This is a genomic window from Phaeobacter sp. PT47_59, from assembly GCF_028890025.1.
Classification (GTDB): domain Bacteria; phylum Pseudomonadota; class Alphaproteobacteria; order Rhodobacterales; family Rhodobacteraceae; genus Phycobacter.
Genome location: NZ_JARCJL010000029.1, coordinates 1 through 44,291, shown reverse-complemented (window position 1 = coordinate 44,291; position 44,291 = coordinate 1). Strand labels below are relative to the sequence as shown.

34 protein-coding genes are annotated in these 44,291 nt (G+C 63.4%); 16 read left to right on the top strand and 18 right to left on the bottom strand.

The features are described from left to right. Positions 1–226 precede the first annotated feature (226 nt). A complete protein-coding gene (locus PXK01_RS19070; RefSeq protein WP_274861309.1) occupies positions 227–2,443 on the bottom strand; it encodes an NADP-dependent isocitrate dehydrogenase in 2,217 nt (738 codons plus the stop codon). A gap of 441 nt (positions 2,444–2,884) precedes the next feature. Between PXK01_RS19070 and PXK01_RS19065 the strand changes: the two genes are divergently transcribed. Continuing rightward, complete coding sequence (locus PXK01_RS19065) at positions 2,885–4,042, top strand: metallophosphoesterase family protein (protein WP_274861308.1); 1,158 nt, start codon at positions 2,885–2,887, stop codon at positions 4,040–4,042. Next, a complete protein-coding gene (locus PXK01_RS19060) occupies positions 4,039–6,672 on the top strand; it encodes an AAA family ATPase (RefSeq protein WP_274861307.1) in 2,634 nt (877 codons plus the stop codon). The genes PXK01_RS19065 and PXK01_RS19060 overlap by 4 nt, the downstream gene beginning before the upstream one ends. 12 nt (positions 6,673–6,684) lie before the next feature. On the opposite strand, the gene PXK01_RS19055 is transcribed toward PXK01_RS19060, so the two are convergent. Further along, positions 6,685–7,194: an SH3 domain-containing protein gene (locus tag PXK01_RS19055; protein WP_274848589.1), complete on the bottom strand. Its 510-nt coding sequence runs from the start codon at positions 7,192–7,194 to the stop codon at positions 6,685–6,687. Positions 7,195–7,397: 203 nt separating this feature from the next. Here PXK01_RS19055 and PXK01_RS19050 point away from each other — a divergent pair, with 203 nt between their 5' ends. From PXK01_RS19050 to PXK01_RS19025, 6 genes are all read left to right on the top strand, one after another. Beyond that, positions 7,398–8,384, top strand: a complete 987-nt coding sequence (locus PXK01_RS19050; protein ID WP_274848590.1) for a 2-hydroxyacid dehydrogenase — start codon at positions 7,398–7,400, stop codon at positions 8,382–8,384. A 54-nt stretch (positions 8,385–8,438) separates the two neighbouring features. Beyond that, the gene (ggt, locus tag PXK01_RS19045; RefSeq protein ID WP_274861306.1) at positions 8,439–10,229 is read left to right on the top strand and encodes a gamma-glutamyltransferase; all 1,791 of its coding nucleotides are present in this window, start codon (positions 8,439–8,441) and stop codon (positions 10,227–10,229) included. 98 nt (positions 10,230–10,327) lie between these two features. Then, a complete protein-coding gene (locus PXK01_RS19040) occupies positions 10,328–11,731 on the top strand; it encodes an FAD-binding oxidoreductase (RefSeq protein WP_274861305.1) in 1,404 nt (467 codons plus the stop codon). Positions 11,732–11,956: 225 nt separating this feature from the next. After that, a complete protein-coding gene (locus tag PXK01_RS19035) occupies positions 11,957–14,467 on the top strand; it encodes a GcvT family protein (protein ID WP_274861304.1) in 2,511 nt (836 codons plus the stop codon). 122 nt (positions 14,468–14,589) lie between these two features. Next, the gene (locus PXK01_RS19030) at positions 14,590–14,949 is read left to right on the top strand and encodes a CidA/LrgA family protein (protein WP_274848595.1); all 360 of its coding nucleotides are present in this window, start codon (positions 14,590–14,592) and stop codon (positions 14,947–14,949) included. Further along, positions 14,942–15,673 carry an LrgB family protein gene (locus tag PXK01_RS19025; protein ID WP_274861302.1) on the top strand — a complete coding sequence of 244 codons (732 nt, stop codon included), beginning with the start codon at positions 14,942–14,944 and terminating at the stop codon, positions 15,671–15,673. The genes PXK01_RS19030 and PXK01_RS19025 overlap by 8 nt, the downstream gene beginning before the upstream one ends. A gap of 6 nt (positions 15,674–15,679) precedes the next feature. Here the strand turns inward: PXK01_RS19025 and PXK01_RS19020 are convergent, their stop codons facing one another. The 5 genes from PXK01_RS19020 to PXK01_RS19000 all read right to left on the bottom strand — a co-directional run bounded on the left by PXK01_RS19020 (position 15,680) and on the right by PXK01_RS19000 (position 19,429). Next, complete coding sequence (locus PXK01_RS19020) at positions 15,680–16,270, bottom strand: HD domain-containing protein (protein ID WP_274861300.1); 591 nt, start codon at positions 16,268–16,270, stop codon at positions 15,680–15,682. Between the two features lie 60 nt (positions 16,271–16,330). After that, positions 16,331–16,669, bottom strand: coding sequence for a carboxymuconolactone decarboxylase family protein (locus PXK01_RS19015; protein WP_274848599.1), 339 nt, complete (start codon positions 16,667–16,669; stop codon positions 16,331–16,333). A 74-nt stretch (positions 16,670–16,743) separates the two neighbouring features. Continuing rightward, complete coding sequence (locus PXK01_RS19010) at positions 16,744–17,400, bottom strand: DUF938 domain-containing protein (protein WP_274861298.1); 657 nt, start codon at positions 17,398–17,400, stop codon at positions 16,744–16,746. Next, on the bottom strand, positions 17,400–18,476 hold the full coding sequence (locus tag PXK01_RS19005) for an NAD(P)/FAD-dependent oxidoreductase (RefSeq protein ID WP_274861296.1): 1,077 nt from the start codon (positions 18,474–18,476) through the stop codon (positions 17,400–17,402). Before PXK01_RS19005 ends, PXK01_RS19010 begins: the two co-directional genes overlap by 1 nt. After that, positions 18,473–19,429, bottom strand: a complete 957-nt coding sequence (locus PXK01_RS19000) for an aldo/keto reductase (protein ID WP_274861293.1) — start codon at positions 19,427–19,429, stop codon at positions 18,473–18,475. Before PXK01_RS19000 ends, PXK01_RS19005 begins: the two co-directional genes overlap by 4 nt. Positions 19,430–19,548: 119 nt before the next feature. On the opposite strand from PXK01_RS19000, the gene PXK01_RS18995 reads away from it, so the two are divergent. Continuing rightward, a complete protein-coding gene (locus tag PXK01_RS18995; RefSeq protein ID WP_274861291.1) occupies positions 19,549–20,163 on the top strand; it encodes a CDP-alcohol phosphatidyltransferase family protein in 615 nt (204 codons plus the stop codon). A 13-nt stretch (positions 20,164–20,176) separates the two neighbouring features. On the opposite strand, the gene PXK01_RS18990 is transcribed toward PXK01_RS18995, so the two are convergent. From PXK01_RS18990 to PXK01_RS18950, 9 genes are all read right to left on the bottom strand, one after another. Beyond that, complete coding sequence (locus PXK01_RS18990) at positions 20,177–20,731, bottom strand: hypothetical protein (RefSeq protein ID WP_274861289.1); 555 nt, start codon at positions 20,729–20,731, stop codon at positions 20,177–20,179. A 175-nt stretch (positions 20,732–20,906) separates the two neighbouring features. After that, the gene (locus PXK01_RS18985) at positions 20,907–21,980 is read right to left on the bottom strand and encodes a BMP family ABC transporter substrate-binding protein (protein WP_274861287.1); all 1,074 of its coding nucleotides are present in this window, start codon (positions 21,978–21,980) and stop codon (positions 20,907–20,909) included. A 72-nt stretch (positions 21,981–22,052) separates the two neighbouring features. Beyond that, the gene (locus PXK01_RS18980) at positions 22,053–22,973 is read right to left on the bottom strand and encodes an ABC transporter permease (RefSeq protein WP_274861285.1); all 921 of its coding nucleotides are present in this window, start codon (positions 22,971–22,973) and stop codon (positions 22,053–22,055) included. Next, positions 22,974–23,294 carry a hypothetical protein gene (locus PXK01_RS18975; RefSeq protein WP_274848606.1) on the bottom strand — a complete coding sequence of 107 codons (321 nt, stop codon included), beginning with the start codon at positions 23,292–23,294 and terminating at the stop codon, positions 22,974–22,976. It lies immediately after the preceding gene. Further along, positions 23,294–24,376 (bottom strand): ABC transporter permease, encoded by a 1,083-nt coding sequence (locus tag PXK01_RS18970; protein ID WP_274861282.1) that lies wholly within the window; start codon positions 24,374–24,376, stop codon positions 23,294–23,296. Before PXK01_RS18970 ends, PXK01_RS18975 begins: the two co-directional genes overlap by 1 nt. Before the next feature lie 39 nt (positions 24,377–24,415). Beyond that, positions 24,416–25,933 (bottom strand): ABC transporter ATP-binding protein, encoded by a 1,518-nt coding sequence (locus PXK01_RS18965; RefSeq protein WP_274861280.1) that lies wholly within the window; start codon positions 25,931–25,933, stop codon positions 24,416–24,418. After that, positions 25,930–26,916 carry a xanthine dehydrogenase accessory protein XdhC gene (gene xdhC / locus PXK01_RS18960; RefSeq protein ID WP_274861279.1) on the bottom strand — a complete coding sequence of 329 codons (987 nt, stop codon included), beginning with the start codon at positions 26,914–26,916 and terminating at the stop codon, positions 25,930–25,932. The genes PXK01_RS18965 and xdhC overlap by 4 nt, the downstream gene beginning before the upstream one ends. Next, positions 26,906–29,203: a xanthine dehydrogenase molybdopterin binding subunit gene (xdhB, locus tag PXK01_RS18955; protein WP_274861277.1), complete on the bottom strand. Its 2,298-nt coding sequence runs from the start codon at positions 29,201–29,203 to the stop codon at positions 26,906–26,908. Before xdhB ends, xdhC begins: the two co-directional genes overlap by 11 nt. Further along, positions 29,200–30,561 carry a xanthine dehydrogenase small subunit gene (locus PXK01_RS18950; protein ID WP_274861275.1) on the bottom strand — a complete coding sequence of 454 codons (1,362 nt, stop codon included), beginning with the start codon at positions 30,559–30,561 and terminating at the stop codon, positions 29,200–29,202. The genes xdhB and PXK01_RS18950 overlap by 4 nt, the downstream gene beginning before the upstream one ends. A gap of 398 nt (positions 30,562–30,959) precedes the next feature. Between PXK01_RS18950 and dnaE the strand changes: the two genes are divergently transcribed. Together dnaE and PXK01_RS18940 are read left to right on the top strand one after the other, a co-directional pair. Beyond that, entirely contained in the window at positions 30,960–34,472 is a 3,513-nt protein-coding gene (dnaE, locus tag PXK01_RS18945) for a DNA polymerase III subunit alpha (protein WP_274861273.1), read from the top strand. 117 nt (positions 34,473–34,589) lie between these two features. Beyond that, on the top strand, positions 34,590–36,188 hold the full coding sequence (locus PXK01_RS18940; RefSeq protein ID WP_274861271.1) for a putative bifunctional diguanylate cyclase/phosphodiesterase: 1,599 nt from the start codon (positions 34,590–34,592) through the stop codon (positions 36,186–36,188). 21 nt (positions 36,189–36,209) lie between these two features. Here PXK01_RS18940 and PXK01_RS18935 read toward each other — a convergent pair whose 3' ends face one another. Beyond that, on the bottom strand, positions 36,210–36,404 hold the full coding sequence (locus PXK01_RS18935) for a SlyX family protein (protein WP_274861270.1): 195 nt from the start codon (positions 36,402–36,404) through the stop codon (positions 36,210–36,212). A gap of 104 nt (positions 36,405–36,508) precedes the next feature. Between PXK01_RS18935 and PXK01_RS18930 the strand changes: the two genes are divergently transcribed. From PXK01_RS18930 to hisG, 4 genes are all read left to right on the top strand, one after another. Next, the gene (locus PXK01_RS18930; RefSeq protein ID WP_274861269.1) at positions 36,509–37,315 is read left to right on the top strand and encodes a crotonase/enoyl-CoA hydratase family protein; all 807 of its coding nucleotides are present in this window, start codon (positions 36,509–36,511) and stop codon (positions 37,313–37,315) included. Between the two features lie 143 nt (positions 37,316–37,458). After that, on the top strand, positions 37,459–38,946 hold the full coding sequence (gene hisS, locus PXK01_RS18925; protein ID WP_274848466.1) for a histidine--tRNA ligase: 1,488 nt from the start codon (positions 37,459–37,461) through the stop codon (positions 38,944–38,946). Positions 38,947–38,950: 4 nt separating this feature from the next. After that, complete coding sequence (locus tag PXK01_RS18920) at positions 38,951–40,039, top strand: ATP phosphoribosyltransferase regulatory subunit (protein ID WP_274861268.1); 1,089 nt, start codon at positions 38,951–38,953, stop codon at positions 40,037–40,039. Further along, entirely contained in the window at positions 40,036–40,734 is a 699-nt protein-coding gene (gene hisG, locus PXK01_RS18915; RefSeq protein ID WP_274861266.1) for an ATP phosphoribosyltransferase, read from the top strand. The genes PXK01_RS18920 and hisG overlap by 4 nt, the downstream gene beginning before the upstream one ends. A gap of 166 nt (positions 40,735–40,900) precedes the next feature. On the opposite strand, the gene PXK01_RS18910 is transcribed toward hisG, so the two are convergent. Beyond that, positions 40,901–41,338 carry a DUF1489 family protein gene (locus tag PXK01_RS18910; RefSeq protein WP_446728371.1) on the bottom strand — a complete coding sequence of 146 codons (438 nt, stop codon included), beginning with the start codon at positions 41,336–41,338 and terminating at the stop codon, positions 40,901–40,903. Positions 41,339–41,625: 287 nt separating this feature from the next. On the opposite strand from PXK01_RS18910, the gene PXK01_RS18905 reads away from it, so the two are divergent. Then, positions 41,626–43,920: an adenosylcobalamin-dependent ribonucleoside-diphosphate reductase gene (locus PXK01_RS18905; RefSeq protein ID WP_274861265.1), complete on the top strand. Its 2,295-nt coding sequence runs from the start codon at positions 41,626–41,628 to the stop codon at positions 43,918–43,920. Positions 43,921–44,291: the final 371 nt, after the last annotated feature.

Sequence of the window (44,291 nt, the reverse complement as noted above, 5' to 3'; positions counted from 1 at the left end):
GGCGACGACGACTGGGATTTCAGCGACGTCACCCCGGCCGCCGCAACCGGCACCGACGGAAACGCTGCCCTGGACAAGTGGCAGGATTTCTGATCCGGCGCGAAAGCCCACGGGCAACGGTTCGATAGGGTCGTTGCCCTGCCGCCGATGCGGCGCATTCAACAGGTCAAAAAAGAAACGCCCGGCAGGATCTGCCGGGCGTTTCCTGTTTCAATAGGCGTCCCTATCAGTCGATGATCGCGTTCAGCGTTGCCGATGGGCGCATGACCTTGGCTTTCAGCTCGACGCTGGGGCGATAGTAGCCACCGATGTCTGCTGCCGGTCCTTGTGCTGCAGCCAGTTCGGACAGGATCGCCGCTTCGCCTTCGGCGAGGGCCTTGGCAACAGGGGCGAACTCGGCAGCCAGATCGGCGTCGTCGGACTGCGCCGCCAGGGCTTCGGCCCAGTAGCGGGCGAACCAGTAGTGGCTGTCGCGGTTGTCCGGCTCTCCGACCTTGCGCGAGGGCGAGCGGTTGTTGTCGAGGATGCCTTGGGTCGCGACCTCTGCCGCAGCACCCAGCACGCCCGCCTTGGCGTTGCCCTTGACGTCGGCAAGGAAGCTCAGGCTTTCACCCAACGCGCAGAACTCACCCATCGAGTCCCAGCGCAGGTGGTTCTGCTCGACCAGCTGCTGCACGTGTTTCGGGGCCGAACCGCCGGCACCGGTTTCGAACAGACCGCCGCCCTGCATCAGTTTCACGATCGACAGCATCTTGGCCGAGGTGCCCAGTTCCAGGATCGGGAACAGGTCGGTCAGGTAGTCGCGCAGCACGTTGCCGGTGATGGCGATGCTGTCCTTGCCTGCGGTGATGGTCTCAAGGCTCTGACGGGTGGCTTCGCGCGGCGCCATGATCAGGAACTTGTCGGCAACGCCAGCGGCTTCGAGCGCCGGTTTGACGTATTTGATCAGCTCGGCGTCATGGGCGCGGTTTGCGTCCAGCCAGAAGATCGCCTCGGAGCCGGTCAGGCGCTGACGGTCCATCGCCAGCTGGATCCAGTTCTCGATCGGGGCCTTCTTCACGGTGCAGGAGCGCCAGATGTCGCCTGCCTCTACCGCGTGGGAATGCAGCGTGTCGCCATTGGCCAGAACGATGCGGATCTCGCCATCGGCGGGGGCTTCGAATGTGGTCGGGTGAGAGCCGTATTCCTCGGCCTTCTGGGCCATCAGGCCGACGTTGGCGACGGAGCCTGCCTTGGTCACGTCCAACGCGCCATTGGCTTTGAAGAAGTTGATGGTCTCGTCATAGACGGTGGAATAGCAGCGATCGGGGATCACGCAGTTGGTGTCACCCTTGGCGCCGGTTTCATCCCAGCCCTTGCCGCCTGCGCGGATCACGGCCGGCATGGAGGCGTCGATGATCACGTCCGAGGGCACATGCAGGTTGGTGATGCCCTTGTCGCTGTCCACCATATACATGGAAGGACGCTCAAGTGCTGCGATCTCAGCCTTGATCTCGGCGGCGTTCGGCAGCGTCTCAATGGCGGCCAGAACCGCACCAAGGCCCGAGTTCGCCGAGCCACCGGCGGCGACGATCGCCTCGCCGTGCTTGTCCCAGACCGGGCCGAGCCAGGCCTTGACCGCGTGGCCAAAGATGATCGGGTCGGAGACCTTCATCATGGTGGCCTTCATGTGCAGCGAGAACATGGTGCCGTCTGCCTTGGTGTCCTCGATGGCTGCAGCCAGGAAGGAGGCCAGCGCCCTGGCGGACATGAAGGTGGCATCGGCAACGGTGCCTTCTTCCAGCGGCCAGCCGTCCTTCAGCACGGTGACAGCGCCGTCCTTGCCGACGAATTCGATCTTCGCGTCACCGGCTTGCGCGGCGGTGATGGTTGCGGATTTCTCGTTGGCGTAGAAGTCATTGCCCGGCATCGACGAGACCTTGGTCTTGCTGTCGGCGGACCATGCACCCATGGAATGCGGGTTGTTCTGGGCGTAGTTCTTCACCGCCCGTGCCGAACGACGATCCGAGTTGCCTTCGCGCAGGACCGGGTTCACCGCCGAGCCCTTGATGCCGTCATAGCGGGCGCGGATCTCTTTTTCCGCGTCACTCTGGGGATCCTCGGGATAGTTCGGGATATCATAGCCTTGGGACTGCAGTTCGGCGATGGCGGCGGTCAGCTGCGGCACCGAAGCCGAGATGTTAGGCAGCTTGATGACATTTGCATCCGGGGTTTTCACCAGTTCACCCAGGGCGGCCAGATCGTCGCTTTGCTTTTGCGCGTCGGTCAGGTTTTCCGGGAAGGTGGCGATGATGCGACCGGCCAGCGAGATATCCTTGGTCCCGACGGTGATACCGGCGGCAGAAGCGAATTTGCGGATGATCGGCAGGAAAGAAGCCGATGCCAGCTCGGGCGCTTCGTCTACGATGGTATACAAAATGTCGGGGTTTGCGTTTTCTGTCATGTTCCACAACCTTTCAGCGATATCGGAAGCTTTGTTGACTTTGGGCGGCGGCCGGGCGCCCCTCGCAAATTAATGATTGCTCCCCGGTGGGGGGGCTGCCAATCGAGGGTCTGGCCGTGCATATCGCCCCCCGTGTAAAACAACAGCGCCAAAGGCGCAATTGCCTGCAGGGGTTTTAACGGAATCTGGGTGCCTTCAATGGTGCGAATTCAAGCGGAAATCGGCCGGAACCGCTCAATATCCAGGTGTTTTCGCAAATCCCGCTGTGGTTTCGATCCGCAGAGCAGTCCCGGCTGCCTTTGAAGCGAAGACCGTCGGGCGGTGCATAGAATCGCGCAGGCCAGGGGCGCGGCGGTCACAGAGCGGCGTTGACCGTCGCTGTCGGCTCTGCCACTCATGGGGCCTTCCTTCATTTCTGGCCAGGCCCGTCCGGAGACACTGATGACTTCCTTGCGCTTTCTGCACAGTTCCGATCTGCATCTGGGAAAGCGGTTTGGGCAGTTCGGCGAAGAGACCCGGATGGCCCTCCAGCAAGCCCGGCAAGAGGTGCTGTTCAGATTGGCAGAGATGGCCCGGGCGCAGGATGCGGCGCATGTGGTGATCGCGGGGGATATGTTCGACACGGAAACCCCTTCGGAGCGGGTGCAGCGCCAGGCCCTGGCTGCCATGGGGGCGGCGCAGGGGCTGGAGTGGTGGATCATTCCTGGCAACCACGATAGTGCCGCAGCCGAACCTCTGTGGACCGCCTTGCAGGCGCATGCCCCTGAAAACGTGCACCTGTTGCTGCAACCGGAGCCGGTTCAGATGGCGCCTGGTGTGCGGATGTTGCCCGCACCATGCAGTCATCGCTTTGCGGGGCGGGATCTGACCGCCTGGATGGATGATTGCAGCAGTGATCCGGGCAGCCTGCGGATCGGGCTGGCCCATGGCGGCGTGCTGGAGTTCGCCAGCCAGACCACGAATGATGGCTCCGGTGAGACGATCGCCCCTAATCGTGCCAGCCGGGCGGGGCTCGATTATCTCGCCCTGGGGGACTGGCACGGCCGTTTGCAGGTCAATGAGCGGACCCATTACAGCGGCACCCCGGAGGCGGATCGCTTCAAACACGCCGGGCGCGGACAGTGCCTGCTGGTCGAGATTGCAGGGGCGGGGCAGCCGCCGCAGGTGCAGCCGCTGGAGGTCGGCCAGTTTCATTGGCAGGAGGTCACTCTGGATTTGACGCCGACCACCGATATCGCGGCTGCGATCCAGGATCTTCTGCCAGCGGATCGGTCCGACTGGCGCTATCACCTCTTGCGGATCCGGGCCGTGGGCTGGGCGACGCCGCCGCAGCGCCTTGCGCTTGGCCAGGAGGTGGCGCGATACGCGCCGGAGTTCTGCCATCTGGATCTGGATCTGTCCGACCTTGGCGATGAACATCAGGTGGAGGATCTGGATCTGATCGGTCGCGGTGGCGCCCTGCGGGTGGCGGCAGAGGATCTGATGCGCGCCTGCGAAGATCCGGCTCTGGCCGAGGCAGAGCGACAGGTGGCCGCCGCCGCGCTCAACCGGTTGTTCGCCTATAGCCAGGACGAGGGCGAGCCGGGAGAGCCCCGATGAAGATCCGTGCGATCCGCCTTGAGAATATCCGCCGCTTTGTCGACCCGGTCGAGATCGCCGGGATCGGTCCCGGTCTCAATGTGCTGTCGGCGCCCAACGAACAGGGCAAGTCCACCGTCTTCGATGCGCTGCATGCGCTGTTCTTCAAGGATGCCAAATCCTGGGACAAGGAGATCCGCGCGCTGGTGCCTCATGCGGGCGGAGACCCACGGATCGAGGTCGAAGTGGACCATGAGGGGGATCGATACAGGATTGCAAAACAGTTCTTCAGAAGCGCCGGCAAGGGCGAGGTGCGCGTCTGGCAGGAGGATCGCCTGCTGCATCAGGCCGATGCCGCTGAAAGCTGGCTGAAGGGGCTGATCAAGCTGCCCAAGGACGGCGGGCCTTCGGGGCTGCTCTGGGTGCGCCAGGGGCTGACCTCTTTTGAAGACGCTAAGACGACGGAGAAGGCCCGCCGCGATCTGCTGTCCTCGGTTGCCGGAGAGGTCGGGATGGTCACCGGCGGGCAGCGCATGGATGCGATCTGTCAGCGGGTGCAGGACAGTCTCGACCAATTGGTGACCAAGCGCGGCGCCCGGAAAGGGGGTGCGCTGGATCTGGCCGAACGGGATGTGCTGGAGTTGTCGGAGCGCCGCGATCAGCTTACAGCCCAGGTGCAGGAGCTGCGTCAGCTGCTTGATCAGCGGCGCGACCTGCGCGGTGAACTGGCCGCCCTGAACGACCCCGAGGAGCGTGCGGCGCTGGAGGCACGGCTGCAGGCGGCAGAGGCTGCGATGGAGATTGCCAAACACCACCATGAGCAGTTGGCCCAGGCTGCCCATGCGGTGAAACTGGCGGAGACCCTGCAGGAAAACCACCAGCGCAAGCTGCAAAGCCTGGGCGACCGCCTGCAAGAAGTTCAATCGGCCCGCGCCGAGCAGGATCAGGCCAAGGCCACCGTTCAGGATGCGGCCCAGGCCTATCAACGCCACGCAGCTGAGCTGCAGCAGCTGTTTGAGGCGCTCAACCCGGCCCGCACCAAGGCCCGCGAGGCCCGCGCCACATTGGATGCGGTCTTGAAACGGGCCTCGGTGGCGCAGGCAGAGGGGCTGCGCCGTGATCTGCAGGCCCGCCTGGACAAAGCGCAGCTGCAGGCCGCGGCCATCGAGCGCGCGCAACAGGCCGCCGACACCGGACCGGATGACGCCATGATGCGCCGGATCGAGGCCGCGCGCGAAGCCCTTGGCCTGGCGCAGCGGGCACAGGAGGCTGCCGCCACGGCGGTGACCGTCCACTACGAGGATGGCGGCACGGATGCTGGCGTTCCTCGTGTTCTCTTTGGGGGAGAGACGGTTGCGGGAGGGCAGCGGTTACCCTTGCCCAACGGTGGGAAACTCTTGGTGCCGGGTGTCGCGGCAATAGAGGTGCACCCCGGCCAGGTCGGCGGGGCGGATGCGCTGGAACAGGCGCAAGAGGCGCTGTCCGCTGCGTTACAGCGTGCCGGATACGATGAAGTGGATGCGGCGCGCCGGGCGCATCAGGCCCGAGCGGCCGCCCGGCAGCACCGGCAAGAGGCCGAAGCGCTGCTTGCCGCCCTGGCACCCGAGGGGCTGGCGGCGTTGCGGGTGCAGCTGGCGGCGCTGCCCGAGACGGGTGAAACCGGTCCGGAGGCGGGCCAAGCGGCGCCTTTGCCGGATCAGGCCAGCGCCGAAGCGGCCTGTCAGGCGGCGGAACGCGCCTGTGACCAGCTTGTATCCGATCACGAGGCCCTGCGCGCGGTTGCGGAAGATGCACGCCTTGTCGAAGAAAATGCAAGGGCCAGGGCCGAGGCCGCAGCGCAGCGGCTGGAGCGCGCGGTGGCGGCACTGGGGGTGGATCGGGCCTCTGAGCTGCACGCAGAGCTGCTGGCCCAGTTGCCGCAGTTGCAACGGGCCCTGGCCGAGGCGAAGGCCGCCGAGGAGACCCTGCGCCATGCCGCGCCCGATTTCGCCCAGGCCAAGGCTGTCTTGCAGCGGGCAGGATCGGCGCTGGAGGCTGCCCGTCAGCGGGGGCAGGAGATCGCGCGGGATTTGGCGGTGCTGGACACCCGTATCGCGGCCCATGCAAGCGCGGCTGTGGAAGAGGAATTGGCCGATACCGAAGACCAGCTGGCCCGCGCGCAAAAGCGGCTTCAGGCGGTGGAGTTCGAGGTCTCTGTCCTGCGGCGGCTGCTGGCGGCCCTGGAAGGCGCCCGCAAGGAAGCGCAGGATCACTACCTGGGCCCGATCATGGCCGAGCTGCGCCCGCTGTTGCGGATGCTCTGGCCCGAGGCACAGCTCACGGTGGATGCCGATGAAATCCTGCCCAGCGAATTGCAGCGCGGCGGCGAGGTGGTCGGCTTTGACAGCCTGTCGGGCGGCGCCCAGGAACAGGTTGCCCTCTTGGTGCGGCTGGCCTTTGCGCGATTGCTGGCACGGGCGGGCACCCCGGCGCCGGTGATCCTGGACGATGCCATCGTCTACACGGATGATGCCCGGATCGAGAAGATCTTCGATGCGCTGACCCTGCAGGCGGATGATCTGCAGATCATCGTCTTCTCCTGCCGCCAAAAGGCCTTTCGCGGCCTTGGCGGCACGCCGCTCAGCATCCGGCCCGTAGCCGACCGGGGCTGATCGCAGGACGGGCTATTCGCGGATCTCGTCGGGCAATACGCCCCATATCTTGGTCTTCGGGGTCCAGCCGCTGTAGCCGCCGGCGGTGATCTCGCACCAGTCGATGATGCAGCTGCCAAGCCGGGCGACGACCCCAAGTTCAAAGGCGGCGGTGACGGGAGATGCAGGATCCGGGCGGGAGTGAACGGTCAGCATGTCTTCCTGCACCAGGACGGTGCGCACGCCGGAAATCAGCGTGTAATGGACCCAGCCGCCTGCATTGTCATGGTCGCTCACCCGCCGCCAGTGGCCGTATTCCGCCGTCACCTTCAAGGGCATGCCGCGCCGTTTGAACACCCAGTCGATCCGGTGCGTCAGCGAGGGGCCGCGCCGCACATTCGCCTCGGAGGCCTTCATCGAGACGAAACGCGGCAGCGGCAGGTTGGTGACAGGGCCGCGCGCGTCACTGGCCTGCAGGCTGGACGCACATGCGAGTATGGCACCAAGGGCCAGCAAGAGTGGACGCAAATTCAAAGCCGTCATCGCTACCGCCTGCTTGTTCATGCTCGATCCGCTGGCCCGCTGGCCATCCATTCATCCGGTCTTATCCCTCGTTGCTCCGGAGGGGAATACCGGAATGCCGCGTCACTTGGACCGGTTGGTGCGGAAGGGTTCTTGTGCCTGCCTGCAACCTGCGTCACGATGCCATGGCGGTGCTGGAACTGAAAAGCCATGGGAGAGCGCAAGTGGTAAGAGAACGTCTGACTGTTGTTGTTACGCGACGGTTGCCGGAACCGGTGGAAACCCGGTTGAGTGAGTTGTTCAATGTGCGGCTGCGCAGTGACGATACGCCCATGACCCGCAGCGAACTGGCCGAGGCGATGCAGGCTGCCGACGTGTTGGTGCCGACGGTCACAGATGCAATCGATGCCGGTCTTCTGGCACAGGCAGGATCCAGGCTGAAACTGATCGCCAACTACGGTGCCGGTGTCGATCACATCGATGTCTCCACGGCGCGCCAGCGCGGCATTCTGGTCTCCAACACCCCCGGGGTTCTGACCGACGATACGGCGGATATGACCATGGCGCTGATCATGGCGGTGGTGCGGCGGATCCCCGAAGGGCTGGCTCTGATGCAAAAGGGCGAATGGGAAGGCTGGGCGCCCACGGCGATGCTGGGCGGACGGCTGGCCGGGCGGCGCCTTGGCATCCTGGGCATGGGGCGGATCGGTCAGGCGGTTGCCCGCCGGGCCAAGGCATTCGGCATGCAGATCCATTACCACAACCGCCGCCGCCTGCGCCCCGAGATCGAGGAAGAGCTGGAAGCGACCTATTGGGAGAGCCTCGATCAGATGGTGGCGCGCATGGATGTCATCTCGGTCAACTGTCCCTCGACGCCTTCGACCTTTCATCTGATGAACGCGCGGCGCTTGAAGCTGATGAAACCCGATGCGGTGATCATCAACACCTCGCGCGGCGAGGTGATCGACGAACATGCGCTGACCCGGATGCTGCGCGCGGGTGAGATCGCGGGGGCGGGGCTTGACGTCTATGAACACGGCACCGACATCAATCCGCGCCTGCGCGAACTGCCCAATGTGGTGCTGTTGCCGCATATGGGATCGGCCACCATCGAGGGGCGGATCGAGATGGGCGAGAAGGTGCTCTTGAACATCAAGACATTCGAAGACGGGCACCGTCCGCCGGATCAGGTGATCCCCTCCATGTTGTGAGACCTAGACGCGGGCCATTGGCCCGCGTTTGCATTTTTGATCAGGAGATATTCGATGAAGCCGATTGTGATTGCCGTATTCGCCCTTGCTGCCGGAGCTGCGGCGGCGCAGGAGGCCGCCGATACGGTTGCGCCGGAGAGTGCCACCGCGGGTCGCTTTGAAGCCCTGTCGCCCGAGGTCGCCGCGGCGCTGCGCGCCAAGGAGGCGGGGCAGTCCGTCGAAGCCCGGGACTGGATGATTGCTGCAGCCAACCCCCATGCGGTTGCCGCCGGTGCCGAGGTGCTGCGGGCGGGCGGCTCGGCGGCGGATGCCATGGTGGCAGTTCAGGTGGTTCTGGGACTGGTGGAGCCGCAATCCTCGGGGCTGGGCGGTGGCGCCTTTCTGGTCTGGTATGACGCCGCCAGCGGTGAGATCACCACGCTGGACGGGCGCGAAACAGCCCCTTTGGCGGCGACCCCGCGCCTGTTCCAGGACGAGCATGGCGCGCCGCTGAAATTCTACGATGCGGTGGTCGGCGGGCGTTCGGTGGGCACACCCGGCACGCCCGCGCTCTTGGAGGTCGCCCATCGCCGCTGGGGGCGGGCCAACTGGCCATCGCTGTTTGAAGCGGGCATCGATCTGGCTGACAATGGATTCCTTGTCTCTCCGCGCCTGGCCGGGCTGATCGAAGGCGATGCCAAGCGGCTGTCGCGCTATCCGGCAACGGCTGACTATTTCCTGCCCGGTGGGGCGCCCCTGCAGCCCGGTGACAGGCTGGTGAACCCGGCCTATGCCGAGGTCTTGCGGACCCTGGCAGCCGAGGGGGCAGATGGCTTTTACACCGGGCCAATCGCGGCGGAGATCGTGCGCACGGTGACAGGGGCACAAGGCAACCCCGGTCTGTTGTCCGAAATGGATCTGGCGCTCTATCAGGTGAAGGAACGTCCTGCCGTTTGCGCCGCATACCGGTCCTTCGAGGTCTGCGGTATGGGGCCGCCCTCTTCGGGTGCGCTGACCGTGGGACAGATCCTGGGGATGCTGGGGCAATATGATCTGGCCACTTTGGGTGCCGAAAACCCCGAGGCCTGGCGGCTGATCGGCGATGCCTCGCGGCTCGCCTTTGCCGACCGGGGGCGCTACATGGCCGATAGCGATTACGTGCCTGTGCCCAGCAAAGGCCTGGTAGATCCCGCCTATCTGGCAGAACGGGCCAAGCTGCTGGCGGGCGATGATGCGCTGCCGGAGGTGGCGCCGGGGACGCCGGAATTCGATCATGCGGGCGCGGCTGCGCTTTGGGCGGATGACGCCTCGATCGAGTTTCCCTCGACCTCTCATATCTCCATCGTGGATGGATATGGCAATGTCCTGTCGATGACCACCACCATCGAGAACGGCTTTGGATCGCGCCTGATGACGAACGGCTTCCTGCTGAACAACGAGCTGACGGATTTCTCCTTCCGCAGCCATCGTGACGGGGTGCCGATTGCCAACCGGCTGGAGCCGGGCAAACGGCCGCGCTCGTCCATGGCGCCCACGATCGTGATGCAGGGGGACAAGCCGGTGCTGGCTGTTGGCTCGCCCGGGGGCAGTCGGATCATCGGCTATGTGGCCAAGACCATCATCGCCTGGGCCGATTGGGGCATGGACGTGCAACAGGCGGTCGCTTTGCCCCATGCGGTGAACCGCTTCGGTACCTACGATCTGGAAAACGGGAGCGCCGCTGCCGACCTGGCCGAACCGCTGGAGGCGATGGGCTACAAGGTCAACCTGCGCGATCTGACCTCGGGACTGCATGCGATCGAGATCGGGGATACATTGAAAGGCGGTGCCGATCCGCGCCGCGAGGGCATCGCGCTGGGCGAATGAACGCATTGCCCCGCGCCTGCTTGCAAATGGGCGCGGGGGCCGTATAGTGTCCTTCGTGTTGACATGACAACACGCATTTGGAGGAGAAGGGACCAGCCATGGTGCAAGCCACATCACTGCCGCGCAACGAGCCGGGGATCAAAGCCGCTATCGGCGTGTTGAAACAGCAGTTCGCAGACCGTTTGCAGACCGGCCAGGCCATTCGCGAACAGCACGGCCATACCACCACCTGGATCGACAACCAGATCCCCGATGCGGTGGTCTTTCCGACCTCCACTGAAGAGGTGTCAGAGGTCGTGAAGATCTGTGCGCAATATGGCGTGCCGGTTATTCCCTTCGGCACCGGCACTTCGCTGGAAGGCCATGTGAACGCGCCTGCGGGCGGTATCTCGGTGGACATGAGCCGGATGGACAAGATCCTCGCCGTCCATGCCGAGGATCTGGATGTGGTGGTGCAGCCCGGTGTGACGCGCGAGCAGCTCAACACCTTCCTGCGCGACCAGGGCCTGTTCTTCCCCATTGATCCCGGTGCCAATGCCTCGCTCGGCGGCATGACGGCGACGCGGGCCTCGGGCACCAATGCGGTGCGCTATGGCACCATGAGGGACAATGTGATCGCGCTTGAGGTGGTGATGGCCGATGGCGAGGTGATCCGGACCGCGCAGCGGGCCAAGAAATCTTCGGCCGGTTATGACCTGACCCGGCTGATGGTCGGCTCCGAAGGCACCCTGGGTCTGATCACCGAGATCACCCTGCGCTTGCAGGGCATCCCCGAGGCGATCCGTTCGGCGCGATGCGCCTTCCGCAGCATCGATGATGCCTGCCGCGCGGTGATGATGACCATTCAATACGGCATTCCGGTCGCCCGCATCGAAATGCTGGACGCGATGAGCGTTCAGGCCGCCAATGCCTATTCCAAGCTGGACCTGCCCGAGGTGCCGCTTCTGCTGCTGGAATTCCACGGCTCCGAGGCGGGCGTGGTCGAACAGGCCGATATGTTCTCCTCCATCGCGGAGGAATTCGGCGGCTTCGATTTCGAGGCGACTTCGACGGCGGAAGAGCGCAACAAGCTGTGGCAGGCGCGCCATGACATGTATTGGGCGGGGCTGGGCCTGCGCCCCGGCGCCAAGGGGCTGTCAACGGATGTCTGCGTGCCGATTTCGCGGCTTGCCGAATGCGTCGGCGCCGCCCGTGACAAGGCCGAGGAGATGGGGTTGCTGGCCCCGATGGTGGGCCATGTGGGCGACGGCAATTTCCACGCGCTTCTGCTCATTGATATGGACAGCGCCGAGGAACGCCAGAAGGCGGATGATTACATCGGCTGGCTCAATGACATGGCGATCTCGATGGAGGGGACCTGCACCGGCGAACACGGTATCGGCCAGGGCAAACGCCCCTATCTGACCAAAGAGCTGGGCGCGGCGACCCGATATATGGCGGCGGTGAAGGCGGCGCTGGACCCGGACAATATCCTCAATCCCGGCAAGATCCTCAGCGATTGATTCTGGCGGGGTGAAACCCCAAGACACTGCGGGGCGGTGCAGGCAAAACCTGCGCCGCCCTGTGCGTTTCTCCTGCCCTTGCCCCCTTATGGGGTCCGCTTTGCCTCCGCCGTGACGCGAAAGGTCGGTTTTGTCGGTTTTTGCGTCGGATGGATTTGGCGTTGCCTGCGTGATTTCCGGCATATGATTGGAAAAGCCTAGTCATTTCTTCCGGAGAAACGGGACATGAAAACCCAAGTCAAAGCACTGGTTGTCGGCGGCGGTGCCGTCGGAACCTCGATCGCCTATCACCTGGCCAAGGCGGGCTGGGACGATGTGATGCTGATCGAGCGGGACGAGCTGACCTCCGGCTCCACCTGGCACGCTGCCGGTCTGCTGCCGCTCTTCAACATGTCCTATGCGACCACCCATATCCACAAATACTCGGTCGATTTCTACAAGACCCTGGAAGAGGAAACCGGGCTCAACGCGGGCTTTGCCGTGGTTGGCAACCTGCGCATGGCGCAGACGCAGGAACGCATGGATGAATACATGCTCTATGCCTCCACCGCCGAGACCTGCGATGTGAAATACGAGTGGCTCACCCCGGATCAGATCAAGGAGCGCTGGCCGCTGATCGAGACCGGCGATCTGAAAGGCGCGATCTACCACACCGAGGATGGCTACATTAACCCCGCCGATGTGACCCAGGCGATGGCCAAGGGCGCGCGTCAGCGCGGCGTCGAGATCGTGCGCAAGATGCAGGCCGATGCCTTCCACTGGAATGGCACCCATTGGGAAGTGACCTGCACCAAGATGGTCGAGCAGGGCGGCAACCTGGTGCCCTTGGACGAGCAGGTGGTGATCACCGCCGAACATGTCGTGACCGCATCCGGAAACCACGCGCAACGCACCGCCAGGATGCTGGGCATCAAGATGCCCGCGATCCCTGTTGAGCATACCTTCATCGTGATGGACAAGGATCCCGAACTGGTCAAATGGCGCGCGGCGGGCAACCCCGAACACCCCGTCGTGCGCGATGCCGACAATGAATCCTATGCCCGCGAGGAACGTGGCGGCTGGATCCTGGGCATCTATGAGCATGGCGCGCCGGCACGCTTCGAACACGGCGTGCCGGACAGCTTCCGCGCCGATCTCTTCCCGCTGGATCTGGACCGGATCGCGGATCAGTACATGGCGATGGCCGAACGCGTGCCGTCCTGTGCCGAAAGTGGCCTGAAGGACGATTTCAACGGCCCGATCTGCTACACCCCCGATGGCAACCCGCTGGTTGGCCCGGCACCTGGCTTGCGCAACATGTGGCTGGCCGAGGGCTTCTCCTTCGGGATCACCGCCGCGGGCGGCACCGGCTATTACCTGGCGCAGATGATGGTCGATGGCGAGGCCGAGATCGACATGGCGAGCCTGGATCCCAAGCGTTATTCCTCGAACTGGATGACGACGGAATTCGCCGCCCGCAAGAACGAGGAATGCTACGAGCACGTCTATATCCTGCACCACCCGGATGAAGAGCGCGAAGCCTGCCGTCCCCTGCGCACCGCCCCGGCCTATGACCGGCAAAAGGCGCGCGGCGCGCAGTTCGGCTTTGTCAACGGCTGGGAACGCCCCAACTACTATGGCCCGCTCGACGCGCCTGACAATTTCGACAAGGAGGCACGCTCCTTCCGTCGCGGCGGCTGGTGGCAATATGCGGTGGAAGAGGCCAAGGCGATCCGCGAAGGCGTCGGCCTGATCGACGCCACCGCCTTTACCAAACATGTGATCAAAGGTCCCGGTGCGACGCAGTTCCTCGATTGGTTCACCTGCAACAAGCTGCCGAAAGTGGGCCGCATCAACCTGACCTACGCGCTGACCTCGGCAGGCACCACCCGCACCGAATACACCATCGTGCGCAATGGCGAGAACACCTACTACCTGGTCTCGGCCGGAGCCTGGTCCGAATATGACGCCGATTTCCTGCGCAAGGCGGCCGAGGACAAGATGGAGGAGTTCGGCTATATCGAGATCCAGGATGTCACCACCCAGTGGGGCGTCTTTGCCATCGCAGGGCCGAAATCCCGCGATGTGCTGAAAGAGGTGATCGTGGATGCCGATCCCGACACCGCACTGAGCAACAAACGCTTCCCCTGGCTGTCGGCGCGTCAGATCGAACTGGGCATGTGCCCGGTCAATGCGATCCGCGTGGCCTACACCGGTGAGCTCGGCTGGGAGCTGCACCACCCGATCGAGATGCAGAATTACCTCTGGGATCTTCTGAACACGGCGGGCGAGAAGCACGGGATGAAGCTGGTCGGCGCCCGCGCCCAGAACTGGCTGCGTCAGGAGAAGAGCTATCGCGCCTTTGGCACCGAGCTGGGCCGCGACGCCACCCCGGCCGAGGCGGACCTGCCGCGTTTCATCGATCTGTCCAAGGAGTTCCATGGCAAGGCTGCGATGGTCGAGAAGGGCATCCGCGCCAAGTGCTGCACGCTGCTGATCGATGGTCCTGCCGACGCCGATCCCTGGGGCCGTGAGGCAATCTATGCCGAGGATGGCACGACCCGGCTGGGTCGTCTGACCTCGGGCGGCTATTCGGTTGCCTTCGAGAAATCGATCGGCATGGGCTATCTGCCGCCAGAGCTTGCGGTTGAAGGGACCAAGGTGAAGGTCAAGATGCAGGACAAGCTGTGGGATGCGGTCGTGACCTGCGACAGCCCCTATGACCCCAAGAACGAGACCATCCGCAAGGACGGCTAGGCCACCTTCGAAGACCCGATCAAAGCCCCGGTCCCTGCGCCGGGGCTTTCTGTTTGGAACCCGATGCTTGTCTGCTGCGATACAGGGTGCAACAGTTGAGCCATCCAAGGGGGAGGGATGGCATGCTTGGCTATCTGACATTGATCCTGGTCTGCCAGCTGGCCGGGGAGTTCATCACCGGGGCGCTGATGCTTCCCGTTCCGGGGCCGGTGCTGGGCATGGTGTTCCTGCTTGTCTTCCTGATGCTGCGCGGCCATGTGCCGGAGCGGCTGGATCAGACAGCGGATGGTCTGCTGCGCTCCATGTCGCTGTTGTTCGTGCCTGCGGGCACTGGCGTGATCCTGCATTTCCAACTGTTGGGGGAGGCGCTGTTGCCGCTGGGGTTGGCGCTTGTCGTGTCCACGCTTGTGACCATCGCGGTAACTGGGCTGCTCATGCAATGGCTCGGTACGGGAGAAGGCGCGGAGAAGGGGGATGGATAGCCTGCAGGACACCTGGGTCTACCTCAGCGCATCGCCCCTGTTTCACCTGACGCTGACTTTGGCGGCCTTTCAACTGGCGAGCGCCCTGTTCGAGAAGATGGGGCGCAATCCGCTGCTCAACCCGGTGCTGGGGGCGGTGCTGGTCGTGGTGGCGGTGCTGGTGCTGACGGAGACGGACTATGGCACCTATTTCGAGGGCGCACAGTTCGTGCATTTCCTGCTGGGGCCCGCCACGGTTGCCCTTGCGGTGCCGCTGTACCGGCAATGGCAGCGGGTGCGCCGGTCGGCCCTGGCAATAGCCGTGAGCCTTTTGGCGGGGTCGCTGACGGCGATCCTGTCGGCGGTCTTGGTTGCCTGGCTGCTGGGCGGGTCCGAGCCGGTGCTGGCTTCGCTTGCACCCAAATCGGTGACGGCGCCCGTCGCCATGGGGATCGCCGAAAAGCTGGGCGGGTTGCCCTCTCTGACGGCGGTTCTGGTGATCGTGACCGGCATCCTTGGCGCCATGCTGGGGCCCAAGGTGCTGGACTTGATGGGCGTGGTCGACTGGCGCGCGCGCGGGCTGGCGATCGGCACCGCCAGCCACGGGATCGGCACCGCCCGTGCCTTGCAGGTGAATGAGACCGCGGGCGCGTTTTCCGGCCTTGCCATGGGCCTCAATGCGCTTGCGACAGCGCTGTTGTTGCCGATGATCTGGGGCGGAGTGGTCTGGCTCCTGGGCAGCTGACCCGCGTCAGCCGTCGCGGGTTTCGTTCAGCTCCATGTGACCACCGCCGCGCGCCAATACCCGGCGCAGGATCGGCTCGAAAAACTCCAAGGGTTTGGTCGGATAGTCCGGGTCAAAGGCGCATTGATCGTAGTCGTGACAGAACTTGCGGCAGTCCTCCCAATAGGGGCTGTCGCGGTATTTGTCGCGCGCGTGGCGGTCGCCGCCAAGGTGGTGGTTGTAGTAGTAGCCCTGAAAGATGCAGTGGTGTTTCAGGATCCACCAGGTGCGCTCGCTCACATAGGGTTTCATCATCGCCGCAGCCAGTTCGCCGTGATTGTAGGGCGACAGGATATCGCCCACGTCATGCACCAGGGCGGCGACAATGATCTCGTCATCTGCGCCATCGGCATGGGCGCGGGTCGCCGCCTGCAGGCAGTGCTGGTAGCGGTTCACCGGATAGGGCGTCCAGTCCTCATCCAGCGAGCGGATCGCATCCAGGATGCGGTCGGGCAGGGCGGCGTTGTAAGCCTCCTCATACGCCATGACCGCGTCCCAGTCGGCCTTTCCGGCCTCTTCAAAACTGGTCCAGGTGGGCGTGTGACGTTCATCTTTCATGGCAGGCTCCCCGTTTGGAGTTTCGGGAAGCCTAGCCACTCTGTTTTGCTCTGTCAGCGATTATCCCGCTGTCAGCTCGTCAAAGCAGGTCATCGCCTTGGCGGCATACATCATCGAGGGGCCGCCGCCCATCTGGATTGACATGGCCAGCACATCGGCGACTTCCTCGCGACTGGCACCAGCCTTGATCAGTGTTTCCACATGCAGGCCGATGCAATCCTCGCAGCGCAGGGCCACCGCGATGCCCAGAGCCACGAATTCCTTCTGCTTGAATTCCAGCGTTCCGCCCTGTTTCACCGCCTTCCCCAGCGCGCCAAAGGCCTGCGCCGTGTCGGGGATCGCCTGGTTCAGGTTGCGCAGCCCGGTGCGGGTCTTGTTCAGTTTTTCGGTCCAGTTCATCGGTCGTCCTTCGCGTTTCATATTCGATTTTTCGAAGGAGTAGGACGGCCCGGGGCAGGCGGCCTTGATCTGGGTCAGAAATCCGGTTTTTGCGCCACCAATGCCAGATTGTTGGCGGGCATCTCGATCACATCGCTCATGTCGAGGCCCGCATTCTGCAGCCAGTCGATGGTGTCGAAATCGTCCTTGTAGCCGATTTCCGGATCATGGGCGATGAGGGAGGCATGGAAGGCACGGTCGCCCTCGCTGGTCAGCTCCTCTGCCCGCATGAAGGGGCCATAGATGCAGAGCTTTCCCGATGGTTTCAGGGCGCGGGCGGCCTCGCGGATCAGGGTCTTTGCGTCATCTTCGGTGATGAGATGCAAGAGGTTCGACAGGACGATGAAATCGACGGGCTCAACACTCTGCGCCCATCCGGGGGCGGTGGCATCCAGCTCCAGCGCAGGCCGGATATTGTCCAGTGCCGTGTCAGAGGCATGGGCATCAATGCTGGTGCGGCGGGTGGCGTCCACCTCGCTTGGCTGCCAGATGAGGCCGGGCAGGCGCGCGGCATAGGCGATGACATGCTGGCCGGTGCCGCTGGCGATCTCCAGCGCCCGGCCTGATGGCGGTGCGATATCCTCCAGAAGATCGCAGAGCGGTTCCAGGTTGCGCGCGGCGGAGGGGGCATAGAGCTTACCCCCTTCGGGTGTGGCGACAGAGGCAAAGCCGGGGACAGAGCGAATGGGCATCAGCGCAGCCTTTCGGGTGAGAGTGCCGCGATGGTCTCGCGGTCAAGTTCTGACGGGCGACCACCGATCAGATCGGCGATCAGGCGCGAGGCGGCAGGCGCGGTCTGAAATCCATAGCCGCCCTGCGCCGCGCACCAGATGAAATCGGGGCGTGCGGGATCCGGGCCCAGAACCAGCGCCCCATCGCGCACGAAACTGCGCAGGCCTGCCCAGTTGCTTTCGACGCGGGTCACCGGCTCGGTCACCTTCTCCTCGTAACGGGCCAGCCCTTCGGCAAGAACCATATCGTCGGCAAAGGCATCATGGGGTTCGACCGGATCTGCATCGGCGGGGGAGACCAGAAGCTTGCCCGCATCGGGTTTGGCATACCAGCCTTCCCCGACGCCCATCAGCATCGGCCAGGTGGAGACATCATGACCGCCCGGTGCAGGCAGCCGCGCCATCGATCGGCGTTTGGGAGTGATCCCGATGGGCGCTATCCCGGCCAGGGCTGCGATACGGTCCACCCAGGCACCTGCGGCATTGACCAGTTGCTTGGCGGCATAGACCTCACCGCCTGCCGTGACCTGCCAGCCTGCGCCGGTATGTCGGATCGCGGTGACTTCGGCCTTCGTCACAACCTTGCCGCTGGCGCCACGCACGACGCGGGCGAAATCCTGGATCATGCGGTCGGTATCGAGATCCTGTGCGTCCTCGTGCAGGGCCGCCAGGGTGACGGTCTCAGGCTTCAGGATCGGAACCCGTGCGTAAGCGTCCTCAATCTCGATGGGGTGCAGGCCCAGTTCGGTCACGTCGGCAGCAAATTGCGCCTCTTCGCCGGGGCCCGCCACCAGCATGAAGCCGCGCGGCGTCAGATATCCGCCATTGGCGTGGAAATGATAGTCGGCACTGACCTTGTTGAGGGCCACGATGGCCGGGTTGCCGTAGTTTTCCTCGAACATCGCGGCAGAGCGCCCCGAGGCGTGATAGCCAAGCGCCTCTTCCGCCTCCAGCACCGTCACCGTGCCAAGATCCGACAAGCGTGCAGCGGCGCTGATGCCCGCAATGCCGCCGCCGATGACGATGAAATCGCTCATGCCGCGCTGCCTTCGTCCTGTTCCTCCAGCCGGTCGGTGGCGGGGGCCGGGCGCGGGCTGAGCGCCGAAACCCGATCATAGAGATCCGGTGTCATCTCGAAGGTCATGGCGGCAAGTGAGGGCGCCAACTGCTGCGCCGTGCGGCCCGAGATGATCGGCATGGGTGCCGAAGGATGGGCTGCGGCCCAGGCCACGGCCAGCGTTGCGGGATCGGTGCCGATCTCCTGCGCGAGGGTCGCCAGATCGGCGGCGGCCTGATGCATCCAGTCCTGCCCGTAGCGGCTGTTGTAGCGGGGATCGTCCTTCAGGCGGCCCTCACCGCCGCCTGCTGCATATTTCCCGGTCAGCAACCCGCCGCCCAGGGGGGAGTAGGGCGCAATGGCAATGCTTTGGTCGGCGCACATGGGCAGGATCTCCACCTCCACCTGGCGTTTCACCAGGGAATACATCGGCTGCAGGATATCCACCTTCAGATCGAATTCGGCGCCGATCATCTGTGCCTTCACCACCTGCCAGGCGGCAAAGTTCGACAGGCCCACATAGCGAATCTGCCCCTGCTGTTTCAGGGTGGCAAAGCATTCAAGCGTTTCACGCAGGTCGGTGTTGGGATCAAAGCGATGAAGATACAGAACATCGACCATATCAAGGTCCAGCCGCGCCCGGCTTGTGTCGAACTGCGCGCGCATATTGGCGGCACCCGCACCGCCCGTGTAACCCACCTTGGTGGCGATCAGCAGCTTTTCCCGCTCGCCCTTGATCAGCTTGCCCAGAATGGTCTCGCTGGTGCCCTCGGTATAGACCCAGGCGGTGTCGAAATGGCTGATCCCGGCGGCGCGGCAGGCGGCATACATCTCGGCCGATTGCGCCTCATCCGCGCGGCCTCCGAACTGCATGGTGCCAAAGGCAAAACGGCTAACGGGTGTGTGATCGGGGGTGGTCAGGGTGCGTGTCATGGGCAGAACCTGCCACGTCCGTGTAACAGGGAAAAGAGCCAAGATGGCGCGCTCGCACGATTCCCCGGCCCGCGCGATTGTGACTGGAGCGCGGCGCCATTGCAGGGCACAAAGATCCCATGTTCGATGCCCGCATCCGCCCCCTGATCGACCCCGCCCTCAATGCCCAGGGCCGGGTGATTGCGCGCTGGGGCATCACGGCCAATCAGGTGACGCTGGTGGGGCTGGCACTTGGTCTTCTGTCCGCCGCGCTTATTGCGCTGGGGGTGTTTGGCTGGGCTCTGGTCCCGCTGTTGTTGTCGCGCCTGGCCGATGGGCTGGACGGAGCCGTGGCGCGGGCAAGTGCTCCGACGGGGTTTGGCGGCTATCTCGATATCACCTGTGATTTCCTGTTCTACGGCGCGGTGCCGCTGGGCTTTGTGCTGGCGGATCCTGCAGCCAACGGAGTGGCGGGGGCATTCCTGCTCACGTCCTTCTACGTCAATGGCGCCAGCTTTCTTGGCTATTCCGTCCTCGCGGAGCGGCACAAGATGACCAGCAGCGCGCGCGGCGTCAAAACGCTCTACTTCACCGGAGGGCTCTTGGAAGGGGCCGAGACGATTGGCTTCTTCGTGGCGCTCTGCCTGTTTCCGGGAGCGTTCGCGCCGATGGCCTGGGTGTTCGGGGCCTTGTGTTTCGTCACGGCTGGATCGCGGGTGCTGTTGGCCTATCGGGTGTTTGCGCCCGGTTCGTAGTTTTGCTGTGCACTTATTGGGAACAGCCGACGAGTAGGAATTCGCTCGGTCGTTTTACAAATGTGTCCGCTGTTTCCCAAAGTGTTCTTACCAATAAGGGAGTGCAAGGTCCCTTCTGGTTTGGGTTCGATGGATATCGAAGAGGATAGTCCTTTTGCCCATGAAGACCCCCAAGGGCAGTCACATGGTCGTCTATCAAGTCTGGTATTTCTTCGGTTTTCGGAACATCTGAATAAAGCCCGCTCTGACGATCCAGATCTGCAACCCTTATTGCGATAGACCGCATTTGGCACCGTACAGGGGTGCATTCGCTCTTGTTCCACATTGTGACTATCTTGTGCCCATTGCGACCTTTTGTTTCCACTGTTCCATTATTCCATAGAATGCAGGCCTTGAGCATCAACTCCAGACCATGGCCTGCAAGTGCGAGCGTAGGGAGGAAGAGTATCTTTCCTTTTTCCCGCTGTGCCGCATCTAGCACCAAGGAGCCTTCAAGATATTGTTTGGCTTTGCTTGCGTGTTGCCCGGCATCAGTTTCGAAGAAGTTTTCTATTGGTCTGGTTTCCATAGTGAGATGCTAGTTTCAGTTGAGCGATGATGCAAACCCACATTGGCTCGCCTTTCAGGGGCTGGAGGCGTTGTAAAAAGATCGCCGTGCAAACCGGCTCAGCCGATCCGAAGGTGTCCAATAGAAAAGGCCCGCCGAATTGGCGGGCCTTTCCGTATTGCAATGGGCAAGCCGCTTACTGCGGGATGTCGCCTTCGATGCCTTCGACAAAGAAGTTCATGCCCGCCAGGGTTCCGTCATCGGCGGTCTCGCCCTCTGCCAGCCAGGCCGAGCCGTCCTGCTTGTTGATCGGGCCGGTGAACGGGTGGTAGGAGCCGTCCGCGATGGAGTCTTTGATCGCCAGCGCTGCGGCTTTGACATCGGCCGGAACCGCGTCGGAGATTTCACCGATGCCGACCATGCCGGGGGCGATGCCATCCCAGGTGTCAACGCTGGTCCAGGTGCCGTCCATCACGGCCTTGGTGCGGGCGATGTAGTAGGGCGCCCAGTTGTCGATGATCGAAGAGACGCGCGGCAGCGGGCCGTATTCGGCCATATCAGACGCCTGACCAAAGGTGATCACGTTGCCAGCAGCCTGTGCGGCGGCCTGGGGCGCGGTGGAGTCGGTGTGCTGCAGGATCACGTCAGCACCCTGTTCGATCAGAACCTTGGCGGCGTCGGCCTCTTTCGCCGGGTCAAACCAGGTGAAGGCCCAGACGATCTTGAACTGCACGTCGGGGTTCACTTTCTTGGCGTGGATATAGGCCGAGTTGATGCCGCGAATCACTTCGGGGATCGGGTAGGAGCCGATGTAGCCCACGATGTTCGACTTGGTCATGTGGCCCGCGATGGTGCCCTGAACGGCGCGGCCTTCATAGAAGCGGGCGGAATAGGTCGAGACGTTGTCGGCGCGCTTGTAGCCGGTGGCGTGCTCGAACTTCACGTTCGGGAACTTCTTGGCGACGTTGATGGTCGGGTCCATGTAGCCGAAGGAGGTGGTGAAGATCAGGTCAGCGCCCTGCAGGGCCATCTGGGTGATCACGCGCTCGGCGTCGGGGCCTTCGGCGACGTTTTCAACATAGACGGTTTCGACCTTGTCGCCAAATTCCGCAACCACGGCCTTGCGGCCCTGGTCGTGCTCATAGGTCCAGCCGCCGTCGCCGACGGGGCCAACATAGACAAAGCCCACCTTGGTCTTGTCTGCGGCCATGGCGCTGGTGGCCAGGCCCAGGGCCATGGCGGCGCCGGTCAGAAGTTTCGTCAGTTTCATCAAAGGGATCCCCCGTGTTTGTTACTATTGTGCCCGGGCAACCGGGCAGGGTGTTTGGCCTTCCGTCAGATGCTAACGGGAGGCGTGGAAATTGCGACCAAGGGCAGCCGGTGCGCTGCTCTTATCAGCCGAGAGGATGACAAGCACCACAATGGTGATCAGATAGGGCGACATTGCCAGATACTCCACCGGAATGGCAACGCCTGCTGCCTGCAGATTAAGCTGCACTACGGTGACGCCGCCAAAAAGATAGGCGCCCAGCAGCACACGCCAGGGTTTCCAGCTGGCAAAGACCACCAGCGCCAGGGCGATCCAGCCGATGCCTGCAGTCATGCCTTCGGTCCACTGGGGCACGCGGATCAGGCTGATATAGGCCCCGCCCATGCCCGCGCAGGCGCCACCGAACAGGATCGCGAGGATGCGGATGCGCACGACTTTGTATCCCAGCGCATGGGCCGCATCGTGGTTTTCCCCCACCGCGCGCAGGATCAACCCGACGCGGGAATACTTCAACACCGCCCAGACGGCCGCGATCAGAGCGATCCCGAAATAGAGGATGATGTCATGACCAAACAGGATCGGCCCCACCACGGGCAGATCGCTGAGGACGGGGATATGGATGTCCTGCATCTGCGGTGGCTTGATCCCCACATAGGACTGGCCCATCAGCGCCGAGAGACCCAGACCAAAAAGCGTCAGCGACAGGCCCGAGGCAACCTGATTGGCCTGGGCAAACTGGGTGAGGATCGCAAAGAGCGTCGACAGCGCCGCGCCGGCAATGGCCGCCACGACAAAGCCTAGGAGCGGCGAGCCGCTTTCCACCGCAGTGGCAAAGCCCGCGATGGCGCCCGTGATCATCATGCCTTCGACGCCAAGGTTCAGAACGCCTGATTTCTCCACCACCAGCTCGCCCACGGCGGCCAGCAACAGGGGCGTGGCCGCCACCATCAGAGAGGCGATCAGGAGGACCGGATTGATTGCAGAAAGATCCATTTACGTGTCCTGCCCCTTGAAAACTCGCGTTTCGATTTCTCGCCGAATCTCGTTGCCCATCGTTCCCGGCCAAATTGGGTTGTGGGACTGCAACAACCGCCAGAATATGCCCATGCTAGCCGGTGGCTCCGGCGAAGAAGTCTCACCCTCGGCGCGCGAAGTTTCGCAAAGATCCTGGTACTCTTTTAAGGCAGACATCACGGCAGGGTCAGCGCGTACGTCTCGCTCCAAAGAATCCATTTCATCGTGGCTGACTTCGAGAACGACTTCCTTCTGGGCTTCCGCATCCCACATCTTGATAGATCTAACCGCCGCTTCCATCACGCCACCTCCGGCTTGCCTAGACGCAGGCGAAAATTGGTCAGAAGGTCGAACGCCAGAAGGAAGAACAGAAGCATTCCCTGGAAGACCTGGATCGCCGCCGAGGGCAGACCCATGTTCGACTGGGCGATATCCCCGCCGATGTAGGTCAGCGCCATCAGCCCGCCCGCCAGCAGGATGCCCACGGGATGCAACCGGCCCAGGAAGGCGACGATAATGGCGGTGAACCCGTAGCCCACGTTGAAATCGATCGAGACCTGGCCCGATGGCCCGGAGACCTCGAACATGCCCGCAAGGCCTGCCAGCATGCCCGATGCGCCAAGGCAGAACAGGATCAGGCGGGCCGGTTTCACCCCGGCAAACCGCGCGGCGCGCGGGGCTTCGCCAGTCAGGCGGATCTGATAGCCCAGCATGTGCCGGTTCAAGAGCACATAGGTAAAGATCACCGCGATAAATGCTGCAACCACGCCCCAATGCATGCCGGATCCGGCAATGAGATCGGCATTATGGGCGCTTTCATATTGCTGCAGGTTGCGGCTGCCGGGAAATCCAAACCCTTCGGGGTTTTTCAGCAATCCCAATGACATCGATGCCAGGAATTGCTCGGCCACATAGACCAGCATCAGCGACACCAGGATCTCATTGGTGCCAAAACGCACCTTCAGAAGGGCCGGGATCATCGCCCAGAGCCAGCCGCCAAAGGCACCCGCCAGGACCATCAGCGGGAAGATATACCAGGCCTCATGGGGGTAGAAGGCCAGCCCCATGCCCGCGCCAAAGAGGGCGCCCATGATGTATTGCCCTTCGGCGCCGATGTTCCAGATGCCTGCGCGAAAGCCCAAGGACAAGCCGATGGCGATCAAGACCAGCGGCCCGCCTTTGATCAGAAGCTGCGGGCGGTAGTAGAAGGCGAATTCGCCAAACAGCGGCTCCCAAAAGATGGTGCGGATCGCCTCCACCGGATCCTTGCCGAGGATGGCGAACAACAGCCCGCCTGCGATCATCGTCGCCAGCACCGCGACCAGCGGCGTCGCCATCGACCAGGCGCGCGAGGGCTGTGGGCGTTTTTCAAGCCGGATCATGTGTCAGCCCCTTCCTTGATAGTCACATTCTGGCAGCGGTCAGACATGGGCCACCTCCATCCCGTGGGCGCCGCCCATCATCAGGCCGATCTCGTCCACCGTGAGGCCGCTTGCAGCCCGCGGGGTGCTGAGGCGGCCTTCGTTGAGGGCGGCAAAACTGTCCGAGATCTCCATCAGCTCGTCCAGATCCTGGCTGATGCAGAGGACGGCGGTGCCGCCTGCAGCGAGATCGAGCAGCGATTGGCGGATGGCGGCGGCGGCAGAGGCATCGACGCCCCAGGTGGGCTGGTTCACCACCAGCACCTCGGGGCGCTGCAGCACCTCGCGGCCGATGACGAATTTCTGCAGGTTACCGCCAGACAGGGAGCGCGCCGCATTTTCAGGCCCCGGTGTGCGCACGTCAAAGGTGGAAATCACCCGTTTGGCAAAGGCCTTGGCGGCGGGCCAGTTCAGAAAGCCGCGGTTCACGAGGTTCTCGCGCACGGCGGCGGTCAGCATGGCGTTCTCCGTCAGGCTCATGTCCGGCGCGGCGGCATGGCCCAGGCGCTCTTCCGGGGCCGAGAGCAGGCCCAGGCGCCGACGCGCAACCGGCCCCAGCCTGCCGATCGGCTGCCCGTGCAGCTTGACCGCATCCGGCGCAGACAGGGTTTCGCCGGACAATACCGCCAGCAGTTCATCCTGACCGTTGCCCGCCACGCCACCGATGCCAAGGATCTCTCCCTTGCGCAGGCTCAGGTGTATGTTCTTCAGGGAGGTGCCGAAGGCCGAAGGGGAGGGAACCGACAGGCCGCTGATATCCAGCGCCACATTGCCCATGATCCGGTCCGACCGCGTCGGTGTTTTCAGCGCCGTGCCCACCATCATCTCGGCCATGTCGCGGGCCGAGGTTTCAGCCGGGGTGCATTCGCCCACGTTCTTGCCCAGGCGCAGGATGGTGGCGTGATCGCAGAGCTTGCGGATCTCTTCCAGCTTGTGGCTGATATAGAGGATCGAGGTGCCCTCGCTGCGCAGTTTCTGCAGGGTCTCGAACAGGATCTCCACCTCCTGCGGGGTCAGCACCGAGGTCGGCTCGTCCATGATCAGGAGTTTCGGATCCTGCAGCAGGCAGCGGATGATCTCGACCCGCTGGCGCTCCCCGGCAGAGAGATCACCCACGGTGCGATAGGGGTCCAGCGGCAGGCCGTAGGTTTCCGACACCTCGCGGATGCGGCTGGCCAGATCCCGCATCGCGGGCGGGTTTTCCATGCCAAGGGCGATGTTTTCAGCAACATTCAGCGCATCGAACAATGAGAAATGCTGGAACACCATGGCGATGCCATCGGCGCGGGCGGCACGTGGCTCTGCCGGGGCAAAGGGGGCCCCGCGCAGCAGCATCTGGCCGCTGTCCGGCTTCACCAGCCCGTAGATCATCTTCACCAGCGTCGACTTGCCGGCGCCGTTTTCACCAAGCAGCGCATGCACTTCGCCTTCACCGATGTCGAAGGAGACCTGATCGTTGGCGACGACGCCCGGATAGGCCTTGGTGAGGCCCTGGAGGCTCAAGAGGGGGACTGTCACGCGTGCCGATCCTTCCGTTGTTCCTGTTCCGCGCCTTGCGTCGCGTCCGTTTTCTCATCCCGACCAGCCGCAAGCGCCAGCAGCTGTGCCGCCACACCCACCGCGATCATCTGCGGATGCTTGCCCAGGCCTGGATCCCCGATCGGGCAGGTGATCCGCGCGATTTGCGCCGACTCATGCCCAAGTGCGGCAAGGCGCGATTTGAACCGCGCCCATTTGGTGGCAGATCCGATCAGACCGGCAAAGGCAAAATCGTGTTTCAGCAGGGCGTGGCATAGCGCCAGATCCAGCTCATGGGAATAGGTGAGGATCAGATGCTGTGCAGTTGACGGCGCGTGAGGCAGCAAAAGAGCCGGGTTTTCGGCCCAAACCGGGGTGACGCCGCCTGGCACGCTGTCCGGAAAGCGGTTTTCTGCGGTATCGACCCAGGTGATCGCATGATCGGGCAGCGGGGCAAGCACATCGACCAGCGCGCGGCCCACATGGCCCGCGCCCCAGATCCACACGGGGCGTTCGGGGCGATGCACAGGTTCGATCATCCAGCCGTCGATCAGCTGCGCTGCGGGACGATTCCCCCGATTGCGAACCTGGGATAGCTTGCGGTGGACGGAAAGCGGCATGTCACCGTTGCCGCCTGCAGGCCGGGCGATCACGTCAGAGGTCAGAGCTTGCAGATCGGCCGCCTCGTAGACCTCGCTCAAGAGCGTCACCGAACCGCCGCAGCATTGGCCCAGATCCGGCCCAAGCGCATGGGTGCTGAGAACGGCAGGCTTGCCCTGCGCAGCAGCGCGTCTCGCCGCCTCGAATTCCAGCGCGCCGCCGCCGATGGTGCCGGATTGCGCAAACCCGCCCTCCGTGCGCCAGACCAGCATGGCCGCACCCACCTCGCGCGGGGAAGAGCCACGAATCGCCGCGATCACAACGCGGGTGACGCGCCCATGAGCGGCCACGGCGGCCTTCAGACCGGCAAGGTCAAACCCCATCCGAAACCCTCCGCGCGGCGTGCCAGATCTCTTCTGCCGTGGCGGGTGCATTCAGCGCCGGGTAACTGGTGCCAAAGCTGGCCACCGCATCCGACAGGGCCAGCCAGGCGGAGATCCCCAGCATGAAGGGCGGCTCCCCCACCGCTTTGGAGCGGTAGATCGTCTCCTCACGGTTCTGCCCGTCATAAAGCGCCACGTTGAACACATCCGGGCGGTCCGAGCAGGCGGGGATCTTGTAGGTCGAGGGCGCATGGGTGCGCAGGGCGCCCTTGTCGTCCCAGACCAGTTCCTCGGTGGTGAGCCATCCGGCGCCCTGAACATAGCCGCCTTCGACCTGGCCGATGTCCAGAGCAGGGTTCAGCGAAGCGCCCGCATCATGCAGGATATCGGCGCGCAGGATGCGGTTCTCGCCGGTGAGCCGGTCCACGACAACCTCGGTCAGGGCGGCGCCATAGGCAAAGTAGAAGAAGGGGCGCCCCTGGCCCTTGATGCGGTCCCATTCCAGTTTCGGGGTCTTGTAGAACCCGGTGGACGACAGGCTGATCCGACCCTCGTAGCAGAGTTTCGCGGCCTCATCGAAGCTGATCTCGACGGTCGCGCCGATGCGCACCCTGCCGCCGTCGAAGATCACCTCAGCGGGAGTTAGCTGATGCAGGCGGGCCAGATGGTCGGCCATGCGGGCGCGGATGGTGTCACAGGCGGCCATGACCGCCATCCCGTTCAGATCCGAGCCGGAGGAGGCCGCCGTGGCCGAGGTATTGGGCACCTTGGCCGTATCGGTTGCGGTGATCTTCACCTTCTCCAGCGGAATGCCGAACCGGCTGGCCGCCACCTGAGCGACCTTCTGGAACAAGCCCTGTCCCATTTCGGTGCCGCCGTGGTTCAGATGGACCGAGCCATCCTGATACACATGCACCAAAGCGCCCGCCTGATTGAGATGGGTCAGCGTGAAGGAAATACCGAACTTCACCGGTGAAAAGGCAAGGCCGCGCTTCAGGTGGGCGTGTCTCTCGTTCCAGGCGGCGATCTCTGCCCTGCGGGCGGCGTAATCGGCGCTGCCCAGCAGTTGCTCGGTCATCTCGTGCAGCTCGAAATCGCTGACCTCCATGCCGTAGGGGGTGGTGTTGTCCCCCGTGGCGGTGCCCGGCGCGGCATAGTAATTGCGCCGCCGCAGCTCGACCGGGTCAAGGTCCAGATCATGTGCGATATGGTCCATCACCCGTTCGATCCCGACCATGCCCTGCGGGCCGCCAAAACCGCGATAGGCGGTGGCGCTTTGCAGGTTGGTCTTCAGGCGATGGCTTTCGATGCGGATCGCGGGGATGGCATAGGCGTTGTCGGAGTGCAACATGGCGCGATCTGCCACCGGCAACGACAGATCCTGGGCCCAGCCGCAGTTCACCAGATGGGTGAACTCCAGGCCCAGAAGCCGACCGTCGGCATCAAACCCCGCGCGGTAGGAGATGCGGAAGGCGTGGCGCTTGCCGGTGATGACCATGTCATCATCGCGGTCATAGCGCATCTTGCAAGGTAGGCCGGTGTGGCGCGCGGCCAGGGCGCAGGCAACGGCCAGCGCGTTGCCCTGGCTTTCCTTGCCGCCAAAGCCGCCGCCCATGCGCCGGGTTTCGACCCGCACGGCATGCATCGGCAGGCCAATCGCCTCGGCCACCTTGTGCTGGATCTCGGTCGGGTGCTGGGTCGATGAATTGACCAGCATGCCGCCATCTTCCTGCGGCAGGGCAAGGGCAGCCTGACCTTCGAGATAAAAATGCTCCTGCCCGCCCAAGTCAAAGGTGCCCTCCACCATGCGCGGTGCGGCTGCAATGGCGGCAGCGGCATCGCCTTTCTCGTAGATGCGCGGGCCTTCTTCGAAGCGGCTGTCGGCGGCAAGGGCCTGATCCAGAGTCAGAAGCGGGGTTTCCTCGGCATATCCAATGACAGCCTTGCGCGCCGCAACACGTGCCGCGCGGTGGCTTGTGGCGACCACAAGGAACAGGGGCTGGCCGATATAGTTGACCGTTCCATCCGACAGGAGCGGCTCATCGTGGTTCGACGGAGAGACATCATTGTCAAAGGGCAGATCCTCGGCCGTCAAAACCGCAACCACGCCCGGGCTGCTGCGCACCGGAGCCAGATCCAGGGAGGTGATCCGCCCCTTGGCGACCTGCGACAGGCCAAAGGCCAGATGCAGCGTGCCGCGCGGGGTGGGGGTGTCGTCCACATAGCGGGCGGCGCCGGTCACATGCAGGCGGGCGGCGTCGTGGGGGAGGGGCTTTGCAACGCTCATTGGCTCACCTCCAGCACGCTGACGGGTTCGCCTGCAAGATCTGCGAAATAGCGCAAGAGCATGTTGCGGGCGCAGTCCAGACGGTAGACGTCCGAGGCGCGCATGTCGCGCATCGGGGTGAAGTCCTGTTCAAATGCCCCTTGGGCGAGGGTGATCGTCGCCGGAGTCCAGGGCTGGCCCAGAAGCGCAGCCTCTACCTGGTTGGCGCGTTTCGGCACGCCCGCCATGCCGCCAAAGGCGATGCGGGCGGAGTGCACGACGCCATTCTCAACCCGGATATTGAAGGCGCCCAGCACCGCCGAAATGTCCTGATCGAACCGTTTCGAGAGCTTGTAGACGCGTAAGGCATCCGGCTGGCGCGGGAAGGACACCGCCTCGACAAATTCGCCGGGCTGGCGGTCCTGTTTGCCGTAGTCGATGAAGAAGTCCTCCAGCGGCAGGTCGCGGCGGGTATCCCCCCGGCGCAGGTGCAGCGTGGCCCCCAGGGCAATCAGGGCAGGCGGGTTGTCCCCGATGGGGGAGCCATTGGCGATATTGCCACCCACCGTGGCCGCGGCGCGCACCTGTTGCGACGCATAGCGGCGGATCATCTCGCCGTAGGAGGGATGCAGGGGCGCCAGGGTGGCGCGCATGCGGTTCATGTCGACCATGGCGCCGATCCGCACGGTCTCGTCACTGATGTCGATCTGTTTCAGGTCTTCGCAGGCGTCGAGAAAGATCATCTGGGAGAGATCGCGCAGCCCCTTGGTGACCCAGAGGCCCACATCCGTTGCCCCGGCCACAAGGGTGGCCTCGGGGTTGGCGGCGTAAAGCGTGGCAAGCGCGTCCGAAGAACTCGGCATGTTCTCGAGCGGCGCGGCCTTGGCGGCGGCTTCGGCGGCGATCCAACTGGGCACGGGTTCATCGGCAGCGGCCTCGGCGGCGCGAATGATCGGCGCATAGCCGGTACAGCGGCAGAGGTTCCCGGCGAGGCGATCATCGAAATCCCGCGCGCCTTCCTTGTGGGCGGTGACCATCGACATCACGAAACCGGGGGTGCAAAAGCCGCACTGGCTGCCGTGGTGGTCGATCATGGCGCGCTGCACCGGGTGCAGGCTGCCATCCGGTCCGGCGGCACCTTCGACCGTGCGTACGGATTTCCCGTTCAGTTGCGGCAGGAACAGGATGCAGGCGTTGAGCGGTTTCGCCCCGCGCCCATCCGTCACCATCACCGTGCAGGCGCCACAGTCACCCTCGTTGCAGCCTTCCTTGGTGCCGCAGAGCCCGCGTTCCTCGCGCAGCCAGTCCAGCAGCGTCGCTGAAGGATCCGCTCCCTCCAGCGTTACCTCCTCACCGTTCAGATGAAAGGTGATTGTCATCTTGTGAAACCCGTCGCCTTACCCTGTTTTCCCAAATGGCCAACCCTTCGATGCGACGTAGAAGAGCTGGCGGGATATATGCTTGCTTATCTGACACAGAGTAGAAAGCGTATGTGCGGTCTGGCAAGGAAAAGCGACAGGGCTGCCTCGAATTTACGAATAGGACGTTTTTACCGGCATGCGGAGCATCTTACTTAGTTTTTAAAGGTTTATCTGGCGCCTTGGCGCCTTGGCTTTGCCGCAGGCCGGAAAGGACTTTTCGTGTTTTCCTGATAATGCAGCTCATTATGCGGGCAAAACAGTGAGATCTGGGGAGGGGGCAGCTGCTGCAATCGCCGGTATTTGGGCGCTGACGAATGCGCTTTTATCCGGCGCCCCGGATCGGATAGCTTGGCGTCATGACCGATGCTCCCCGATTCATTCACCTGCGCACCCACACGGAATACTCTCTGCTGGAGGGCGCGCTGCGGCTGAAGAAACTGCCCGATCTCTGCAAGGCAAACGAGATGCCCGCCATCGCGGTGACGGACACCAATGCGATGTTTTCGGCGCTGGAGTTCTCGGTCACCCTGTCGGGGGCAGGCATTCAGCCGATCATCGGCTGCCAGGTGGATGTGACCTTCGAGAAAAGCGAGCCGGGAGAGCGGCCCAAGGTGCCGGCCCCCATCGTTCTCTTGGCGCAGAATGAAACCGGGTACGAGCACCTGATGAAGCTGTCCTCTTGTCTCTACGTGGACAAGGGCGGGCAGTTGCCGCAGGTCACGCTGGACGAGCTGGAGGTGAACTCCGAAGGGTTGATCTGCCTTTCGGGCGGGCCGAACGGTCCGGTGGGCAAGCTGTTGCAACAGGGCCAGCGCCCTGCCGCCGAGGCGCTGATGCAGCGCCTGAAGGCGATCTACCCGGACCGTCTTTATGTGGAGTTGCAGCGCCATCCGGGCGAAGACGGCCAGCCCGAGGCGGAGCGCCTGACCGAGCGCGGCCATGTGGAAATGGCCTATGCGATGGACCTGCCGCTGGTCGCCACCAATGACGTCTATTTCCCCAATACCGAGATGTACGAGGCCCATGACGCGATGATCTGCATCGCCGAGGGCGCCTATGTGGACCAGTCCGAGCCGCGCCGCCGCCTGACCGCGCAGCACTATTTCAAAAGCCAGCAGGAAATGGTGACGCTGTTTGCCGACCTGCCCGAGGCGGTCGAGAACACGGTGGAAATCGCCAAGCGTTGCGCCTTCATGGCCTATCGGCGCGATCCGATCCTGCCGAAATTCGCCGACGACGAGGTGCAGGAGCTGCGCCGCCAGGCCAACGAGGGCCTGCAGAACCGGCTTGCGGTAATCCCCCATGCGGTCAGCGTCGAGGAATACCAGAAACGGCTCGATTTCGAGCTGGACATCATCGAAGGCATGGGCTTCCCCGGCTACTTCCTGATCGTTGCGGACTTCATCAAATGGGGCAAGGATCACGGCATTCCGGTTGGGCCGGGCCGGGGCTCGGGCGCGGGCTCCTTGGTGGCCTATGCGCTGACCATCACCGACCTTGACCCCCTGCGCTACAGCCTGCTGTTCGAACGCTTCCTCAACCCCGAACGGGTGTCGATGCCCGACTTCGATATCGACTTCTGCATGGATCGCCGCGAAGAGGTGATCCGCTACGTGCAGGAGAAATACGGGCGCGACAAGGTCGGGCAGATCATCACCTTCGGTGCGCTTTTGTCCAAGGCGGCGGTGCGCGATATCGGCCGCGTCTTGCAGATGCCCTATGGCCAGGTGGATCGCCTGTCGAAGATGATCCCGGTCGAAGGCGTGAAACCCGTCTCCATCGAAAAGGCGCTGCAGGACGAACCGCGCCTGCGCGAAGAGGCAAAGAACGAACCCGTGGTGGATCGCCTCCTGACCTATGGCCAGCAGGTCGAAGGGCTGCTCAGGAATGCTTCCACCCACGCGGCGGGTGTGGTGATCGGCGACCGGCCCCTGGATGCGCTGGTGCCGCTCTATCAGGATCCGCGCTCGGATATGCCCGCAACCCAGTTCAACATGAAATGGGTGGAGCAGGCGGGGCTGGTGAAGTTCGACTTTTTGGGTCTGAAAACCCTGACGGTGATCCAGAACGCGGTGGATCTGATCCGCCAGTCAGGCCGCGATCTGCACGTGGCCGCCGATGGTACCCAGCTTTACGAGCCGCCCGAAGGCGCGGTGAATGAGATCAACGCCATCCCGCTGGATGACGAGGCCTCTTACAAGCTCTATTCCGCCGCCAAGACGGTTGCCGTGTTCCAGGTGGAATCCACCGGCATGATGGATGCGCTCAAGCGCATGAAACCCACCTGTATCGAGGATATTGTGGCGCTGGTGGCGCTTTACCGTCCGGGCCCGATGGAGAATATCCCCACCTATTGCGAGGTGAAGAACGGCCTGAAGGAGATCACCTCGGTCCACCCGCTGATCGACCATATCCTTGAGGAAACCCAAGGCATCATCGTCTACCAGGAACAGGTGATGCAGATCGCTCAGGTGATGGCGGGCTATTCGCTTGGTGGTGCTGACCTCTTGCGCCGCGCCATGGGTAAGAAGATCAAGGAGGCGATGGACGCCGAACGCCCCAAGTTCGAAAAGGGCGCGGCGGAGAACGGCGTCGACAAGAAGAAGGCGTCCGAGGTCTTCGACCTTCTGGAGAAATTCGCCAACTACGGCTTCAACAAGTCTCACGCGGCGGCCTATGCGGTGGTCTCTTATCAGACCGCCTGGCTGAAGGCGAACCACCCGGTCGAATTCATGGCCGGCGTCATGAACTGCGATATCCATCTGACGGACAAGCTGGCGATCTATTTTGAGGAAGTCCGCAAGGGGCTGAGCCTGCCCTACGTGCCACCCTGCGTGAACCGCTCCGAGGCGACCTTCAACGTGGTCAATGGCGAACTGGTCTATGCGCTGGGCGCGCTGAAGAACGTTGGCGTCGACGTGATGCGGCTGGTGACCGCGGCGCGGCGCGAAGATGGCACCGAGCGCCTCTTTGTCAGCATCTTCGATTTTGCCCGCCGGGTGAACCTCAAGAAGGTCGGCAAGCGCCCCCTTGAAATGCTGGTGCGGGCCGGTGCCTTTGATCAGCTCGACAGCAACCGCCGCCGCCTGTTCGAAAGCCTTGAGGGGCTGGTCAATTACTCTGCCGCGATCCACGAGCAGAAGAACTCCAACCAGGTGTCGCTCTTTGGTGAGGCGGGTGACGATCTGCCCGAACCGCGCCTTGCGGGAACGCCCGACTGGCTGCCTGCCGAACGCTTGAGCGAGGAATTCAAGGCGATCGGCTTCTATCTTTCGGGCCACCCGCTGGACGACTACATGCCCGCCTTGAAACGCAAGGACGTGATGACCCTGGACGAGGTCACCGCCAAGGCCGAGCGCGGCCCCTTCATGGCCAAGATGGCCGGGGTGGTCGCCGGACGGCAGGAACGCAAATCGGCGCGCGGCAACCGCTTTGCCTTTGCCCAACTCAGCGATCCCAGCGGCGCCTTCGAGGTCACTCTGTTCTCCGAAGTTCTTGAAAAATCGCGGGAGTTTCTTGAGACCGGCGCCAAGGTGGTGATCACCGCCGAGGCCACCATGGAGAGCGATCAGCTGAAACTGCTGGTGCGCTCGGTCGGGCCGGTGGATGCCGCCATTGCCGATGCGGGCAAAAGCTCGCTTCGGGTCTATGTCAGCGATGCGGGCGCCATCGGCACCGTGGCCCGCGTGCTGGAGGATGCCAAATCGGCCGCCCGCAATGCCAGCCGGGGCGAAGTCTTGATGTATCTGCAGGATCCCAGCCTGCCGGGGGATGTGGAGATGGATCTGGGGCAGGTCTTCCCGATCAACCCGCAGATCAAGGGCGCGCTGAAATCGCTGGAAGGTGTTCTGGACGTCGAAGAGATATAGGGGCATCCCCCTTGGCAATCTCTAAAGCTTTAGCAAAAGGGGATCTTTTTGCTGAACGTCATATTAGGAGAACTGGCCTAGGACAGGGAGCAATTCCACTTGCTCCGGGGCCGCTGCGTGTCATCGTTCTTTTCCAAGCTGAAAGAAAACTGGGTCTATCTGCTGATCGTGGCAGGGACGGCTCTGACCTTTGCGATCAGCGTTGAAGTCGATGCATTTGATGCCTTCTACGAATTCAGTCGCAGTCACGAGGATTGGGAACTGGATGAACTGGCGATTCTGGTCCTGAACTTGGCTGTGGGCATGTGCATCGCGCTGATTGTCCGCTCTCGCCAACTGGTGACGGTGGTCAAGGAACGCGATCAGGCCGAAAAGGCTGCTCAGCGCTTTGCCTGCCACGATGCCTTGACCGGATTGCCAAACCGGCGCGCCTTTACCGACCGTCTGGCGAACCTGGATTGCCAGGGCGATGGCGATGGTTTCATCGTGATGATGATGGATCTCGACCGGTTCAAGGCGGTGAATGATATCCATGGCCATGCCTATGGCGACCTGGTGCTGACGGAAACCGCGGCCCGGCTGCAGGCGGAACTGGTCGAGGCCGACATGGTGGCCCGGCTGGGCGGCGACGAATTTGCAATCGCCCTATGTACCTGCTCCACCACCGAACGGGCCGAAGACCTGGCCGCAAGGCTGCTTGTCGCGATTTCGCAGCCGATCATCGCGGATGGGACCAAACTGTCGGTCGGCACCAGCATCGGGCTGGCCCTTCTGGCACCGGAACACGCCACCGAGGATGCGTTGCGCTTTGCCGATCAGGCCCTGTATTCTGCCAAGAAGAGCGGGCGCGGGACATTCGCCTGGTTCGATGCGGAACTGGAAGAAAAGACGCGGGAACGGCGCGCCCTGGAGGCCGACCTGAAAGAGGCCGTCGCCAAGGATCAGATCGCGCCCTTCTTCCAGCCGGTCTTTGACATCACCACGGACCGGCTTTGCGGTTTCGAGGTGCTGGCGCGCTGGACCCATGACAGGCGCGGTGTGGTGCCGCCCGATGTCTTTATCGAGATCGCCGAGGATGTCGGTTTGATCGCGCCGCTGGGCTGGAGCGTTCTGCGCCAGTCCTTGATCGCGGCGCAGGGCTGGGATCCGACCCTGCGTCTGGCGGTGAACCTGTCGCCAACGCAGTTTCGCGATGGGCATCTGGTCGAGCGGATCAAGGAGACCCTGGAAGAGACCGGCTTTGATCCGAAGCGGCTTGAGATCGAATTGACCGAAACGGCGATCATGACCGATTTTGCCGCCGCCCAGGCCGCCTTGTCGGAGCTGCGGGCCCTGGGGATCACCCTGGCGCTGGATGATTTTGGCGCGGGCTTCTCTTCACTGTCCAATCTGCGTCAATTGCCCTTCGACGGAATCAAGATCGACGGCAGCTTCATCTCAGATATCCAGAAAAGCCCCGAAAACCAGAGAATCGTTTCCGGCATTCTGGCCCTGGCGCACGGGCTTGATCTTGCCGTGACCGCGGAAGGTGTCGAAAGCGACGGGGATCTGGGGTTCCTGCAATCGGTGAATTGCGAGATGGGGCAGGGCTATCATTTTGCGCGGCCCATGTCCGGCGAGGATGTGGAGTGGATGCTGGAGACCAAATGGTCCTCGCTGCTACGTGAGCCGAGAGATCCGGCGCAAACACAGGACCATTTCCCCAAGGCGGGCTGACTTTGGGGTCAGGTCTGCAGCTCAGTAATGCGGCGGGCGCTCGTCGGCAAAGATGACGCCGCCGCTGCCTTCCTGCGCGCGGCTGGCTTCTCGCTCGAACAGCATCTGTACCCGATGGGTGAGCCGGTCCAGCTCACTCTGCTGGCGGGCGACCACGTCGCTCAGTTCATCCACGGTGCGGGTCAGATGGGCGATCTGCTCTTCCAGATGCTGCATGGCTCGGTCTCCTTGACTGCGCAACGTCATACGCCGAGCTGGCTTGCCGGTCCATGGGAGAAACGCCAGTCTGCCCCGGACAGGATCGTCTGGGAGGACAGCCAATGACAACAGTGCGCAGCGAAACCCGCGATGGGATCACCACGATTTCCATCTGCCGCCCCGAGGCGCGCAACGCGGTGGACCCGGCCACGGCACGGGCGCTCTACCAGGCGTTTCTGGCCTTCGCCGCGGATGACGACGCACGGGTGGCGGTGCTGACCGGGCAAGGCGGCTATTTCTGCGCAGGCTTTGATCTGAAAACCGCAGGTTCCGGCGCCGCCGATGATTGGATCGCGGGGCTTGATATCCCCGAAGACTGGTCCGATCCGATGCAGGATCCCTTGCCCGGCCCCATGGGGCCGTCGCGGCTGATGCTTGAAAAACCGGTGATTGCCGCCATCGAAGGACCGGCGGTTGCAGGCGGGCTGGAACTGGCCGCCTGGTGCGATCTGCGGGTGATGGCCGAAGGTGCCGTGGCCGGTGTCTATTGCCGTCGCTGGGGCGTGCCGCTGATCGATGGCGGCACCGTGCGCCTGCCGCGCATCCTGGGGCAGGGGCGGGCCAATGACCTGATCCTGACCGGGCGCGGGATCGGGCCGGAAGAGGCGCAGGCGATGGGGCTGGCCGATCGTATCTGCGCCAAGAGCGAGGCTTTGCAGGTGGCTCAGGATCTGGCCGCCGATCTGGTGCGTTTCCCCCAGGCCTGCATGCTGGCGGATCATCTGTCGGCGCGTATGGCACCCGCCGATCTGGCGGCGGCACTCAGGCGCGAGTGGCGCTCCTTTGCGGCCTTTGCCCGCGAGGGACGGGATGGCGCGGCCCGGTTCGCCGCCGGAAAAGGCAGGTCCGGCGATTTCGCCGAGATCTGAGGACAGCGCCAAAACTGCCGCCACGATCGAACCGGGGCACCGCCAAGACGGCCCCGCGCTGCAACGCTACCTTGCCGTTGTTACATGCATCGGCTAGACCGCGCGCACGTATCAGACCCAAAGACACCCGTGAGGAGGCCACAATGGCCAAAGTCAAGAAGCAACCCCGCCCCAAGGCCATCACGCCCAAGGGCTTCCGCGATTATTTCGGCGCCGAGGTCACTCAGCGCTCTGAAATGCTGCAGGCGATTGCCGGGGTCTACCATCGATACGGGTTTGATGCGCTGGAATCTTCCGCCGTGGAAACGGTCGAGGCGCTGGGCAAGTTCCTGCCGGATGTGGATCGCCCCAACGAGGGCGTCTTTGCCTGGCAGGAGGCCGACGAGGACGGCAAGGGCGACTGGATGGCGCTGCGCTATGATCTGACGGCGCCCCTGGCGCGGGTCTATGCCCAGCACCGTAACGATCTGCCCACCCCCTATCGCCGCTATGCGATGGGGCCTGTGTGGCGCAATGAAAAGCCGGGACCGGGCCGCTATCGCCAGTTCTACCAATGCGACGCCGATACCGTGGGCACCTCGTCCATGGCGGCAGACGCCGAGATCTGCGCCATGCTGGCGGACACGCTGGAGACCGTCGGCATTCCGCGCGGTGATTACCTGGTGCGGGTCAACAACCGCAAGGTCCTGAACGGTGTGCTGGAGGCGATGGGCCTGGAAGAGGGCGCCGCCTCCCGCGATGATGTGCTGCGCACCATCGACAAGTTCGACAAGGTCGGCGAAGAGGGCGTGCGCCAGCTGCTGACCAAGGGGCGGCTGGATGCCTCGGGCGCCTATATCGATGGCGTCGGCCTCAGCGATGAACAGGCCGCGCCTGTGCTGGCCTTCCTGACCTCCAAGGCTGCCGATACCGCTGGCACGCTGGACAATCTGCGCGCCGCCGTGGGCGACAGCAAGATCGGCGCCGAAGGCATTGCCGAGCTGGAACAGATCGGCGCGCTGCTGGCCGCTGGTGGCTATGGCTCTGACCGGATCGAGATCGACCCGTCTGTGGTGCGTGGCCTTGGCTATTACACCGGCCCGGTCTTCGAGGCCGAGCTGACCTTCGAGATCCTCGATGAAAAGGGCCGCAAGCGCCAGTTCGGCTCGGTTGCGGGCGGTGGTCGCTATGACGGGCTGGTCAAGCGCTTCACCGGTCAGGAAGTCCCCGCCGTGGGGGTCTCCATCGGTGTGGATCGCCTGCTGGCGGCCCTGCGCGAAAAGGGACGCCTTGCCACCCAGCCCAAGGGCCCCGTTGTGGTCACCGTGATGGATCGCGACCGCATGGCCGATTATCAGGCCATGGTGACGGAATTGCGGGCGGCGGGCATCCGCGCCGAGGTCTACCTTGGCAACCCCAAGAATTTCGGCAACCAGCTGAAATATGCGGACAAACGTCATTCCCCGGTCGCCGTGATCGAAGGCGGCGACGAGAAAGAGCGCGGCGTGGTGCAGATCAAGGACTTGATCCTTGGCGCCAAGATCGCCGAAAGCGCCACGTTGGAGGAATGGAAGGAACGCCCCAGCCAGTTCGAGGTGCCCCGCGAGGGTCTCGTCGCCAAGGTGCGTGACATCCTTGACAGTCAGGACTAGGCCGATGCCCACACGCTCAGACATATTGGCCCGCGCCACCCGGCTGCGGATGACATTCGAGGCGGCGGGCGCGCAGGTGGTCGATCCGCCCCTGCTGCAACCTGCCGAGACCCTGCTGGATCTTTATGGCGAGGATATTCGCGCCCGTGCCTATATCACCTCGGATGCGCTCAGGGGCGAGCAGATGCTGCGCCCCGATTTCACCGTGCCGGTGGTGCAGATGCATATGCGCGAGGGGGCCGAACCGGCGCGCTATACCTATGCCGGTGAGGTCTTTCGCCGTCAGGAGCATGACCCGGATCGCGCCAACGAATACGTGCAGGTGGGATATGAGGTCTTTGACCGCAATGATCCCGCCAGTGCCGATGCCGAGGTCTTTGCCCTGATTGCACTGCAATTGCGCGGCCTGCCCCTGCGGGCGGCCACCGGCGATATCGGCATCCTGATGGCTGCGGTCGAAGGGCTCAACACGACCGAGAAACGGAAATCTGCCCTGATGCGCCACATCTGGCGCCCGCGCCGGTTCCGCAGCCTGCTGGAGCGCTATGCGGGGCGGGGCACTGTGCCGGAGAGCCGCAAGAAGCTCCTGTCCACCGAAGGCGCGTTGAGCGGATCGGCGCCGGAGATCGGCAAGCGCCGCGCCGCCGAGGTCGATGCCCGCGTCGACCTCCTGCGCGCCGATGCCGCCATGCCGCCGATTTCCGAGCACGAGCTCCTGGCGCTGGAGGCGCTGATGGCGGTGCGTGAAACACTGCCCTATGCCATTGAACAGATGCGCGATATCGCGGTGGATCTGCCCGCGATCCTGCCCGCGCTGGACCGTCTTGAAGCGCGCACAGCCGCGATGAAGGCACGCGGGATCGATGTGGACTCCCTGGATTTCGAAGCCTCCTATGGGCGCACCTCGATGGAATACTATGACGGCTTCGTCTTCGGGTTCTACGCCGAAGGCCACCCCGGCCTGCCGCCCTTGGCCAGTGGTGGGCGCTATGATGCGCTGACCCGGCAACTGGGCCAGGGTGGGGAAATTCCGGCGGTTGGCGCGGTCTTGCGTCCCGACCTGATGCTGATGCTCGAGGAGGGCAAGTCATGAGCCTGAAACTGGGCGTGCCCTCCAAGGGGCGGTTGATGGAAAAGACCTTTGACTGGTTTGCCAAACGGGGGGTCACCCTGACCCGCACCGGATCGGAGCGTGAATATGCCGGTGCGGTGGAGGGGGTCGAGGGCATGGAGCTGATCCTGCTGTCGGCCAGCGAAATCCCGCGGGAACTGGCCGCCGGGCGCATTCACCTGGGCGTCACGGGCACCGATCTGGTGCAGGAGAAACTGCCGCGCTGGGAACAGCAGGTCGAGGAGCTGGAGCCGATGGGCTTTGGCTTTGCCGATCTGGTGCTGGCGGTGCCGCAATTCTGGATCGATGTGGACAATCTGGATGATCTGGATGCGGTCGCAGCAGCCTTTCGCCAGACCCATGGTCACCGGTTGCGGATCGCCACCAAGTACCACCGTCTGGTGCGCGAATTCCTGAACGAAGCCGGGGTCGCCGATTACCAGCTGGTGGACAGCCAGGGCGCCACCGAAGGCACGGTGAAGAACGAGACCGCCGAAATGGTCGCGGATATCACCTCTACCGGTGAAACTCTGCGCGCAAACCATTTGAAGCTCTTGAGCGATGGTCTGGTGTTGAAATCCCAGGCCACCCTCTGGCGCAGCCGCGAGGCGAGCTACAGCGCCGAGGAAAAGAGCGCGCTGAAAGCGCTCCTGAAAGGGATCGAGCAGGCTGGTTGACCAACCCGCGGGCCCGAGGCCTCATGTCGCGACCGCCCCCGCGCCTGCGGGGGCTGGGCCCAAGGCGGCAAGGGTATTTCAATACCCGTAGCCGACGCGGGAGCGCCCTGCTGTCGATATTGGGGAGTGGCGGTTCGGCGCAGAGGGCTTGGGATGGCCTGGGCGCCTAGAGAACGCCGATATCCGCAAGGGCCTGTGACAGTTCCGCAGGCAGCGGGTCTTCCTGCGCGCGCCCTTCGGGCAGGTCCGCCGGGCTGTCCTCCGGCTTCAGGTAGCGCCAGCCCTGAAAGGGGCGCCGTGGTGCGCTGTGGGTGCGGTGCAGCTCCGGGTCCAACACGATGGCACAGCGGCGGATGCCATCGCTGCCCGAGACCTCATCCAGCCGCAGGATGCGCTGGCGGCACTGGATCACCCCCTTGATCACCCAGTAGATGGATCCACCATTCAGCAGCTCCGCCTCACGTTTGGGCCACATGCGGGTCACATGGCGGGGCAGGGCTTCGGGCAGGCTCTGGCGATAGTGATCCTGCCAGGCCGCAAGGCTCTCCACGCTTTCGGTCCCGACCGAGAGCTTGACCAGATTGACGTGTTTTTCCAAGGCCATCCCCAAACTGTCTTGTTCCGGGCGCTGCGGCGCCCAGGACGCCCACTCTAGTGTTTTTGCAGCAGGCGGCAAGTTCCGGGAGGTCACTTTTGGGCAGGGGATGCAGCCTGCCTGCCGCGATCTGCGCGTGATGATGCCACTGGGTCAAGGTGTTAGCAAAAAAGGAAAAAAGATCTGTGTGACGGGTGGCATCGGCGAAGGGCTGGAATTCATCGCCGAGCCGCGGCGAAACCGTGTCATACTGCAATCGTTACGCCTTTTAGGGCCTGCCAGGAGAGATTCGCCTTATGAGCCGCTTTGCCGCCCCCATCGCCGAGCAGATCTGGGATATGAAATACCGCTTCAAGCAGGCGGATGGCACTCCGATTGACATGACCGTCGAAGACAGTTGGCGTCGGATCGCCCGGGCTCTGGCCGAGGGCGAGGAGACGCCCGACCACTGGGAGGCGCGGTTCTACGCGGCGCTGGAAGATTTCAAATTCCTGCCCGCCGGACGCATCACCGCAGGGGCGGGTACCGCGCGGCAGGTGACCCTGTTCAACTGTTTTGTCATGGGCACGGTGCCCGACAGCATGGGCGGCATATTCGACATGCTGAAGGAAGCGGCGCTGACCATGCAGCAGGGCGGCGGAATCGGCTATGATTTCTCGACCATCCGCCCGCGCGGCGCCGATGTGCGCGGCGTGGCGGCGGATGCCTCGGGGCCCTTGTCCTTCATGGATGTGTGGGATGCCATGTGCCGCACCATCATGTCGGCCGGTTCGCGCCGCGGCGCCATGATGGCCACCATGCGCTGCGATCACCCCGATATCGAGGATTTCATCACCGCAAAATCCGATCCGGCCCGGCTGCGCATGTTCAACATGTCGGTGCTGGTGACGGATGATTTCATGGAGGCGGTGAAGGAGGGGCGATCCTGGGATCTGGTCTTTGGCGACAAGGTCTACCACACGGTCGAGGCCCGCGATCTCTGGAACAAGATCATGCAGGCCACCTATGACTATGCCGAACCGGGGGTGATCTTCATCGACCGGATCAACAAGGCCAACAACCTGTCCTATGTCGAGGAGATCAGTGCCACCAACCCCTGTGGCGAGCAGCCCCTGCCACCCTATGGGGCCTGCCTTCTGGGGTCGATCAACCTGGCGCGGCTGGTCAGCAATCCCTTTGACGCCGATGCCGAATTGAACCTGGCAGAGATGCAGGACCTGGTCGCAACAGCCGTGCGGATGATGGACAATGTGGTGGATGTCTCCAAGTTCCCGCTGGAGGCACAGGCGGCGGAGGCGCGCAACAAGCGCCGGATCGGCCTTGGCGTGACGGGGCTGGCCGATGCGCTCTTGATGCTGGGCCTGCGCTATGGCTCGGACGAGGCGGCGCGTCAGGCGGAGCGCTGGCTGCAGCAGATCGCCCGCGCCGCCTATCTGGCCTCGGTGGATCTTGCCAGGGAGAAAGGCGCTTTCCCGCTGTTCGATGCGGAGAAATACCTGGCTTCGGGCAATATGATGAGCATGGATGAGGACGTGCGCGCCGCGATCCGCGACCATGGCATCCGCAACGCCCTGCTGACCTCGATCGCGCCCACCGGCACCATCAGCCTTTATGCGGGCAACGTCTCGTCGGGGATCGAGCCGGTCTTTGCCTATGCCTATACCCGCAAGGTGCTGCAAAGGGACGGCTCGCGGACAGAGGAGGAGGTCGTGGACTACGCGGTCAGGATGTACCGCGACAAGTTCGGTGCCGATGCCGAACTGCCCGACTATTTCGTCAATGCCCAGACCCTGGCGCCCGCCGACCACGTCCGTATGCAGGCGGCGGCGCAGAAGTGGATCGACAGTTCCATTTCGAAGACCATCAACTGCCCCGAGGATATCTCCTTCGATGATTTCAAGGATGTCTACATGCAGGCCTGGGATCAGGGCTGCAAGGGCTGCACCACCTATCGGCCCAATGATGTCACCGGATCGGTCCTGTCGGTCAGTGAAAGCGCCGATACCGCGCCGGGCGAAACTGCGGAGGCGCCCCACGAAAGCGACAGAGAGAATGGTGCCGAAGTGGTCTACATGTCGGACCCCCTGGATCGCCCGCAGAGCCTTGAGGGGCATACCTACAAGCTGAAGTGGCCGGACAGCCCGCATGCGATCTATCTCACGATCAACGATATCGTCATCGGCGGCCATCGCCGCCCGTTCGAGGTCTTCATCAATTCCAAGAACATGGAGCACTACGCCTGGACGCTGGCACTGACACGGATGATCTCGGCCGTGTTCCGCCGTGGGGGCGATGTGTCCTTCGTGGTGGAAGAGCTGAAGGCCGTGTTCGATCCGCGCGGCGGTGCCTGGGTCGAGGGGAAGTATATCCCATCGATCCTGGCGGCCATTGGCGGGGTGATCGAAAAACACATGGTGGCCATCGGGTTCCTCGAAGGAGAGGGCATGGGCCTGAAATCCGATCCCAAGGCGCAGGTCGTCAATCTGAAGTCACCCAACGGCAAGGCCTGCCCCGCCTGCGGTCAATACGCGATGCAGATGGTCGAGGGCTGCATGACATGCAGGAGTTGCGGCCATTCCAAATGTGGCTGATCCGCACAAGGCTGATGGCATGAGGTCCTGTGAAAGCTCGCATCAGTTTGCAATTTGACCAGCTTAAACTGCAATTCTGACCACTGAAAGTTTGCCACTGCTGAGAAATCAGCGGTGGCTTTTTTTGAGGGGGCGAGGGGGGCGTTCCTCGAACACAATGGGGCGCTGTTGAATTCAAAGCTGTTTTGCGACAACACAGTGTCGATAGGTTTCGCTTTTACGAAGACATTTAGTGGTCGATCCGATGCCATTTATGTCGAAGCGGATTGATAACTTTTTCGACAAGCAAGCCACTTAGGGTCAGGATGCATTGATTTTCCGAGCGCTGCGTGATTCACGGATCCGAAAACGGAGCGGTGACATGAGCAATC

Coding starts and splice junctions, on each gene's coding strand:
- PXK01_RS19070 (WP_274861309.1), bottom strand. CDS start 2,443: ATGACAGAAAACGCAAACCCCGACATTTTGTATACCATCGTAGACGAA.
- PXK01_RS19065 (WP_274861308.1), top strand. CDS start 2,885: ATGACTTCCTTGCGCTTTCTGCACAGTTCCGATCTGCATCTGGGAAAG.
- PXK01_RS19060 (WP_274861307.1), top strand. CDS start 4,039: ATGAAGATCCGTGCGATCCGCCTTGAGAATATCCGCCGCTTTGTCGAC.
- PXK01_RS19055 (WP_274848589.1), bottom strand. CDS start 7,194: ATGACGGCTTTGAATTTGCGTCCACTCTTGCTGGCCCTTGGTGCCATA.
- ggt (WP_274861306.1), top strand. CDS start 8,439: ATGAAGCCGATTGTGATTGCCGTATTCGCCCTTGCTGCCGGAGCTGCG.
- PXK01_RS19040 (WP_274861305.1), top strand. CDS start 10,328: ATGGTGCAAGCCACATCACTGCCGCGCAACGAGCCGGGGATCAAAGCC.
- PXK01_RS19035 (WP_274861304.1), top strand. CDS start 11,957: ATGAAAACCCAAGTCAAAGCACTGGTTGTCGGCGGCGGTGCCGTCGGA.
- PXK01_RS19030 (WP_274848595.1), top strand. CDS start 14,590: ATGCTTGGCTATCTGACATTGATCCTGGTCTGCCAGCTGGCCGGGGAG.
- PXK01_RS19025 (WP_274861302.1), top strand. CDS start 14,942: ATGGATAGCCTGCAGGACACCTGGGTCTACCTCAGCGCATCGCCCCTG.
- PXK01_RS19020 (WP_274861300.1), bottom strand. CDS start 16,270: ATGAAAGATGAACGTCACACGCCCACCTGGACCAGTTTTGAAGAGGCC.
- PXK01_RS19015 (WP_274848599.1), bottom strand. CDS start 16,669: ATGAACTGGACCGAAAAACTGAACAAGACCCGCACCGGGCTGCGCAAC.
- PXK01_RS19010 (WP_274861298.1), bottom strand. CDS start 17,400: ATGCCCATTCGCTCTGTCCCCGGCTTTGCCTCTGTCGCCACACCCGAA.
- PXK01_RS19005 (WP_274861296.1), bottom strand. CDS start 18,476: ATGAGCGATTTCATCGTCATCGGCGGCGGCATTGCGGGCATCAGCGCC.
- PXK01_RS19000 (WP_274861293.1), bottom strand. CDS start 19,429: ATGACACGCACCCTGACCACCCCCGATCACACACCCGTTAGCCGTTTT.
- PXK01_RS18995 (WP_274861291.1), top strand. CDS start 19,549: ATGTTCGATGCCCGCATCCGCCCCCTGATCGACCCCGCCCTCAATGCC.
- PXK01_RS18990 (WP_274861289.1), bottom strand. CDS start 20,731: ATGGAAACCAGACCAATAGAAAACTTCTTCGAAACTGATGCCGGGCAA.
- PXK01_RS18985 (WP_274861287.1), bottom strand. CDS start 21,980: ATGAAACTGACGAAACTTCTGACCGGCGCCGCCATGGCCCTGGGCCTG.
- PXK01_RS18980 (WP_274861285.1), bottom strand. CDS start 22,973: ATGGATCTTTCTGCAATCAATCCGGTCCTCCTGATCGCCTCTCTGATG.
- PXK01_RS18975 (WP_274848606.1), bottom strand. CDS start 23,294: ATGGAAGCGGCGGTTAGATCTATCAAGATGTGGGATGCGGAAGCCCAG.
- PXK01_RS18970 (WP_274861282.1), bottom strand. CDS start 24,376: ATGATCCGGCTTGAAAAACGCCCACAGCCCTCGCGCGCCTGGTCGATG.
- xdhC (WP_274861279.1), bottom strand. CDS start 26,916: ATGGGGTTTGACCTTGCCGGTCTGAAGGCCGCCGTGGCCGCTCATGGG.
- xdhB (WP_274861277.1), bottom strand. CDS start 29,203: ATGAGCGTTGCAAAGCCCCTCCCCCACGACGCCGCCCGCCTGCATGTG.
- PXK01_RS18950 (WP_274861275.1), bottom strand. CDS start 30,561: ATGACAATCACCTTTCATCTGAACGGTGAGGAGGTAACGCTGGAGGGA.
- dnaE (WP_274861273.1), top strand. CDS start 30,960: ATGACCGATGCTCCCCGATTCATTCACCTGCGCACCCACACGGAATAC.
- PXK01_RS18935 (WP_274861270.1), bottom strand. CDS start 36,404: ATGCAGCATCTGGAAGAGCAGATCGCCCATCTGACCCGCACCGTGGAT.
- PXK01_RS18930 (WP_274861269.1), top strand. CDS start 36,509: ATGACAACAGTGCGCAGCGAAACCCGCGATGGGATCACCACGATTTCC.
- hisS (WP_274848466.1), top strand. CDS start 37,459: ATGGCCAAAGTCAAGAAGCAACCCCGCCCCAAGGCCATCACGCCCAAG.
- PXK01_RS18920 (WP_274861268.1), top strand. CDS start 38,951: ATGCCCACACGCTCAGACATATTGGCCCGCGCCACCCGGCTGCGGATG.
- hisG (WP_274861266.1), top strand. CDS start 40,036: ATGAGCCTGAAACTGGGCGTGCCCTCCAAGGGGCGGTTGATGGAAAAG.
- PXK01_RS18910 (WP_446728371.1), bottom strand. CDS start 41,338: ATGGCCTTGGAAAAACACGTCAATCTGGTCAAGCTCTCGGTCGGGACC.
- PXK01_RS18905 (WP_274861265.1), top strand. CDS start 41,626: ATGAGCCGCTTTGCCGCCCCCATCGCCGAGCAGATCTGGGATATGAAA.